This is a genomic window from Streptomyces sp. NPDC024555 (assembly GCF_055559335.1).
Genome location: NZ_JBVHKV010000023.1, coordinates 1 through 55,709, shown reverse-complemented (window position 1 = coordinate 55,709; position 55,709 = coordinate 1). Strand labels below are relative to the sequence as shown.

54 protein-coding genes (1 of these 54 running past the window's edge) are annotated in these 55,709 nt (G+C 72.0%); 25 read left to right on the top strand and 29 right to left on the bottom strand.

The window, feature by feature from the left end; genetic code table 11:
• Positions 1–678, bottom strand: partial view of a Gfo/Idh/MocA family protein gene (locus ACZ4FH_RS31215; protein ID WP_467309133.1) — the 5' portion only. It extends 339 nt beyond the left edge of the window; only the first 678 of its 1,017 coding nucleotides appear in the window; it begins with the start codon at positions 676–678; its stop codon lies off the left edge, out of view.
• A gap of 259 nt (positions 679–937) precedes the next feature.
• On the opposite strand from ACZ4FH_RS31215, the gene ACZ4FH_RS31210 reads away from it, so the two are divergent.
• A complete protein-coding gene (locus ACZ4FH_RS31210; protein WP_467309132.1) occupies positions 938–1,708 on the top strand; it encodes a 3-oxoacyl-ACP reductase family protein in 771 nt (256 codons plus the stop codon).
• 173 nt (positions 1,709–1,881) lie between these two features.
• On the opposite strand, the gene ACZ4FH_RS31205 is transcribed toward ACZ4FH_RS31210, so the two are convergent.
• The 13 genes from ACZ4FH_RS31205 to ACZ4FH_RS31145 form a co-directional block, all read right to left on the bottom strand.
• Positions 1,882–3,558 carry a phytoene desaturase family protein gene (locus tag ACZ4FH_RS31205; RefSeq protein ID WP_467309131.1) on the bottom strand — a complete coding sequence of 559 codons (1,677 nt, stop codon included), beginning with the start codon at positions 3,556–3,558 and terminating at the stop codon, positions 1,882–1,884.
• A gap of 84 nt (positions 3,559–3,642) precedes the next feature.
• A complete protein-coding gene (locus tag ACZ4FH_RS31200) occupies positions 3,643–4,758 on the bottom strand; it encodes a beta-ketoacyl synthase N-terminal-like domain-containing protein (protein ID WP_467309130.1) in 1,116 nt (371 codons plus the stop codon).
• Positions 4,755–5,978: a beta-ketoacyl-[acyl-carrier-protein] synthase family protein gene (locus tag ACZ4FH_RS31195; protein WP_467309129.1), complete on the bottom strand. Its 1,224-nt coding sequence runs from the start codon at positions 5,976–5,978 to the stop codon at positions 4,755–4,757. Before ACZ4FH_RS31195 ends, ACZ4FH_RS31200 begins: the two co-directional genes overlap by 4 nt.
• The gene (locus ACZ4FH_RS31190; protein WP_467309128.1) at positions 5,971–6,237 is read right to left on the bottom strand and encodes a phosphopantetheine-binding protein; all 267 of its coding nucleotides are present in this window, start codon (positions 6,235–6,237) and stop codon (positions 5,971–5,973) included. The genes ACZ4FH_RS31195 and ACZ4FH_RS31190 overlap by 8 nt, the downstream gene beginning before the upstream one ends.
• Before the next feature lie 85 nt (positions 6,238–6,322).
• Entirely contained in the window at positions 6,323–6,757 is a 435-nt protein-coding gene (locus ACZ4FH_RS31185) for an ester cyclase (RefSeq protein ID WP_467309127.1), read from the bottom strand.
• Positions 6,758–6,857: 100 nt separating this feature from the next.
• Positions 6,858–7,562 carry a 3-oxoacyl-ACP reductase FabG gene (gene fabG / locus ACZ4FH_RS31180; protein ID WP_467309126.1) on the bottom strand — a complete coding sequence of 235 codons (705 nt, stop codon included), beginning with the start codon at positions 7,560–7,562 and terminating at the stop codon, positions 6,858–6,860.
• Positions 7,563–7,653: 91 nt separating this feature from the next.
• Positions 7,654–8,313: an HAD-IA family hydrolase gene (locus tag ACZ4FH_RS31175; protein ID WP_467309125.1), complete on the bottom strand. Its 660-nt coding sequence runs from the start codon at positions 8,311–8,313 to the stop codon at positions 7,654–7,656.
• A gap of 9 nt (positions 8,314–8,322) precedes the next feature.
• Complete coding sequence (locus ACZ4FH_RS31170; RefSeq protein ID WP_467309124.1) at positions 8,323–9,369, bottom strand: AfsA-related hotdog domain-containing protein; 1,047 nt, start codon at positions 9,367–9,369, stop codon at positions 8,323–8,325.
• Between the two features lie 86 nt (positions 9,370–9,455).
• Complete coding sequence (locus ACZ4FH_RS31165; RefSeq protein ID WP_467309123.1) at positions 9,456–10,898, bottom strand: MFS transporter; 1,443 nt, start codon at positions 10,896–10,898, stop codon at positions 9,456–9,458.
• Positions 10,895–12,001 (bottom strand): SMP-30/gluconolactonase/LRE family protein, encoded by a 1,107-nt coding sequence (locus ACZ4FH_RS31160; protein ID WP_467309122.1) that lies wholly within the window; start codon positions 11,999–12,001, stop codon positions 10,895–10,897. Before ACZ4FH_RS31160 ends, ACZ4FH_RS31165 begins: the two co-directional genes overlap by 4 nt.
• Before the next feature lie 396 nt (positions 12,002–12,397).
• The gene (locus ACZ4FH_RS31155) at positions 12,398–13,921 is read right to left on the bottom strand and encodes a DUF2637 domain-containing protein (protein WP_467309190.1); all 1,524 of its coding nucleotides are present in this window, start codon (positions 13,919–13,921) and stop codon (positions 12,398–12,400) included.
• A 166-nt stretch (positions 13,922–14,087) separates the two neighbouring features.
• Entirely contained in the window at positions 14,088–14,855 is a 768-nt protein-coding gene (locus ACZ4FH_RS31150; protein ID WP_467309121.1) for a DUF3558 domain-containing protein, read from the bottom strand.
• A gap of 155 nt (positions 14,856–15,010) precedes the next feature.
• Positions 15,011–15,814 (bottom strand): DUF3558 domain-containing protein, encoded by an 804-nt coding sequence (locus ACZ4FH_RS31145; protein ID WP_467309120.1) that lies wholly within the window; start codon positions 15,812–15,814, stop codon positions 15,011–15,013.
• Positions 15,815–15,984: 170 nt separating this feature from the next.
• Between ACZ4FH_RS31145 and ACZ4FH_RS31140 the strand changes: the two genes are divergently transcribed.
• A complete protein-coding gene (locus ACZ4FH_RS31140; RefSeq protein ID WP_467309119.1) occupies positions 15,985–17,178 on the top strand; it encodes an RtcB family protein in 1,194 nt (397 codons plus the stop codon).
• A 54-nt stretch (positions 17,179–17,232) separates the two neighbouring features.
• Here ACZ4FH_RS31140 and ACZ4FH_RS31135 read toward each other — a convergent pair whose 3' ends face one another.
• The 3 genes from ACZ4FH_RS31135 to ACZ4FH_RS31125 all read right to left on the bottom strand — a co-directional run bounded on the left by ACZ4FH_RS31135 (position 17,233) and on the right by ACZ4FH_RS31125 (position 19,439).
• Positions 17,233–18,117 (bottom strand): hypothetical protein, encoded by an 885-nt coding sequence (locus ACZ4FH_RS31135; RefSeq protein ID WP_467309118.1) that lies wholly within the window; start codon positions 18,115–18,117, stop codon positions 17,233–17,235.
• A 173-nt stretch (positions 18,118–18,290) separates the two neighbouring features.
• A complete protein-coding gene (locus ACZ4FH_RS31130) occupies positions 18,291–19,049 on the bottom strand; it encodes an SDR family NAD(P)-dependent oxidoreductase (RefSeq protein ID WP_467309117.1) in 759 nt (252 codons plus the stop codon).
• A 54-nt stretch (positions 19,050–19,103) separates the two neighbouring features.
• Positions 19,104–19,439 (bottom strand): YnfA family protein, encoded by a 336-nt coding sequence (locus ACZ4FH_RS31125; protein WP_385114496.1) that lies wholly within the window; start codon positions 19,437–19,439, stop codon positions 19,104–19,106.
• A 75-nt stretch (positions 19,440–19,514) separates the two neighbouring features.
• Between ACZ4FH_RS31125 and ACZ4FH_RS31120 the strand changes: the two genes are divergently transcribed.
• Positions 19,515–20,006, top strand: coding sequence for a MarR family winged helix-turn-helix transcriptional regulator (locus tag ACZ4FH_RS31120; RefSeq protein ID WP_467309116.1), 492 nt, complete (start codon positions 19,515–19,517; stop codon positions 20,004–20,006).
• On the opposite strand, the gene ACZ4FH_RS31115 is transcribed toward ACZ4FH_RS31120, so the two are convergent.
• The 5 genes from ACZ4FH_RS31115 to ACZ4FH_RS31095 form a co-directional block, all read right to left on the bottom strand.
• Entirely contained in the window at positions 20,003–20,734 is a 732-nt protein-coding gene (locus tag ACZ4FH_RS31115; RefSeq protein WP_467309115.1) for a Mut7-C RNAse domain-containing protein, read from the bottom strand. The genes ACZ4FH_RS31120 and ACZ4FH_RS31115 overlap by 4 nt on opposite strands.
• Before the next feature lie 70 nt (positions 20,735–20,804).
• Complete coding sequence (locus tag ACZ4FH_RS31110; protein WP_467309114.1) at positions 20,805–21,644, bottom strand: NAD(P)H-binding protein; 840 nt, start codon at positions 21,642–21,644, stop codon at positions 20,805–20,807.
• A 167-nt stretch (positions 21,645–21,811) separates the two neighbouring features.
• Positions 21,812–22,633 (bottom strand): DUF6597 domain-containing transcriptional factor, encoded by an 822-nt coding sequence (locus ACZ4FH_RS31105; protein WP_467309113.1) that lies wholly within the window; start codon positions 22,631–22,633, stop codon positions 21,812–21,814.
• Positions 22,634–22,691: 58 nt separating this feature from the next.
• Complete coding sequence (locus ACZ4FH_RS31100) at positions 22,692–22,973, bottom strand: hypothetical protein (protein WP_467309112.1); 282 nt, start codon at positions 22,971–22,973, stop codon at positions 22,692–22,694.
• A gap of 244 nt (positions 22,974–23,217) precedes the next feature.
• Positions 23,218–23,805 (bottom strand): hypothetical protein, encoded by a 588-nt coding sequence (locus tag ACZ4FH_RS31095; protein WP_467309111.1) that lies wholly within the window; start codon positions 23,803–23,805, stop codon positions 23,218–23,220.
• A gap of 130 nt (positions 23,806–23,935) precedes the next feature.
• On the opposite strand from ACZ4FH_RS31095, the gene hemL reads away from it, so the two are divergent.
• The 7 genes from hemL (at position 23,936) to ccsB (ending at position 31,731) form a co-directional block, all read left to right on the top strand.
• Positions 23,936–25,252 carry a glutamate-1-semialdehyde 2,1-aminomutase gene (gene hemL / locus ACZ4FH_RS31090; RefSeq protein ID WP_467309110.1) on the top strand — a complete coding sequence of 439 codons (1,317 nt, stop codon included), beginning with the start codon at positions 23,936–23,938 and terminating at the stop codon, positions 25,250–25,252.
• Positions 25,249–25,938, top strand: coding sequence for a histidine phosphatase family protein (locus ACZ4FH_RS31085; RefSeq protein ID WP_383650575.1), 690 nt, complete (start codon positions 25,249–25,251; stop codon positions 25,936–25,938). Before hemL ends, ACZ4FH_RS31085 begins: the two co-directional genes overlap by 4 nt.
• A gap of 287 nt (positions 25,939–26,225) precedes the next feature.
• Positions 26,226–27,488 (top strand): polysaccharide deacetylase family protein, encoded by a 1,263-nt coding sequence (locus ACZ4FH_RS31080; protein WP_467309109.1) that lies wholly within the window; start codon positions 26,226–26,228, stop codon positions 27,486–27,488.
• A gap of 67 nt (positions 27,489–27,555) precedes the next feature.
• Complete coding sequence (locus ACZ4FH_RS31075) at positions 27,556–28,164, top strand: TlpA family protein disulfide reductase (protein ID WP_383650569.1); 609 nt, start codon at positions 27,556–27,558, stop codon at positions 28,162–28,164.
• A 4-nt stretch (positions 28,165–28,168) separates the two neighbouring features.
• Positions 28,169–28,930 (top strand): cytochrome c biogenesis CcdA family protein, encoded by a 762-nt coding sequence (locus tag ACZ4FH_RS31070; protein WP_467309108.1) that lies wholly within the window; start codon positions 28,169–28,171, stop codon positions 28,928–28,930.
• 6 nt (positions 28,931–28,936) lie between these two features.
• Positions 28,937–30,652, top strand: a complete 1,716-nt coding sequence (resB, locus tag ACZ4FH_RS31065) for a cytochrome c biogenesis protein ResB (protein ID WP_467309107.1) — start codon at positions 28,937–28,939, stop codon at positions 30,650–30,652.
• The gene (gene ccsB / locus ACZ4FH_RS31060) at positions 30,649–31,731 is read left to right on the top strand and encodes a c-type cytochrome biogenesis protein CcsB (protein WP_467309106.1); all 1,083 of its coding nucleotides are present in this window, start codon (positions 30,649–30,651) and stop codon (positions 31,729–31,731) included. Before resB ends, ccsB begins: the two co-directional genes overlap by 4 nt.
• Before the next feature lie 63 nt (positions 31,732–31,794).
• On the opposite strand, the gene ACZ4FH_RS31055 is transcribed toward ccsB, so the two are convergent.
• The 3 genes from ACZ4FH_RS31055 to ACZ4FH_RS31045 form a co-directional block, all read right to left on the bottom strand.
• On the bottom strand, positions 31,795–33,360 hold the full coding sequence (locus ACZ4FH_RS31055; protein WP_467309105.1) for an ABC transporter substrate-binding protein: 1,566 nt from the start codon (positions 33,358–33,360) through the stop codon (positions 31,795–31,797).
• Positions 33,353–35,443, bottom strand: coding sequence for a hypothetical protein (locus ACZ4FH_RS31050; RefSeq protein ID WP_467309104.1), 2,091 nt, complete (start codon positions 35,441–35,443; stop codon positions 33,353–33,355). The genes ACZ4FH_RS31055 and ACZ4FH_RS31050 overlap by 8 nt, the downstream gene beginning before the upstream one ends.
• 145 nt (positions 35,444–35,588) lie before the next feature.
• Positions 35,589–35,990, bottom strand: a complete 402-nt coding sequence (locus ACZ4FH_RS31045) for a PLD nuclease N-terminal domain-containing protein (RefSeq protein ID WP_383650550.1) — start codon at positions 35,988–35,990, stop codon at positions 35,589–35,591.
• A 262-nt stretch (positions 35,991–36,252) separates the two neighbouring features.
• Here ACZ4FH_RS31045 and ACZ4FH_RS31040 point away from each other — a divergent pair, with 262 nt between their 5' ends.
• The 10 genes from ACZ4FH_RS31040 to ACZ4FH_RS30995 all read left to right on the top strand — a co-directional run bounded on the left by ACZ4FH_RS31040 (position 36,253) and on the right by ACZ4FH_RS30995 (position 45,971).
• A complete protein-coding gene (locus ACZ4FH_RS31040) occupies positions 36,253–37,095 on the top strand; it encodes an MHYT domain-containing protein (protein ID WP_467309103.1) in 843 nt (280 codons plus the stop codon).
• Positions 37,096–37,392: 297 nt separating this feature from the next.
• The gene (locus tag ACZ4FH_RS31035; RefSeq protein WP_467309102.1) at positions 37,393–38,112 is read left to right on the top strand and encodes a lytic polysaccharide monooxygenase; all 720 of its coding nucleotides are present in this window, start codon (positions 37,393–37,395) and stop codon (positions 38,110–38,112) included.
• Between the two features lie 162 nt (positions 38,113–38,274).
• Entirely contained in the window at positions 38,275–39,732 is a 1,458-nt protein-coding gene (locus ACZ4FH_RS31030; protein WP_467309101.1) for a menaquinone biosynthesis decarboxylase, read from the top strand.
• Positions 39,729–40,646, top strand: a complete 918-nt coding sequence (gene mqnP, locus ACZ4FH_RS31025; protein ID WP_467309100.1) for a menaquinone biosynthesis prenyltransferase MqnP — start codon at positions 39,729–39,731, stop codon at positions 40,644–40,646. The genes ACZ4FH_RS31030 and mqnP overlap by 4 nt, the downstream gene beginning before the upstream one ends.
• 80 nt (positions 40,647–40,726) lie before the next feature.
• Positions 40,727–41,392, top strand: coding sequence for a UbiX family flavin prenyltransferase (locus ACZ4FH_RS31020; protein WP_467309189.1), 666 nt, complete (start codon positions 40,727–40,729; stop codon positions 41,390–41,392).
• 129 nt (positions 41,393–41,521) lie between these two features.
• Complete coding sequence (locus ACZ4FH_RS31015; RefSeq protein ID WP_383650798.1) at positions 41,522–41,977, top strand: Lrp/AsnC family transcriptional regulator; 456 nt, start codon at positions 41,522–41,524, stop codon at positions 41,975–41,977.
• A gap of 48 nt (positions 41,978–42,025) precedes the next feature.
• A complete protein-coding gene (gene mqnE / locus ACZ4FH_RS31010; RefSeq protein WP_383650530.1) occupies positions 42,026–43,189 on the top strand; it encodes an aminofutalosine synthase MqnE in 1,164 nt (387 codons plus the stop codon).
• A gap of 87 nt (positions 43,190–43,276) precedes the next feature.
• Positions 43,277–43,801 carry a GNAT family N-acetyltransferase gene (locus ACZ4FH_RS31005; RefSeq protein WP_467309099.1) on the top strand — a complete coding sequence of 175 codons (525 nt, stop codon included), beginning with the start codon at positions 43,277–43,279 and terminating at the stop codon, positions 43,799–43,801.
• 143 nt (positions 43,802–43,944) lie between these two features.
• Entirely contained in the window at positions 43,945–44,199 is a 255-nt protein-coding gene (locus ACZ4FH_RS31000; RefSeq protein WP_467309098.1) for a DUF4229 domain-containing protein, read from the top strand.
• A gap of 428 nt (positions 44,200–44,627) precedes the next feature.
• Complete coding sequence (locus tag ACZ4FH_RS30995) at positions 44,628–45,971, top strand: dicarboxylate/amino acid:cation symporter (RefSeq protein WP_383650522.1); 1,344 nt, start codon at positions 44,628–44,630, stop codon at positions 45,969–45,971.
• 15 nt (positions 45,972–45,986) lie between these two features.
• On the opposite strand, the gene ACZ4FH_RS30990 is transcribed toward ACZ4FH_RS30995, so the two are convergent.
• Complete coding sequence (locus ACZ4FH_RS30990; RefSeq protein WP_467309097.1) at positions 45,987–47,135, bottom strand: glycosyltransferase; 1,149 nt, start codon at positions 47,133–47,135, stop codon at positions 45,987–45,989.
• A 222-nt stretch (positions 47,136–47,357) separates the two neighbouring features.
• Between ACZ4FH_RS30990 and ACZ4FH_RS30985 the strand changes: the two genes are divergently transcribed.
• The gene (locus ACZ4FH_RS30985) at positions 47,358–47,984 is read left to right on the top strand and encodes a TetR/AcrR family transcriptional regulator (protein ID WP_467309188.1); all 627 of its coding nucleotides are present in this window, start codon (positions 47,358–47,360) and stop codon (positions 47,982–47,984) included.
• On the opposite strand, the gene ACZ4FH_RS30980 is transcribed toward ACZ4FH_RS30985, so the two are convergent.
• The gene (locus tag ACZ4FH_RS30980; protein WP_467309096.1) at positions 47,981–48,799 is read right to left on the bottom strand and encodes a MaoC/PaaZ C-terminal domain-containing protein; all 819 of its coding nucleotides are present in this window, start codon (positions 48,797–48,799) and stop codon (positions 47,981–47,983) included. The two genes, ACZ4FH_RS30985 and ACZ4FH_RS30980, sit on opposite strands and share 4 nt — an antisense overlap.
• A gap of 4 nt (positions 48,800–48,803) precedes the next feature.
• The gene (locus ACZ4FH_RS30975) at positions 48,804–50,123 is read right to left on the bottom strand and encodes a 3-oxoacyl-ACP reductase (protein ID WP_467309095.1); all 1,320 of its coding nucleotides are present in this window, start codon (positions 50,121–50,123) and stop codon (positions 48,804–48,806) included.
• Between the two features lie 85 nt (positions 50,124–50,208).
• Here ACZ4FH_RS30975 and ACZ4FH_RS30970 point away from each other — a divergent pair, with 85 nt between their 5' ends.
• Together ACZ4FH_RS30970 and ACZ4FH_RS30965 are read left to right on the top strand one after the other, a co-directional pair.
• Positions 50,209–51,477: an acetyl-CoA C-acetyltransferase gene (locus ACZ4FH_RS30970; protein ID WP_467309094.1), complete on the top strand. Its 1,269-nt coding sequence runs from the start codon at positions 50,209–50,211 to the stop codon at positions 51,475–51,477.
• Between the two features lie 235 nt (positions 51,478–51,712).
• A complete protein-coding gene (locus ACZ4FH_RS30965; RefSeq protein WP_467309093.1) occupies positions 51,713–53,617 on the top strand; it encodes an AMP-dependent synthetase/ligase in 1,905 nt (634 codons plus the stop codon).
• Positions 53,618–53,653: 36 nt separating this feature from the next.
• Here the strand turns inward: ACZ4FH_RS30965 and ACZ4FH_RS30960 are convergent, their stop codons facing one another.
• Positions 53,654–54,427, bottom strand: coding sequence for a helix-turn-helix domain-containing protein (locus tag ACZ4FH_RS30960; RefSeq protein WP_467309092.1), 774 nt, complete (start codon positions 54,425–54,427; stop codon positions 53,654–53,656).
• A 277-nt stretch (positions 54,428–54,704) separates the two neighbouring features.
• Between ACZ4FH_RS30960 and ACZ4FH_RS30955 the strand changes: the two genes are divergently transcribed.
• Both ACZ4FH_RS30955 and ACZ4FH_RS30950 read left to right on the top strand, forming a co-directional pair.
• Positions 54,705–55,379 carry a DUF4097 family beta strand repeat-containing protein gene (locus ACZ4FH_RS30955; protein WP_467309091.1) on the top strand — a complete coding sequence of 225 codons (675 nt, stop codon included), beginning with the start codon at positions 54,705–54,707 and terminating at the stop codon, positions 55,377–55,379.
• A gap of 41 nt (positions 55,380–55,420) precedes the next feature.
• Positions 55,421–55,709: ATP-binding cassette domain-containing protein (locus ACZ4FH_RS30950; protein ID WP_467309090.1), on the top strand; the 289-nt coding region annotated here is incomplete at its 3' end.

Below are 55,709 nucleotides of genomic sequence, written 5' to 3'. Positions count from 1 at the left end.
GGTGTGGCGCAGGACGACCTCGGCGCCGCCCAGCCGGGCGAGCCGCCCGGTGGGCAGCGGCAGGTCCCAGCCGCGCGAGTCGGTGACCTCGGCCACCGGGCCCGCCAGATGCAGCGCCAGCAGCAGCTGGTGCGGCAGCTCCACCTCGAAGGCGCTGCCGTGGCCCCGGGTCTCCAGCGAACGGCGGAAACGGGGCTTGCTCTGCTCCATGTGGTACGAGACCGGTGTGCCGATCGCCCCGGCCGCCACCAGCTCCTCGGCGGCCTCGGTGACCCGGCTGGCCGGCCAGACGCTCATCGGGAGCACCTGCGCCCCGGTGGCCTCCACCAGCTCCACCAGATGCGCGGCCTCCTGCACGGTGTGCGCGATCGGCTTCTCCAGGATGAAGCGCTGCGCACCCGCGCGCAGCAGCTCCTCCAGGCAGTCCCGGTGCGCGCCCGGGGGCACCGCCACATGGAAGACGGCGTCGGACACCCGGTGCCCGGCCGCCCACAGCGCCGCGACGGCGCCGCGCACGTCCGGCACCCAGGTGCCTCCCGCCACCTCGGCGGGGCGCGGGTCGACGGCGATCACCGCCGACCGGCCGCCGGTGAGGTCGCGCAGTGCCCGGTGGTGCAGATCGCGGCCCGCGTGCCCGTATCCGACGATGACGGAAGGTGAATTGCCTTTCTTCCTCATCTGTTTACCGCCCTTCGCTGTCGTGGTGAAAGGAGCTTCGCAGCGGCCCCGGAAGGGCGGCCAGGCCAATTCCCGTAACCGGCGGCGGACCACTTGAAAAAGCGTGCGGAGACATCGGAATACCCCGAAAGGAACACGGGCGAGGCCGAGGTGGTAGCGGTCGGGCCTCCCTTCCCGGCTTCCTTGCTGGATAGCCTGGCCGGGCGTATTCGGGAATTCCCGGACCCTGGAATTCCGTATCGGACAAGGAGTCGATTCGATGAGCCTCGAAGGCCGGGCCGCTCTGGTCACCGGTGGATCCCGCGGAATCGGGCGGGCCATCGCGCTCCGCCTCGCGGCCGACGGCGCCGCGGTCGCCGTGAACTACCGCTCCCGCAAGGACGAGGCCGAGCGCGTGGTGGAGGACATCACCGCGCTCGGCGGCCGGGCGATCGCCCTGCGCGCGGACGTCTCCGACCCGGACGAGGCGCAGCGGCTGGTGGACGAGGCGAAGGACGGCCTCGGCGGACTGCACATCCTGGTGAACAACGCGGGCGTGGCCCGCGACGGGCTGCTCTTCGACCAGGCCCCCGAGGACTGGTGGGAGGTGCTGAAGGTCAACGTCGGCGGTGTCTACCACTGCACCCGTGCGGCGGCCGGCCACTTCATGTCCCAGCGCGAGGGCAATATCGTCAACATCTCCTCGGTCATGGGCGAGGGCGGCTGGGTCGGCCAGTCCAACTACTCCGCGTCCAAGGGCGCGGTGAACGCCTTCACCCGGGCCGCCGCCATCGAGCTGTCCCGCTTCGAGGTCCGCGTCAACGCGGTCCTCGCCGGCTTCACCGCCACCGATCTGATCGGCGGGCTGCTGGAGAAGGACGGCGGCCGCTCCATCAAGCGCCAGCTCCCGATGCGGGAGTTCGCCACGCCCGAGCAGGTGGCCGGGGCGGTCTCCTTCCTGGCCGGCGAGGACTCCGGGTACATCACCGGTGAACTGCTGCGCGTGGACGGCGGCTGGGCCGCCCAGCTCGGCCTCGGCCGCGCCAAGTAGCACCGAGGGGCCCGTACTCCGGAGATTCCGGTACGGGCCCTTCCGCGTGCCCGCGTCCGAACGCCCCCGCGCGCCCGCCCCCGGACGGGAGCGGTACGCCCGGCGCGTGACGACAGCCGGGAAAGCCCCGGGGGGATCTCCCCCCGGGGCTTCTCCGTTCCGCCGCGTCCGGATCAACCGATCCGGGCCAGTCCGCGCGCGCCGCGCCGTCCCGCCCCGCGCGACACGGCCAGCGGATCCCAGCCCGCCGCCCGCTCGGGCAGCAGGTCCGGGTCGCCCAGCCGGGCGCCCCGGTGGACCTCGGCCATCAGCCCCCGGCCCAGCAACTGCCCCGCCAGCGCCATCCCGCCGACCGCGGAACCGGTGATCCCGGTCCCGTGCCGGGTGTTGGTGCCGACCATGTGCAGTCCCTCGATGGTGGTGCGGGTGTCGGGCCGGCTGCCCGTACCGCCCCATTCGGCCAGCCCGTAGGGCGTGCCGCCGGTCGCGAGCGTGTACCGCTCGTGGGTGATCGGCGTCGCCGTCTCCAGATGCACGATGTGGTCGCGGAACGGGCCCAGCGCCTCCTCGGCGGCGCTCAGCATCGACTCGGTCAGCTCGGCCTTGCGCTCCTGGTAGGCCCCGTTGCGCCGGTAGCGCTCGCCGGCGGCCGGACCCTGGTTCACCCCCCAGTAGTCGTAGCCGGGCGGACTCAGCGTCATCACCTGGAAGTTGCTGTGTCCGGGCGGGCAGACCGCCGGGGTGCCCGGGTCCTTCAGCGAGGCGAAGGAGGCGAACAGGAACGGCACCGGGCTGATGCTCTCCTTGGCCACCTGCTCGTAGTACTGCTCGATGTCGTCGTCCCGGTACCACCAGAGATTGGCGTTGGGCCGGGCCGGCAGCTCCCGGTCCAGGGCGATGTACAGCGTGGCCAGCGGCAGCGCCATCTTCGCCTGCCGGGTCCGCGACACCACCCGGCGGCCGAAGTGCTCCTCGCCCACCAGATCGAGCACGGTCCGGGTGTAGTCCGCGTTGGAGACGACCAGCGGGGCGGAGTGCACCGCGCCGTCCGTCATCCCGACGCCGGTGACCCGGCCGCCCTCGACGAGGATCCGCTCCACCCGGCTGCGGGTGCGCAGCTCCCCGCCGTGCGCCTCCAGCGACTCCACCAGAGCCGCCGCCAGCACCTGACCGCCGCCCTCGGGGTAGTACGCGCCCCGCAGATAGTGGTCGGTGACGGCCGCGTGGGTGGAGACCGCGGCCTGCCGGGGCCCCATCCCGTAGTTGGGCGACTGCGCGGCCAGCACCGTACGCGCCCGGGGCGTCAGCCCGCAGTGGTCGAACAGCTCGGACAGGGTGCGGCGGCCCCATTCGGCCGTGACCGGGGTCCGCGCCAGCAGATCGGCCAGCGACACCTCCCCGTCCGACAGCATCATCGAACGGGTCTCCGCCGCCACCGCCGAACAGATCCGGGTGAACCGCTCGATGCCCGCCCGCTGGGCCGGGAGCGCCTGCGTCAGCCGCCGGGTGTACGCGTCCCAGCCCACCGGCACGTCCATCGTGAGGCCCGGCAGCTCGATCCGGTCGAAGCCGTCCCGGTCCATCTCCCGGTACGTCACCCGCCCGTCGAGCCCCAGACCGGAGAAGATCGCCGGCAGCACGCCGCCGGGCCCGCAGTCGCCCAGGTAGTGGACGCCCACGTCGAACTCGTAGGCCCGGCGGCGGCGGAAGACATGGCTGTTGCCGCCCGCCACGTCGTGCTGCTCCAGCACGAGGACCCGGCGCCCGCTCGCGGCCAGGTACGCCGCACACACCAGGCCGCCCATGCCGCTCCCGACGACGATGGCGTCCCACTCATCCCGCTGCACCATGAAGCTTCAACCGTCCTGTTCTCGTAGGGCCTGTCTGGACAGGCCCTGGGCGGGGCCCCGGTCCCGTGGGTTCGTGAACGGGGGTCAGATCCGTTCGCGGACGAGGAGCGCCCCGGCGTTGCCGTCGTGGCCGACCGAGGTGATCAGCCCGAGCCGGGGGCTCCGGCCGCCCGGGACGCTCTGCCAGCGGGCGAGCAGGGCGGCGAGCTGGAGCGCCCCGCCCGCGCTGTAGGTCTCGCCCAGGACCTCGGTGACCCGCACCGGGTCCGGCAGCCGTCCCAGCACCCGGCGCACCGCGCGCTCCTCCAGCCGGTCCAGCCCGATGTGGTCGCCGGCGCCGAGGGAGACGTCGGTCACCTCCTCGGCGGTCACCCCGGAACGCTCCAGGGCCCGTTCGACCGCGAGGACCAGCCCGGCGGAGAGCCCCCGCCGCGGTCCGGGTCGCCCGCGCACCCCGGTCCAGCCGTGGAAACCGACCTCGCAGGCCAGCAGTTCGGCCAGCACGGGCTCGTCCGGCTGCTCCCGGTCCCGGACGACGAAGACGGCACTGCCCTCGCCGACCGGGGCGGACTCGCGCAGGGTGCCCGCGTGGTGCCAGGCCCAGGCGGCCGGGGCGCTCAGCTCCTCGGCGCCGCCGACGAGCAACTGCTCGGCCCGCCCCGCCGTCATGGCCAGCCGGGCGTGCCGGAAGGCGTAGAGACTGGCGCTGCGGCCCCCGGCCACGGTGGCGTTGAGCCCCTTCAGCCCGTGCCGGATGGCCATCTGCCCGGCGCTGCAGTTCATGACGCTCCCGGCGAACTTGCCCGGGTTGATCAGATAGGGCTTCTCCTGCGTCAGGGTGTCGTACAGCAGGTCCGAATAGCCCGCGATGGACCCGGTGTTGGTGGCGAGGACGACCCCGCTCCGGGCCGGGTCGGTCCCGGCGGCGGGTCCGGCCGCCTCCAGGGCCTGCTTGCAGGCGACCAGACCGAGACCGGCCAGCCGGTCCAGGATCTTGGTGCCCTTGCGCCCGAGGTGGTCGGCGGCCCGGAAGCCGTCGACCGGGCGGACCGGGCGCGGCGGGTAGTCCGTGTCCGGTCCGGCGGACCCGGGCGCCGGGACCCCGCCCGGCGCCGCCAGCGGCGCCAGTCCGTAGCCCGCGCTGGAGACCACCCCGGCGCCGACGACCGGCAGGGGCTGCACGGGGGCGGCCGTGGTCACAGGTACCTCCCGAGGATGGTGATGACGTTGTTGCCGCCGAAGGCGAAACCGTGGTTCTGGACGATCTCCACCCGGGCCGGACGGCCCTGCCCCGGCACGCAGTCCACGCCGGGCCCCAGCTCCGGGTCGGTCTCGACCAGGTTCGCGGTGGGCGGCAGGAAGTCCTCCGTCAGCGCGGTGCAGCAGGCGATGGCGCCGAAGCCGCTGGCCGCGCCCATGGTGTGGCCGAGCATCGACTTGATGGAGCTGATCGGCGGCGGACGCTCCCCGAAGACCTGGCGCACGGCCCGGACCTCGGTGGCGTCGTTGGTGGGGGTGCCGGTGCCGTGGGCGCAGATGTAGTCGATCTGCTCCGGGACGACGCCGGCGTTGCGGTGGGCGGTCCTGATGCACTCCGCGATGCTGGTGGCGTCGGGGTGCACCATGTGGGAGGCGTCGCAGTTGGCGGCGTAGCCCAGCACCTCGGCGTAGATGCGGGCGCCCCGGGCGAGCGCGTGGTCGAGGGGTTCCAGGAGCAGCGCCGCGCCGCCCTCGCCGGTGACGATCCCGGACCGGTTGGCGTCGAAGGGCCGCGGCAGGTCCTCGGCCATGGCGCCGAGCCGGTAGAACCCGGCGTGGGTCAGCCGGTTCACCGAGTCGGCGCCGCCGGCCAGCATGAAGTCGGCCTCGCCGAAGCGCACCATGTCGTAGGCGTAGCCCAGCGCGTAGTTGCTGGCCGAGCAGGCGGTGGGGATGGTCTGGGCGTCGCCGGTGAGGCCGAGTTCGGCGTTGACCGCCCCGGCGATCTGCCCGGCGGGCAGCTGGCCGACCAGACGGGGCTCCAGGCCCTTGAGGCCCTGGGTGACCCACTGGCCGCCCAGGCTCTGGGCGACCGCGGACTCGCCGCTGGTGGTGCCCATGATGGAGCCGGACCGGCCGGCGCTCAGCAGCTCGGGGTCGAGGGCGGAGTCCTCGACGGCCAGCCGGGAGGCGGCGGCGGCCAGCAGCGCGCTGCGGCCCCAGCGGTCCGGGTCGAGGTGGCGGAGGAGGGCGGAGGGGTCGAAGTCCTCGACCTCGGCGGCCTTGCGGCCGGGGAACGGGGTGGCGTCGAAGCTGCGGACCGGCCCGATGCCGACCCGGCCCGCCCGGAGGGAATCGGCGAAGTCCCGCACACCGATTCCCACCGGGCTGACCGCTCCGAGTCCCGTGATGACGACTCGGCGCAGGGTCGGCTCAGGCATTCCGCGCGCATCCCTCGACGGCGAGGAGCAGCGCCCGGAGCGTGGTCAGGGACTCCAGCTCCTCCTTGGGGAGGACGAAGCCCAGCTCCTTCTCTATGCGGGAGACGACGGTTATCAGCGTGAGCGAGTCGCTGTCGTAGTCCTCGATGAACAGACCGTCGTCGGTCAGCTCACCGTCCTCCAGCTCCAGCTCCTCGTTGACGATGTCGATGACGTGGGTGCGGAGTTCGGCGTCCAGTTCCACGGTCTGCACGGTCATGACGGGTCCCTTCGTAACGCGAAATAAGTGACGGACTGACGGACTTGACGGACTGACGGATCGAACGGACGGGCCGGCCGGACGATCAGACGGCGGCCGGGACCGGCGGCTTGAGGGAGACGGCACCGATCTGGCTCAGCAGGAGCAGGTCCTGGCGGAAGCCCCAGTGCTCGACGACCTTGCCGTCCTCGATCCGGTAGATGTGGGTCTGCTCGACGTCCACCTCGCGGCCCGACGCGGCGAAGCCCAGGAAGTCACCGGTGTGCTTCCCGGTGAAGCGCAGCCGCAGCACCGCGCGGTCGCCCTCGGAGAAGCTGTCCAGGTGCGACCAGGTCGCGCCCTCGAACGCGCTGTGCACCCAGCGGGCGGTGCCGAGGTAGCCGTACGGGCCGTTCGGCACGCCCGGCTGGGCCTCGTGGTCGACGAAGCCGTCGGCGACGTACGCGAGGGCCGCCTCCTCGCTCAGGTCGTTGAAGATCAGGCCCATGTTGATGGAGAGGTCGAGTGCTTCGGTGCTCATGGCGTACTCCTTCGGTGAGGGTGGGGGGATCGGAGGGTGGAGCTGTGGGGGACCGGGCCCGGGACGGGCCCGGCACATCTGTGGGGGCGGAGGTCCGGGCTCAGTGCCCGGCGCCCAGACCGCCCGTGACCGGGATGACCCCGGCGGTCACGTACGAGGCGTCCTCGCCGGCCAGGAAGCGCACGGCGGCGGCCACCTCCTCGGGGGTGCCGGTGCGGGCCAGCGCGGTCCTGGCCAGCGCGGCCTGGCGGCGCGCGTCGGTGACGTGCTCGACCATGTCGGTCTCGATCATTCCGGGCGCCACCACGTTGACCGTGACGTTCCGCCGGCCCAGCTCGATCGCCAGCGACCGGGCGAAACCGATCAGCGCCGCCTTCGCGGAGGCGTAGTTGGTCTGCCCCGGCGCACCGGACATGCTGTTGATCGACGACATGTAGATCAGCCGGCCCCAGCGGGCCTTGATCATCGCCGGGACCACCGCGCGGGTGATCGCGACGGCCGCCTCGAAGTTGGTCTCCATCACGGACCGGAAGTCGTCCTCCGGCATCCCGATCAGCAACTGGTCACGGGTGATGCCCGCGTTGGAGACCAGGATCTCGACCGGCCCCTGCTGGATCGCCACCTCCTCGACCGCCGCCCGGATCTGCTCGCCGTCGGTGACGTCGCACCGCACCGCGAAGAAACCGGGCGGCGGCTCGCCGTTGCGGTAGGTGATGGCGACCTTGTGGCCCTCGGCCGCCAGGGCCCGCGCGGTGGCGAGGCCGATGCCCCGGTTGCCACCGGTGACGAGTACGGAGCGACTCATGGGTGCTTCCTCCTCAGGGGACGCGCCGCGCCCCGGGGACAGGACCGGATCACGGTCACAGCGGTGGTCGTGGACAGGACCGGACGGCGCCTCACGCCAGGCCCTCCCACAGCGCGGCGAGCTGGGCGCCCGCGCTCTCGGCGTCCGTGAACAGGACCGCCTGCCAGCCGGCCGCCTCGGCGCCCGCGCAGTTCTCCGGCAGGTCGTCCACGAGCACACAGCGGTGCGCGGGAAGACCCGAACGCCGCTCCGCGAGCGCGAACATGCCGGGGGAGGGCTTGCGGTGGCCGACCTCGAAGGAGAGCAGCACGTCGTCCCAGAGCGCCTCGGGCTCGATCATCCGCCGCCAGTACGGGTCCCAGGCGGGCACCATGTTCGACAGCATCCCGACGAACGCGCCGCGGTCGCGCGCCTTGCGGAGCTGGGCCACCCAGGCGTGATTGGTCTCCCGCCCGTCGAACCAGGCGTCCGCCATCGTGGTCAGCCGCAGGGTCACCCCGTGCTCGGCCTCCAGCACGTCACCGATCTCCTGGAGCCACTCCTCCTCCGTCACCAGAGGCGTGTCGATCGGCAGCATGATGTCGCTGGTGCCGTACCGGGCGGTGACCGTGGCCAGCGCCCGGCCCAGGACCGCCTGGTCGAGCCCCATCGAGGCGCAGAACGTCTTCATCGTGTGGGCCAGCGGCGGGGTCAGCACCCCGCCGAAGTCCGACCAGACGGCCATGGGCGGTGCGGTGGTGTTCTCGGACATACCGGCTCCTCACGCTCCTTCGACGGACGGGACGCGGGCGGGGGCGGCGGGCACCCGGGTGACATCGGCGACCGTGACCGTCAGATCCGCGATCTCCTCCGCGCCCTGCCGGAAGCGGACCCGGATCGCGTACCGCCCCTCCCGCTCCGGCGCCCGCGCCGCGGTCGCCGTCAGGGGCACGTCCAGCTCCGCGAAGCGCTGGAAGCCGCCCTCGTACCCGACCGCGCACAGATCGGCCGACGTGGACGCCGCCCGCTCCGTCCCGGCCGTCAGCAGCGCCAGCTGCCGGGCCGCCTCCACCAGCGTCATCGCCGGGAGGTGGTCGTAGGCGTGGTCGAACAGCGCCGGATTGTCGAAGCGCGGCACGACCGGCGCCACGACCTCCTCCGCCGAGAACTCCGGGACGCCCAGCACCACGTTGAGCGGGTTGTCCCGCCCGACCAGCTCCGGCGCCACGCGCCGTACCGCCCGGGTGTCCTCGGTGAAGTCGGTGCTCAGCGGCGCCGGCGTGCCCCGCTGGGCATGGCGCAGGATCTCGTTCTCGTCCCCCTTGAGGAACAGCACGTCCATCGAGTGATCGGCGACGTGCACCTCCCCCAGGAAGATGCGCTGCTCCAGCCGGCCCTTGCGGTACCGGCCGCTGTGCCGCGCCGTTTTCCCGAAGAAGTCGGTGTCGACCCGGGGCGCGCCCGGCTCGGCGCCGATCCGCAGCGCCGCCAGGTCGCGCACCTCGAACCGGAAGCCGTGCACGATCGCGAGCGTCCCGGCCGGCACCCCCGCGTTCGTGTGCGAACCGGCGATCGCCGCCTGCCGCCCCGCCTCCAGCAGCAGCAGCGAATCGTGCGGCTTCGGCCGGGTGCGGTGGTCGCTGTAGTAGAGGTGGGTCAGCGGCAGATGGATCCCGGCGGTCACCGCCATCGGACGTACGGTCCTGACGTCCGTGACGAAGACCTCGGATATCGCGGACCGGTGCGCGAGCGAGCGCTCGATCGTGCGCCCGTACTCGACGGCGGGGACCGCGGTCGTCGCGGACTCCTCCAGCACCTGAGTGGTCATCGGAAACCTCCAAACCTGTTCTCGGGACGGGCAGTAGGGGCGGAACGGGGCGGTGCGAGGCGGTACGGAAGGGACGGCGCGGCGCGTCAGTGGGCCGCGACCGACACCTGCTCCCGGTTCTCGGCGTCCGCCAGATCACCGGCCCGCTCCGCACTGCGCCGGATGAACAGCCCGCTCAGCGCGCCGAGCATCACCACGGCCACCCCGATCCACAGCGCGGCCTCCAGACCGTCCGTGAACGCCGAGGCCGGGTCGCCCGAGGTGTTCGAGGCCACCTGACGGCTGAACACCGTGGTCAGCGCCGCCACCCCGAGCGCACCGCCGAACTCGCGGCTGGTGTTGTTGGCGCCCGACGCCTTGTTCTGCTCGTTCTCCGGCACCGCCGAGATCACCGTGGCCGGGTTGCCGGCGAAGACCAGCCCCATGCCGATCCCGGCCAGCGCCAGCGCCGGCACCATCGCGCCGTACCCCACGTCCGGAGTGACGACCAGGGCGATCCAGCCCAGCCCGATCCCCTGGAGCGCACAGCCCGCGGCCTGCAGCACCCCGCCGCCGATCCGGTCCACGAACTGGCTCGCCACCGGCACCACGAACATCGGCGCCAGCGTCCACGGAATGGTCCGCAGCCCCGCCTCGAACGGCGAGTAGCCCATCGGGCCCTGAAGGAACTGGGTGAGGAAGAAGATCGAGCCGAAGACCCCGAAGTACATCGTGATCGACACGACGTTGCTCAGCACGAACGCCCGCGCCCGGTACATGTGCGTCGGAATCAGCGGAGTGCTGCTGGACCGCTCGGAGACGATGAACGCCACCGCCAGGACCACCGTCAGCGACAGCCCGATCAGCGTGTTCGGACGGCCCCAGCCGTGGTCCGCCGCCGAGACGATGCCCCAGACCGCCGAGACCACCGAACCGGTCACCAGCACCATGCTCGGAATGTTCAGACTGCGCTCACGGCCCCGGCTCTCCGCCACCGCCCAGAGCGCCAGCGGCAGCGCGATCACACCGACCGGCACATTGATCCAGAAGATCCAGCTCCAGTCGATCTTCTCCGTCACCAGACCACCGGCCAGCGGACCCGCCGCGATACCGAGGCCGTTGACGCCGCCCCACACACCGACCGCGAGATTGCGCTGCGCCCGCGAGACCGCGCCCACCGCCAGGGTGAGCGACACCGGAAGGATCGCCGCCGCACCCGCGCCCTGGGCCACCCGGGCGATCACCAGCGTCACGACCGAACCGGCCATGGCACAGGCCACCGACGAGGCCGTGAACAGCGCCACACCGCCGAGGAACACCCGACGCCGGCCGAACCGGTCACCGAGCGCCGCACCGGCCAGCAACAGCCCGGCGAACGCCAGCACATAACCGTTCATCACCCACTGGAGCTCGGACTGCCGGACCTCGAAGTCCTTGCCGATCTCGGCGAGCGCGTTGGTGACGACGAGATTGTCGAGCGACACCATGAACATGGGCAGAGAGGTGGCCACCAGACCCCAGAGCGGGCCGCGACCTCGGGTTTCCGTCATCGGATCGTCCCCTTGCTGATGGAGGAGCTGCTGCTCGTGGAGGGATGGCGCGTGGGGGCGCAGGGCAGGCGACGCAGGACGATCCGGTCGGAGACCTGCCCGACCAGGACCGTGCCCACCTCACCGCTGAGCACGTAGTCGCCGTACGGGGTCACGGCCACCGTCGTCGGACCGGCGGCGGGCCAGTCGTCCACCCGCGAACGGACCCGGGCGCTGCGCCAGCCGTCCTTCGAGTCCACGACCGTGACGGCGTCGACACCGCCCGGCGCACCGACGTTGGAGCCGATGTCGTTGGTCACGACGACCAGCGAACCGTCCGGACGCAGGGCCAGCCCGTCCGTGCCCACCAGGGGCTCCGGCAGCCGGACCTCGGCCACCCGGTGGCCCGGCCGGGCGTTCGGCGAGATCTTGTACATCGCGCCGTTGTCGTAGCGCAGCGCCAGCAGATAGCCGTCCGGGTGCCAGGTGATCCCGTTCAGCCCGACGATGTCCGCGGCGAACCGCGGGTCGGAGACGACCGGGGTGACCCGGCCCCGCAGATCGATCCGGTTGAGCGTCTGCGACACGGAGTCCGTGACGTAGATGTTCCCCTTCGGATCGAAGGTCAGGTCGTTGGCGAAGGTACGGGACAGCCCGCGCGCCACGTCGATGCGGCGCTGGAGCTTCCCGGTGTCCAGGGCGTAGACCGCCACGCCCGAGGTCGGCGGCTGGTCCCCGACCTCCAGACGCTGACGGATCCAGAAGTCGCTGTACGCGACCAGGATGCGGTTGCGGGCGACGTCCACCCGGACACCGAGCGTCGAGACCATGCCGATGCTCGGCGCCAGCTCGGTCACGGTGCCGTCCAGCCGGATCACCGAGAGGGTGCCCTTGAGGGCGGAGCCGACCAGGAAGGCACGGCGCGTGGGGTCCCAGGCGACGCCCTCCGGATAGACATCGGTCGCCCGGGTGTCGATCACGGCAGGACCGGCGTGACGGCCGGCGACCGCGGCCGCCGTGGAGGGGGCGGCGGCCAGCGCGGGAGCCGGCAGGGCTATCGGCGCGATCGCCGTGAGAACGGCCGCGGAGGCGAGCACGGCTCGTAGCGGAAGGGCGCGGGACACGGTGTTCCTCTCATTGACGGGGCCGGCGGAATTCACCGCGCGAAGTGGACGGGGGGAAATGCGCGCACGGATCGTTCGGAAGCCGACGACGGAAGGACGGCGAAAAGCACAACGGACCGGAAGAAGAAAGGGTGACGCGAATGTGCGGCAGCAGAGAATGCCTGTTCGGGGGGGGGCGGTTCCTGGGTAGGGGAACCGGCCTTCGCGCTGTCGTGCCGTGCCGTGGTTCGTATTCATTTGCGGTACGTCAACGAATCTAGGCGGGCCGCGCGACGATATGTAGAGGACCTAGGACGTATCGGCCGTGCCCCTTAAGAGACATCGCCCCGGACAGCACGGAGGGCCGCCACCCGGTCACGGGTGACGGCCCTCGTCGGAAGCACGCGGTTCAGCGGATCACGCGATGTGCTCCGCCTCCTGCTCCTTGTGGTAGCGGTTCTTGAACCCCTGGATCAGCTGCCGCAGCAGCGCCACACTCCGCGGGTGACGCACATTGTGGGCGTCCGACAGATGTATGTCGAGCACCTCGATGCTCGGATACGTGTTGTTCTCGGTCACGAACTTCGCGAACACCTCGTACGCCAGCTCACCGAACTCGGCGTCCTCCTGCGCCCACTTCTCGGCCCACTCCTCGGCCGCCTCTGCCACCGGCTGCTCCTGGACCGGCACCGCGCCACCCTGCTCCTGCGTGGAGACGGGCACCTGGGCCGCCAGCGGCTCCTGCACCGCGATGTGCTCCCGAGCGACGACCGGCCCCGGCACTTGCTCCTGGACCGGCACCTGTGCCTGCGCCTGCACGGGCCCCTGCATCTGCCCCTGCACCGGCCCCTGCTGGACGGGCACCTGCTGGACAGGCCCCTGCTGGACGGGCATCTGCCCCTGGACCGCGCCGATCGTGCCGACGTCCCCCAGCGGACGCATCCGCCCGCCCGGACCCGTGGGAACCATCACCGGGGAGGGTTCGAGCCCCTCGATGTACGTCGGGTCGTACGCGCCCGCGTACGCGTCCATCTGCGCCTGCGTCGCGAACCACGGGTTCTGGGCGGAATCGGCGTCGGGGCCGGCGGGCTGCTGCACGGGCCCCTGCTGGAGCTCCTGCCCCGCGTACTGCTGCCGGAGCTCCGGCCCGGCGTCCTGGTCCTGCCGCGGCGCGGCGGCGAGTTCGGGCTGCGCGGCGGCCGGGGCGGGGGTCTCCACGGCGGCCGGGACCGGCGACGGGGGCAGGAGCACCGGCTCCACCCCGGCGGCCGCCAGTCCGGCCGGACCCGTGTCGGCCAGCGGCACACCGTACTTGGCCAGCCGCAGCGGCATCAGGGACTCCACCGGCGCCCTGCGGCGCCAGTTGCGCCCGAACCGGGCCTGCAACCGGGCCTGGTAGATCAGCCGGTCCTGTTCGAGCTTGATGACCTGCTCGTAACTGCGCAGCTCCCACAGCTTCATGCGCCGCCACAGCCGGAACGTGGGCACCGGCGACAGCAGCCAGCGGGTCAGCCGCACGCCCTCCATGTGCTTGTCGGCCGTGATGTCCGCGATCCGGCCGACCGCGTGCCGGGCCGCCTCGACGGCCACGACGAACAGCACCGGGATCACCGCGTGCATGCCGACGCCCAGCGGATCGGGCCAGGCCGCCGCGCCGTTGAACGCGATGGTCGCCGCCGTCAGCAGCCAGGCCGTCTGCCGCAGCAGCGGGAACGGGATGCGCAGCCAGGTCAGCAGCAGGTCCAGCGCGAGCAGCACACAGATGCCGGCGTCGATGCCGATCGGGAAGAAGTACGAGAAGGTGCCGAAGCCCTTGTCGATGGCGAGTTCGCGCACGGCCGCGTACGACCCCGCGAAGCCGATCCCCGCGATGAGCACCGCACCGGCGATGACGAGCCCGATGAGTATCCGGTGCGTGCGTGTCAACTGCATCGCGGCCACCCGCGATCCCCTCCCCATATACGTTTCCGGCGGGCACAGCCTGGCACATGCCGGGCCGGGCCGTCGCGCGGGGAGGGGCGAAGCCCGGCCCCCGCGAGGGAACCGGGCTTCGCACGTCCGGGCACGGACCCGGCCGCCGGCGGCCGGGCGGGCGCGTACCGGGAGGTCAGCCGGTCTTCGCGGAGGCGGAGGCCTTCGGCGAACCGCTCGGCTCGGTCTTCGCGCCCTCGTTGGCGTCGGCGACCGAGGCGACGGCCTCCTTCGCCGCCTTCTCGGCGCCCTTCAGGATGTCGGCGCCCGACGGCGTCTTCGCGCCGGCGTACCCCGCCCCGTTGTAGTTGACGGTGACGACGACGTTCCCCGTACGGGCGATGACCGTCGCGTACTTGAAGTCCTCACCCGTCTTGCTGAGGTCGTACGTGATCGCGGTCGCCTGCTCGCCGAGCCCGGCCACGGGGACGGTGGCGAGCTTCTTGGCGCCCTCGGCCGCCTGGGCCTTGGCGACCTGCTTCTTGTAGTCCTCGGCGGCCCGGTCGGCGCCGCTGCCCAGCGCCTGGTCGGAGGCGGAGCGGGTGAAGCCGACGTCGAGCCAGCGGTACTGGGAGCCCTTGACGCCGTTGTCGTCCAGACCGTTCCAGGAGCAGCCGCCGCGGGCGGCGGCGTCGGAGGACTTGCTCCGGGTGCCGCTCTTGGTCTTCACGGACGGCACGAGGGAGGTGACCGTCTTCGCGGAGACGGAGTCGCACGGCTCGGGCAGCTCGGCGAACTTGGCCGGCGCGACGGCCGGCTCCGTCTTCGACGGCTGCGGCGCGGCGGACGAGGCGTCGTCCTTCTTCCCGCCGTCGGAGTCCGACGAACAGCCGGCGACGACGAGCATCACCGGAACGGCGGCGCAGGCGAGTATGCGGGCGAGTCGCGGAGCTGATCGGTGCATGGTTCCTTCACTCGGGTGGCGCGGCGGTCGGGCTGCCAGACGATCGGGGACGGTGTTCCGGAGGGCCACGGTACGACGGACGGGCGCCGGACGCCGCCTCGGCGCCGGGCCGCGCGGACCGGGCCCGGGGCCGCCGGAGCGGCCCGGGAACGGCGTCATTCGCTGAAGCGGTCGACCAGTTTCTGGCCCAGTGCCTGGGCCTTGTCCTGGAGTTCCTTGCTGTCCGGGACCTCCGTGGGGAGGGCGGGCTGCACGGTGTACGCGATGGTGACGATGACGTTCGATGTGCGGAACACCACGCTGACCGTGCGGTGCTGCGCGGTGGAGCCGGCCCGGGTGAGCGCGTCGTCGAGGAACGCGCTGTCCCCGAGCGAGTCGAGCACCCGGGGCCGCAGGTCCTCGGCCGGGGCCCCGGCGCCCCCGTCCGCACCGGCGCTCGGGGTGACCCCCGGACCGGGCGACGCCGCGCCGTCCTTGGCCCCGTCCTTCGCGTCCCCGCCGCCGTCCCCGCTGTCGGCGGTGAGCCCGGACGCGGGCAGATCGGCGGCGGACTCCTTCTTCGCGTACACCTCGCGGGCCCGGTCGTCGTCGCTGACGGCCGGGTCGTACGAGACGACGCGCTCGAAGTCCACGGAGAGGCTGCGGGAGCCCTCCGGGGCGTCCGACTTCCACGCGCAGCCCACCCGCCGGTCGGTGTCGAAGGTCCCGGCGGGCGTCCCCTCGTACACCTTCTCCTGCTGGGCCTCGGGCAGCTGGGCGGCGCCCGGCAGGAGGTCCTTCAGGGTGCTGGGCGAGAGGGCCCGGCAGGGCTCGGGGAGCGTGCGGTACTTGCCCGGCGGGGCGGCGGAGGCGGCCAGGGTCCCGGGCTTGCTGTCGGTGGTGGACGCGTCGCCCTCACCGCCGGCACTGCAGCCGGCGACGAGCGCGGCGATCAGCACGGCGCCGGGTACGTACGCCATTCGTCGCACGGTCCTGGGCTCCCTTCGCGCGAAAAACGGTTGCCGCCCGATGGCGGCCGGTGGAGACAATGTGTATCGCACGCGCTGCCGTGGACGCCGGTCGACCGACTCTTTTGCCGACCTTGGTGCCGGTTTTGCGCTTTCAGGCTTTTCGGGGGAATCGAGGGATTATGTCGTATGTAGAGGTACCGGGTGCGAAGGTTCCCATCCGGATGTGGACCGATCCGGCGTCCGTCGAGGACGTCGCGATGGCGCAGCTGCGCAACGTCGCCACCCTGCCGTGGATCAAGGGCCTGGCCGTCATGCCCGACGTCCACTTCGGCAAGGGCGCCACCGTCGGCTCCGTCATCGCGATGCACGGCGCGGTCTGCCCGGCCGCCGTCGGCGTCGACATCGGCTGCGGCATGTCCGCCGTCAAGACCTCCCTCACCGCCAACGACCTCCCCGGCGACCTCTCCGGCCTCCGCTCCCGCATCGAGCGCGCCATCCCCGTCGGCCGCGGCATGCACGAGGACCCGGTCGACCCGTCCCGCCTCCCCGACCTCGCGGCGGTCCGCTGGGACGACTTCTGGGCGCGGTTCGACGGAGTCGCCGAAGCGGTCAAATTCCGTCAGGAACGGGCCACGAAGCAGATGGGAACGCTCGGCGGGGGAAATCACCACATCGAGGTATCCCTCGACGAGGACGGTGCCGTCTGGCTGACGCTGCACTCCGGTTCGCGGGCCATCGGCAAGGAACTGGCGGACTTCCACATCGGGCAGGCGCAGAAGCTGGCGCACAACCAGGGACTGGTCGACCGCGATCTGGCCGTCTTCCTCGCGGACACCCCGGAGATGGCGGCCTACCGCAACGACCTGTACTGGGCGCAGGAGTACGCCAAGTACAACCGCGCCGCGATGATGGCGCTCATGAAGCATGTGGTCCGCAAGGAGTTCAAGAAGGCCAGGGTCTCCTTCGGGCAGGAAGTCAGCTGCCACCACAACTACGTGGCGGAGGAGCGGTACGAGGGCATGGACCTGCTGGTCACCCGCAAGGGCGCGATCCGGGCGGGCGGCGGCGAACTGGGCATCATCCCCGGCTCCATGGGCACGGCCACGTACATCGTGAAGGGCCTCGGCAACGAGAAGGCCTTCAACTCCGCCTCGCACGGCGCCGGCCGCCGGATGAGCCGGAACGCCGCCAGGAAGCGCTTCTCGGCCAAGGACCTGGAGGAGCAGACACGGGGCGTGGAGTGCCGCAAGGACTCCGGCGTCGTGGACGAGATCCCGGGCGCCTACAAGCCGATCGAGCAGGTCATGGACCAGCAGCGCGACCTGGTCGAGGTCGTCGCCAAGCTGAAGCAGGTCATCTGTGTGAAGGGCTGAGGCGTGGGCGGAAGCCGCCCGGAGGCATCCGGGGGCCACCCGCCCACGCATCGGTCAGCAGCCGGCCGACCTGTCGGCGGAAGCTGTGGCCCGGCCCGATTTCAGCCGCCACAGCCGGACGGAGCAACTGGCCACGCTCCGGTCGAGTTCGGGTGCCGCGAGGTCGGCGCTGTCGAGCCGTAGGAGCACTTCGTCCTCCCACGGTTTCCAGCGACGGTTCGTGCCGCGTGGCTTCGTTCCCGGAGGACGCTGCCAGGCACGGACGGCCGACGCGGCCTCCTGCTTGCGGCTCAGCGCGAGGGAGCCGGGGTAGTAGAGGTGCTCGACGAGGCCGACCGCCGCTTCCATGGTGTACATGACGTTGTAGACGCCGTCGCGCGCGTTGCGCGAGATGATGCGCCGGGCCCCGGTGACCTTTTTCGCGTAGAAGCAGAGGTAGGCCCCCACGGCTGTGCTGGCCGTGGTCAGGGAGACGAACGGGAAGCCCTGGCCGGTGAGGCCGACCGAGCCGTCGGCGTCGATGACGCCGCGAAGGTAGTCACGGGCCGAGAAGTCGACGCGGGGCGGCGTGATGCGCCGCGACTTGCGCCCGTAGGGAACGCCCAGTTCGTTGATCAGGGAGCGGGCTTCGAGCGCCCAGACCGTCCAGATCGCGGAGTGGTGCCGCTCGGAGAAGTTGGTGGAGCGGATCCGCTCGGTGATACGGCTGTTGTACGGGGTCAGCTCCTGGAACTGCTGGAGTATCGCGATGTCCCGCACGTTGATCTCGACGCTCAGACGGCCCTTCCGCCCCGTACCGGCATGGAGATGGCCGTCGGCCTGGATGAAGCCGAACATGTAGGCGTACCGGCCGTCGGTGAGGTCCATGAAGCCGGTCGTGCGGGGCGGAAGATCGCCGAGGTCGAAGAGTGCGGGGGCGCTAGGGTCGTGCTCAGCCACGGGAAGCCCACTTCCTTGGTGGTGAGGCTCTCGGCCTGGACTGGATATCCGGCCGGGAGCCGATCTGCGTGAAGGTACGTCGACCGTAGGCAGAGAGCACGCCGGGATTGCGGGGGATCGATCCGGTTCCCTCGAACGGGTGGCCAGGGTGTTCGAGCCCCGGCCCCGCCGTCCTACGCCGTCCGGTGCACCTTCGCGTTGGAGGCCTGGGCGCGGGGGCGGACGACCAGGAGGTCGATGTTGACGTGGCTGGGGCGGGTGACCGCCCAGGTGATGGTGTCGGCGACGTCGTCGGCGGTGAGGGGGGCGTCGACGCCGGCGTAGACCTTGGCGGCCTTCTCGGTGTCGCCGCGGAAGCGGGTGGTGGCGAACTCCTCGGTCCGGACCATGCCGGGGGCGATCTCGATGACGCGGACCGGGGTGCCGACGATCTCCAGGCGCAGGGTCTCGGCGAGGACGTGCTCGCCGTGCTTGGCGGCCACGTAGCCGCCGCCGCCCTCGTAGGTGCCGTGGCCGGCGGTCGAGGAGAGGATGACCACCGTGCCGTCGCCGCTCGCCGTGAGGGCGGGCAGGAGGGCCTGGGTGACGTTGAGGGTGCCGATCACGTTGGTCTCGTACATCCGGCGCCAGTCGTCCGGGTCGCCGGTGGCGACCGGGTCCGCGCCGAGCGCTCCGCCCGCGTTGTTGACGAGGACGGCGAGGGAGCGGAACGCGGTGGCGAACTCGTCGACGGCGGCGCGGTCGGTGACGTCCAGCTGGTACGCGGTCGCCTGGTGGCCGGCCGCGGTGATCTCGGCGGCCAGCGCCTCGATGCGGTCCTTGCGGCGGGCGGTCAGCACGACACGGTGGCCGGCGGCCGCGAGCTGCCGGGCGGTCGCGGCACCGATGCCGCTGCTCGCACCGGTGACGACGGCGATGGGGGTTGCGGCCATGGCGGGCTCCTCGGACAGCGGATCGGTACGGGGCCCAGGATAGGCAGCGGCGGTTCAGCGGTGGCGCGGGGCGTACATGATCACGGCCATCCCGGCCAGGCAGACCAGCGCCCCGGTCACGTCCCAGCGGTCGGGCCGGTAGCCGTCGGCGACCATGCCCCAGGCGATCGAACCGGCGACGAAGACCCCGCCGTACGCCGCCAGCACCCGCCCGAACTCGCCGTCCGGCTGGAGCGTGGCGACGAAGCCGTAGGCGGCCAGGGCGAGGACGCCCCCGCCGATCCAGGCCCAGCCCCGGTGGTCCCGGACGCCCTGCCAGACCAGCCAGGCACCCCCGATCTCGAAGAGGGCGGCGAGGACGAAGAGCGCGAGGGAACGGGCCACGGACATGGCAGCAGGGTGTCATGCGGGGCGCCGCGCCCGCGTACCGCCCGGGGAGAATTCCCTGCGCCGTACACTCTCTGCATGCCGCAGAAGTCATCGTCCCGCCGCAGCGCCCTGCTGGCCGAGCTGGCCGTCACCTCGCGCCGCTACATGGCGTCGTACGCCCTGTTCAACCAGGCGGTGGCCGACCGTCTGGGGCTCCACCCCACCGATCTCCAGTGCCTCAACCTGCTCGGTCTGGAGGAGGAGCCGGTCACCACGGGCCGCGTCGCGGAGCTGACCGGGCTCACCACCGGATCGGCCACCCGGCTGGTCGACCGGCTGGAGAGGGCCGGATTCGTGACCCGCGCCCGGGACACGGCGGACCGGCGGCGGGTGCTGGTGGCCACCGTGCCCGAGCGGATGGCGGAGGTCGGCGCCGTTTGGCAGCGGCTCTCGGGCCGCTGGGACACCCTCTTCGAGCCGTACGACGACGACGAGATCGCGCTGCTCATCGGCCATATGCGCCGGACCGTGGAGCTGAGCGCCGCCCAGATCGCCCTGTTGCGGGAGGGGACCGAGGGGGCCGGCTAGGCCGCGTCGCCGAAGTCCCGTACCGCCTCCGCGACGATCGCCTCCAGCCGGGCGTGGTGGGCGCCGCGCCAGTAGACCCGGCCGCAGTCGGCGCACTGGGCGAAGACGTCGTACGAGCGCTGCGTGCCGGCCTCCAGGCGGTCCCCGACGGAGTCCTTGTCGGCGGCCGTGAGCGCGCCGTTGCACGCGGTGCAGCGGGTCCAGGGGGCGAGCGGCGGGGCGAACCGGCCGAGGACGTCGCGCAGTTGCTCCTCGGGCCGGTCGCTGTAGACGTACGCGCCGGCCCAGATCTCCCGCCGGTGCAGCAGTCCCCGGTCGCGGGAGAGCAGCACCCGCCGCTCCCGTGCGGAGCGTGCGGCGAGGGCCGGGTCGCCGATGTCCTCGCTCTCGTACGCGGTGTCGACGCCGAGCAGCCGCAGCCGCCGGGCGAGGGTGCCGAGGTGGACGTCGAGCAGGAAGCGCAGGGGTGCGCCGGGGACCTGCTGGGGGCGTGGGACGGCCCGCACCTCGATGTGTTCGCCGGCCGCCGGGACGTGGGAGGCGGGGACGGGGCGTCCGTCGGCGAGGAGTTCGCCGGCCTCGGTGAGCGGGACGCCGAGGGACTCCACGACGTGGCCGAGGGTGGACACGCCGTCGGTGGTGACGGCGGTGCGTCCGCCACGCCGCCCGTGCGCGACGAAGAGCCGCAGTCCGGGGGCGACGTCGAAGGTGATCTCGGGTCCGTTCACGCGGTCAGGATGCCATCGGGGCGCGGGGGCGGGCCACGGGTTTCGGGCGGGGCCGGGTGGTCCGCGCGGTTCAGGGGCGGAACGCGTCGGCGTGGTCGGCGGCCCAGTCGGCGAACGTGCGGGCGGGGCGGCCGGTCAGCTCCTGGACGGTGCCGGTGACGTCGTCGGGCAGTCCGTCGGTGGTGGCGAGGTGGTCGAGCAGGGCCACGGCGATGTCCGCGGGGATGAAGGAGGCCACGGAGTCCAGCCAGGCCTCGCGGGTGACGGGGCGTGAGCCGACCGGGTTGCCGCAGGCGCGGCCGATGATCTCGACCTGTTCGGCGACGGTCATGGAGGCGGGTCCGGTGAGGTGGTGGGCGCCGCCGCGCAGCCGGGGGTCGGTGAGGACGGCGAGGGCGGAGGCGGCGACGTCGGCCTCGTCAATGGGGCTGATGCCGCTGTCGGGGTAGGGCAGTTCGACGGGGCGGCCGGCGCGGAAGGCGGCGGACCACTGGCGGGCGTTGCCCGCGAACGCGCCGGGGCGCAGCAGGGTCGTGGTGAGGGAGGAGCGGGTCAGGGCCTGTTCCACGGTGTGGTGGAGGGCGGCGACGGGGTTCGCGGTGGGGTCGGGGGCGAGGACGGAGCTGGAGGAGAGCAGGACGACGTGCTGCACTCCGGCCCGTTCGGCGGCGGTCACGAACTCGGTGATGCGGGAGGGCTCGGCGTAGAGGAAGACGGAGTCGGCGCCGTCCAGCGCGGGGGCGAAGGTGGCCGGATCGCCGAGGTCGCAGGCGACGGCGGGCACGCCGTCCGGGGGCGCGAGCTCCTGGGGGCGGCGGGAGGCGGCGCGCACGGGGCGGCCCTCGTGGTGCAGGAGCGTGACGAGGGCGGAGCCGATGCGGCCCCGGGAGCCGGTGACGAGCGTGGTCATGGGGGAGGGGTCTCCTCGGATGCGGATGCGGATGCGGATGCGGATGCGGGCGGTGGGGCGGTGGAGCGGTGGGGCCGGGCCTCGTGGCGGTCCGGCGGGTTTCACTGTGTCACACATAAGCTGCGTCGCGCAGATAATTGTTCGCGGGCTCCCGCGTCCGGTCCCGCTCAGTGGTCCGCGAGTGCGGTCGGCGGTACCCCGAGCGTGGCGGTGAAGTCCCGCACCAGATGGGCCTGGTCGCTGTAGCCGAGGTCGGCGGCGAGCGCCGCCCAGTCCACCCCGGGCCCGGAACCGGCCCGCTCCAGCGCCTCGTGGATGCGGTAGCGGAGGATGACCCACTTGGGGCCGACGCCCACGTACGCGGCGAACAGCCGTTGCAGGGAGCGCACCGAGACGCCCTCCGCGCGGGCCAGCCCGTCGACGCGGCGCACCGTGCGGTCGGTGCGCACCAGGTCGGCCAGGGCCATCGCCCGGTGGGCCCGTGGGTCGGGTGCGGGGCGGAGCGCCCGCAGGTACGCGTCCAGCGCGGCCACCCGGGCGTTCTCGTCACCGGCGTCCAGCACCGCCGACGGCGGTGCGGGCGGGGTGAGGACCCGGGGCGCGGGGAGCCGGCGCCCGGTCCACCGGGACACCGGCGCTCCCGGTGCGAAGGGCCGGAAGCCGCCGGGCCGGAACTGCACCCCGCAGACCCGCCCGGTCCCCTCCAGCCGCTGGGTGAAGAGGCCGAGCCCGATCCCCGAGACCTCGGCGGATCCGGCCGCCTCGTCCCCGCAGCCGGCGTACCGGCCGAAGACCAGGTTCACGCTCGGGTGCGGGACGAGCCGGGAGACGTACGGCTCGGGCAGGTCCCAGTCGATCAGCCAGTAGTGCTCCAGGTACGGCCGCAGCTCGGGGGCCGGTGTCCGGCGGCGGAAGCGCACCCGCGCGAACAGTCCGGGGGCGTCGACGATGCCCCGGGTGTCGCGCCGGGGGCCGTGGGGATCGGACATGGCGGCAGAGCCTAGGGGCCGCCACTGACAATGCCCCGGCATCCGGCCCGGTACGGCGCTACGGGCGCGCCTTGGCCCGGATCCGGCCGGGTGCGGGGGCGCCACCGTCGCGGGTCCTCGCCCCGGGTCCGTCGTACAGCTCCTCGAAGGTGCCGTAGGCGTCGTCCACGATCCGTTCGGCGTCCCGGAGCATGGCCTGCTCGGCCAGCCGGGCCGCCTGGTGGGTGTACGGCGACGGGGGTGCCGGGTGGCGCCGCCGCCACCAGGTCTCGGCCAGTGCGTAGAGGCCGCTGGCGAAGACCAGCACGGGAATGGACAGAGCCAGCAGAATGTCGCCCACGGCAGACCTCCCTCGATGTCGGTGCCCCGTGCATCGGCAGGTTCGGCAGGTCAGCTGAAGATCATTCTTCGGCCAATGAATGGCCGGATAGTGGTGGCCAGGAAGCGCTCTTCGTGCAGGTCGGAGCCGGTGGCGCGGGGGCTGGACCGTGTGTTCGGCGAGGGGCTCCGGGGCGGGCCGTGCGTTCGGCGGGAGTGTGTTCGGCCCGGCGCCCGCGGACGGCCCGGACCGCGGGGTCCGGTGCCTACGGCCACACCAGGCAGTACGCCTGGTGGCCCGCGTCGTGCAGCCGGTGGCTGAAGTCCTGCCACTCGTGGAGGAGCTGGTACACGTTGAAGGCGTCGCGCGGGCCGCCCCGGTCCGGGACCGTGGACCAGATGAAGGCCGCCGCGCCGACGGACTCCTCGCCCACGCCGCGCAGCGGGTCGACCACGGTCATGGGGAGCTTGACCACCGCGTAGTCGGGGTGGAGGACGACCAGCTCCAGCGGCGGGACCTTGTGCAGAGGTATGCCCTGTATGCCGGTGAGGACCATCGCGGCCACCGTCTCCGGCTTGATCTTGGTGAACATGCCGCCCATGCCCAGCTCGTCGCCGCCCAGCTCCTCCGGGCGCATGGAGATGGGCACCCGGGCGGCCGTGGCGCCGTCGGGCGCGCCGAAGTACTTGTAGGTCACCCCCACCCGGCCGCTCCTGCCTCCGGCGCCCACGAGCGGCGCGTCACCGGACGGCACGTCCTGTTCGCGCTCGGCCTCGCGCCGGTGCCTGCCCCGCCGGGCAGGCTCGGGTCCCAGGCCGTCGGTCCCTTCGCCCACTCCGCCACCGCGATGCATATCTCATCCACCCGACTACTTAACTAGGAGACACAGCCCCCGCCGCGCAACCCGATCATCGTGTCAGTGACCTCCCCCGCGGGCGTGCGGTGAAACACCTGTCCGCAACTCCGTCCGCGGCTCTGACACCATGGCATGTGTGAGCTTTCCCTATGACGCCCCAGTTTCGCAGACGCTTTTCGACCGCGCGTCCCTCGTGACGCCCGGCGGCGTGAACTCTCCCGTCCGTGCTTTCCGCGCCGTGGGCGGTACGCCCCGGTTCATGGTGTCCGGTACCGGTCCGTATCTCACGGACGCGGACGGTCGTGAGTACGTCGACCTCGTGTGCTCGTGGGGGCCGATGATTCTCGGCCATTCCCACCCCGAGGTCATCGCCGCAGTCCAGGAGGCCGTCGCCCGCGGCACCTCGTTCGGTACGCCCGGCGAGGGCGAGGTCGCGCTGGCCGAGGAGATCGTGGCCCGGGTCGAGCCCGTGGAGCAGGTGCGGCTGGTCTCGTCCGGCACCGAGGCGACCATGTCCGCGATCCGCCTGGCCCGCGGTTTCACCGGCCGGGCGAAGGTCGTGAAGTTCGCCGGCTGCTACCACGGCCACGTGGACGCGCTGCTGGCCTCCGCCGGGTCCGGGGTGGCCACCTTCGGGCTGCCCGACACGCCCGGGGTCACCGGCGCGCAGGCGGGCGACACCATTGTGCTGCCGTACAACGACCTGGAGGCCGTCCGGGCCGCCTTCGCCGCGCAGCCCGGCGAGATCGCCTGTGTGATCACCGAGGCGTCCCCGGGCAACATGGGCGTCGTCCCGCCGCTGGACGGGTTCAACGCGGGGCTCAAGGAGATCTGCGCCGCCAACGGCGCGCTGTACATCTCCGACGAGGTCATGACCGGTTTCCGTACCTCGAAGGCCGGCTGGTTCGGCGTCGACGGGGTGCGGCCGGACCTGATGACCTTCGGCAAGGTCATGGGCGGCGGCTTCCCGGCCGCGGCCTTCGGCGGGCGCGCCGACGTGATGGCGCACCTGGCCCCGGCCGGCCCGGTCTACCAGGCGGGCACGCTGTCGGGGAACCCGGTCGCCACCGCCGCCGGGCTGGCCCAGCTGCGGCTGCTGGACGACGCCGCGTACGCCACGGTCGACGCGGTCTCCGCGGAGATCCGGGGGCTGGTGAGCGAGGCCCTGGCCAAGGAGGGCGTCGCGCACACCGTGCAGGCGGCGAGCAACATGTTCTCCGTCTTCTTCACGGAGGGCCCCGTGAAGAACTACGAGGACGCCAAGCGGCAGGAAGCCTTCCGCTTCACCCCGTTCTTCCACTCGATGCTGGCGCAGGGGGTCTACCTCCCGCCGTCCGCGTTCGAGTCGTGGTTCGTCTCCACCGCCCACGACACCCGGGCCGTCGAGCGGATCGCCGCCGCGCTGCCCGCCGCCGCCCGCGCCGCATCGGAGGCCACCGCATGAGTGAGAAGAGCCGCGCCGACCTCACCGTCGTCCATCTGATGCGCCACGGGGAGGTGCACAACCCGGAAGGCGTGCTCTACGGGCGCCGCCCCGGCTACCACCTCTCGGAGCTGGGCCGGAAGATGGCCGACCGGGTCGCCGAGCACCTGGAGAAGCGCGACATCACCCATGTCGTCGCCTCCCCGCTGGAGCGGGCCCAGGAGACGGCGACGCCGATCGCCACGACGCACGGGCTCGACCTCGCCACCGACGAACGGCTGATCGAGGCGGCCAACGTCTTCGAGGGCAAGACCTTCGGGGTCGGGGACGGCGCGCTGCGCAAGCCGGACAACTGGAAGCACCTCACCAACCCGTTCCGCCCGTCCTGGGGCGAGCCGTACATCGAGCAGGTCGTCCGGATGATGGGCGCCCTGGACGCGGCCCGCGACGCGGCGCGCGGCCACGAGGCGGTCTGCGTCAGCCACCAGCTGCCGATCTGGATCGTCCGCAGCTTCGTGGAGCGCCGCCGGCTCTGGCACGACCCGCGCAAGCGCCAGTGCACGCTGGCCTCGCTGACCAGCTTCACGTACCAGGGCGACAAGATCGTCTCGGTCGGCTACACCGAGCCGGCCCGGGATCTGGTGCCCGCGCATCTGCTGGCCGGGGCCAAGCCGGTCAAGGGCGCGTCGAAGGGGTTCGGCGCCTGATCCTTGTGCGCGGCGGAAGCCGGAGGCGGATGGCCGGGAGCGGATGTGATCGCTCCCGGCCCGCTTTTTGACCAGTCGTGATCCAACTGGGCGGAATCTGGTCGTCCGGTGTTTCCGTACGCGAGGTTCGGGGCGGTTTCGGCGTAGGTCTTGTGTTCGGTCATCGCCAGGCCCTGGTTCCGTAAAGAATTGTGTGTTAATTCGAGGAACCTCCGTGTTGCTTCGCCCATCTAAGCCATTGCCAGTTTGTATGGACTTGAGGCAATACGACCGGAGATGGGAACCGCATGCGCGACATCAGCCGAAGGGGTTTGCTCGGAGCCGGACTCGGGGCGGCCGCCGCCGTCGGGGTGGCGGGATGCGGTTCCTCCGGTTCGCCGGAGACGGACCGGACCGCACCGGACAAGGGGACGAGGGGGGAGAAGGGCGCCGACGGCGCGGTCAAGGGCGGGAAGCCCGCGAAGAAGGACGTCCGCGCGATCGGGGACGGTTCCACCGCCGACACCGGCAGGCAGCCGCGCCAGCCGGCCGCCCCGCTCCCGCTGGAACCCGGCCAGACGCCCCCGCAGTTCGTGATCCTCTCCTGGGACGGGGCCGGCGAGGTCGGCAACGGGCTCTTCCCGCGATTCCTCGAACTCGCCGAACAGCACAACGCGTCGATGACCTTCTTCCTCTCCGGGCTCTATCTGCTGCCCGAATCGAAGAAAACCCTCTACCGGCCGCCCAACAACCGCGTCGGCGCCTCGGACATCGGCTATCTCACCGACGGCCACATCAAGGAGACGCTGAAGAACGTCAGCCGGGCCTGGCTCGACGGCCACGAGATCGGCACGCACTTCAACGGCCATTTCTGCGCCGGTTCCGGATCGGTGGCCGGCTGGACCGCGGACCAGTGGCAGAGCGAAATCGACCAGGCGGTCTCCTTCGTCACCGAATGGCGCACGAACACCGGCTGGACCGATCTCGATCCGCTGCCCTTCGATTACCGCAAGGAACTCGTCGGCGGGCGCACCCCCTGTCTGCTCGGACAGGACAATCTGCTCCCCACCGCGAAGAAGCTCGGCTGGCGCTACGACGCCAGTTCGCCCGGCGGCACCCAGGTCTGGCCCAGCAAGCGCATGGGCGTCTGGGACCTGCCCCTCCAGGGCATCCCCTTCCCCGGGCACACCTTCGAGGTCCTCTCCATGGACTACAACATCCTGGCCAACCAGTCGCAGAATTCGACCCGGGGAATGCCCTCCCGCTATCCCGGCTGGCGCGACCAGGCCACCCAGTCGTACATCAAGGGATTCCAGCGCGCCTACGAGACGAACCGCGCCCCCTTCTACATCGGAAATCACTTCGAGGAGTGGAACGGCGGTATCTACATGGATGCCGTCGAAGAGGTGCTCAAGCACATCGCGGGGAAGCCGGATGTGCGCCTCGTCTCCTTCCGGCAGTTCGTCGACTGGCTCGACGTACAGGATCCGGCGGTGCTCGCCAAGCTGCGTACGCTCCAGGTCGGCGAGGCGCCCGCGGGCGGCTGGAACGCCTTCTTTAAACAGGCCTGACAACGGGCTTTACGGGCACCGAGGGGGGTGCCCAAGATCCCCGAAACGGTCATGCGAAACTTTTCACATGAGCCATGGCCGCGTACCCCGACGCCGCTTCACCCTGCTCGCCGCCCCCGCGGCGGCCGTCGCGCTCGCCCTCACCCTGAGCGCGTGCGGATCCGGCAACACGACGAGTGGCGGCGGCGACACCAACTTCGTCACCGGCACCACCGGCATCTCCACCGCGGCCCGGGGCGAGCGGGCCGACGCCCCGAAGCTCGACGGCGAGACCCTCGACGGCAAGCAGCTCGACCTCTCCGCCTACAAGGGCAAGGTCGTCGTCCTCAACGCCTGGGGCTCGTGGTGCGCGCCGTGCCGGCTGGAGGCCAAGTACTTCACCAAGGTGGCGAAGGCGACCGCCGGCCAGGGCGTCCAGTTCGTCGGGGTCAACACCCGCGACCCGGAGCGGGCCCAGGCCATCAGCTTCGAGGAGAACTTCGGCGTCACCTACCCGAGCTTCTACGACCCCACCGGAAAGCTCCTCCTGCGCTTCCCCAAGGGCACGTTCAAGCTCCAGTCCATCCCCTCGACCGTCGTCATCGACCGCGAGGGCAAGCTGGCCGCCCGCTATGTCGGCCCGCTCGACGACACCCGGCTGCGCGAGATGATCGACCCGCTGATCGCGGAGAAGTGATCAGGTGACCGCCCTCGCCGTTGTCACCCAGAACGAGACGGTTCTGAGCGGAGCGCTGCTGGCCGCCCTGCCGCTGGCCCTGCTCGGCGGACTCGTCTCCTTCTTCTCGCCGTGCGTCCTGCCGCTCGTGCCCGGCTACCTCAGCTACGTCACCGGGGTCAGCGGCGCCGATCTGGCCGAGGCCCGGCGCGGCCGCATGGTCGCCGGAGCCTCGCTCTTCGTGGCCGGCTTCACCGCCGTCTTCGTCTCCGGCGGCGCGCTCTTCGGCTACTTCGGCGACACGCTCCAGGCCAACAGCGGCCCGCTCACCAAGGTGCTCGGCGTCCTGATGGTCCTCATGGGGCTCTTCTTCATGGGCCTGATGCCGTGGATGACGCAGCGCGAGTTCCGCATCCACCGCAAGCCGGTGACCGGCCTGGTCGGGGCGCCGCTGCTCGGCGCGCTCTTCGGGATCGGCTGGACCCCGTGCCTCGGCCCGACGCTCAGCTCCGTCTCCATCCTGGCGATGGACCAGGGCACCGCCGGGCGCGGGGCGATACTGACCGTCGCGTACTGCGTCGGCCTCGGCCTGCCCTTCGTGCTCGCCGCCGTCGCCTTCCGCAAGGCGCTCGGCGCGTTCGGCTGGGTCAAGCGCCACTACGCCTGGGTCATGCGCATCGGCGGCGGCATGATGATCGTGACCGGGCTGCTCCTGCTGACCGGCGCATGGAGCAGCATGATGCAGGAACTGCAGGGCTGGTCGTCCGGCTTCCAGGTGGGGATCTGAGTACCGATGAGCAAGACCACGTCGAACGCCACTGAGGAGCGGGACGGCACGTCCGAGCTGGACGCCGCCGGATCCCAGCTCTCCACGGCCCCGCGCGAGGAGCCCCTGGCGAACCTCCCCGCCATGGGCGTGATCGGCTGGATCCGCTGGTTCTGGCGCCAGCTCACCTCCATGCGGGTCGCCCTGATCCTGCTCTTCCTGCTCTCGCTGGGCGCGATCCCCGGTTCGCTGATCCCGCAGAACAGCGTGGACCAGCTCAAGGTGGAGACGTTCAAGAACGCGCACACCACCGTCACGCCCCTCTACGAGAAGCTCCAGCTCTTCGACGTCTACAGCTCGGTGTGGTTCTCCGCGATCTACATCCTGCTGTTCGTCTCGCTCATCGGCTGCATCGTGCCGCGCACCGGCACCTTCGTCGGCCAGCTCCGCAGCCGCCCGCCGGGCGCCCCCAAGCGCCTCACCCGGCTGCCCGCGTACACCACCTGGCGCACCGCGACCGAGCCCGAGCAGGTCCACGAGGCCGCGGTCGCGATGCTCCGCAGGCGCCGCTACCGGGTCCACACCACCGGGGACTCCGTCGCCGCCGAGAAGGGCTACCTCCGCGAGGCCGGCAACCTGGTCTTCCACATCGCGCTGATCGTGATGCTGGTGGCCTTCGCCGTGGGGCAGCTCTTCAAGTCCGAGGGCGCCAAGCTGATCGTCGAGGGCGACGGCTTCTCCAACACGATCACCCAGTACGACGACTTCAAGTCCGGTTCGCTCTTCGACAACGACGGGCTGACCCCGTTCAGCTTCACCCTGGACGACTTCAAGGGCACCTACGAGCGCAGCGGCCCGCAGATCGGCACGCCGAGGACGTACGAGGCCCACATCACGTACTCCGAGGGCGCGTACGGCAAACCGAGGAAGACCGTCGTCAAGGTCAACGAACCCCTCGTCGTCGACGGCACCAAGGTCTACCTCAACGCCCACGGCTACGCCCCCGTGGTCTCCGTCAAGGACGGCCGGGGCAAGGAGGTCTACAAGGCCGCCGTGCCGCTGCTGCCCCTCGACAACAACGTCACGTCGAGCGGCGCGGTCAAGGTGCTGGACGGCTACCGCGACAAGAGCGGCAAGAAGGAGCAGCTGGGCTTCCAGGCCTTCTTCGTGCCGACCTTCGCGGGCAAGGGCAAGGGCACGATGTGGTCGCAGTTCCCGGCCGCCGACTTCCCCGTCCTCGCGCTCAACGGCTTCCACGGCTCGCTCGGTGTCGACTCCGGCATCGCGCAGAACGTGTACCAGCTGGACACGACGAAGATGAAGCCGTTCGAGGACGCCCAGGGCAACCAGCTCAAGCAGCGCCTCCTCGTCGGCGAGACGATGAAGCTGCCGAACGGGGCCGGCTCCATCACCTTCGAGGGGCTCCAGGAGTGGGCCAGCTTCCAGATCTCCGAGCAGCCGGCCAGTGGCTGGGCGCTCGGCGGGGCGGTCGCCGCGATCGCCGGACTCGCCGGTTCGCTGTTCATCCAGCGGCGCCGGGTCTGGGTCCGGGCCGTGCGCGGAGCGGACGGGGTGACCGTCGTCGAGATGGCCGGGCTCGGCCGCAGCGAGTCCGCGAAACTTCCCGAGGAGCTGGCCGGTCTCGCGGTCACGCTCAACGCCGAGGCGCCCACCGCGCCCGACACCGAAACGGACGCCGACGAGGCGTCCACCGCAGAGCCTGCCGAAGGGGCTGAGAAGTGAATCTCGCCGCCGCGACCAATGAGAACCTGGCGCACACCAGCAATGTGCTGATCTATTCGTCGATGGCCGTCTACACCCTGGCCTTCTTCGCGCACATCGCGGAATGGGTGTTCGGCAGCCGCAGCAAGGTCGGCCGCACCGCCGCCGCCCTGACCCCCGAGCAGGCCGCGGCCGGCACGGTGAAGGTCCGGGTGGCGCAGAAGGGCGGCGGCACCGCCGTCCTGGAACGGCCGACGATCGTCACCCGGTCCGCGCCGGGCTCCCGCGACGTCCCGGACGGTCCCGGCGCCGCCGGCGGCACCTTCCAGGGCGACCTCTACGGGCGGATCGCGGTCTCCATGACCGTGCTCGCCTTCCTGATCCAGGCGGGCGGCGTCGTCACCCGCGCGATGTCGGTGCAGCGGGCCCCCTGGGGCAACATGTACGAGTTCTCCATCACCTTCTCCACGGTGGCGGTCGGCACGTACCTGGCCCTGCTCGCCCTGCGCAAGAACGTCCGCTGGATGGGCCTGATCCTGGTCACCGCCGTGCTGCTGGACCTCGGTCTGGCGACCACGGTCCTCTACACCTCCAGCGACCAGCTGGTGCCCGCGCTCCACTCGTACTGGCTGTGGATCCACGTCTCCACCGCGATCATCTGCGGCGCGGTCTTCTTCATCGGCGGCATCGGCACGCTGATCTACCTGTTCCGCGACAGCTACGAGAACAAGATCGCGAACGGCGGCGAGCCGGGCACCTTCGCCCACTCGGTGCTCTCCCGGATGCCGTCCGCCTCGACCCTCGACAAGTTCTCGTACCGGATCAACGCGGCCGTCTTCCCGCTGTGGACGTTCACGATCATCGCGGGCGCGATCTGGGCGGGCGACGCCTGGGGCCGCTACTGGGGCTGGGACCCCAAGGAGGTCTGGTCCTTCATCACCTGGGTCGCGTACGCCTGCTATCTGCACGCCCGCGCCACCGCCGGCTGGAAGGGCCGCAAGGCCGCCTATCTGGCGCTGATCGCCTTCGGCTGCTGGATCTTCAACTACTACGGCGTCAACATCTTCGTCACCGGCAAGCACTCCTACGCCGGGGTCTGAGCCCCGACGCACGGAGACGGCCCGGCCCCGCGACTTGCGGGGCCGGGCCGTCTCCGTGCGCGGTCAGCGGGCGGACGCCGGGGGCAGGCACTGCTCGGCGGGCGGCTTCCCCTCCGGCCAGGCCAGGGCCGCGAACCGCTGGTGGGGCGGGTCCGGGGCCAGCTCCACGACGGGCACCGCCTTGTTGTACGGGTTGCCGTGGTTGTCCAGGCAGATCCAGCCGCTCGCCCCGCGCACCCGCAGCGAGCCCTTCACCCGCGGCCACTGGCCGCCCACGTCCGCCAGGTCCGGCAGCCGCTTGCCGTCCGTGGTGGCGCGCCGGACCGCCGTCACCGCGAGGGTCATCGCGTCGTGCGCGATGATCACCTGCCCGTCGGTCAGATCGTCGTGCGCGGTCGGCCCGATGGGTCCGGCGGGGGCCTTGCCGACCTCGGCGAGCAGGGTGGTGAACGCCCGGTAGTCCTCCGCCGAGCCACCGGTCGGCTTCTTTTTCCCGGCGGCCACCGGGGGCCAGGCGTCCGGATGGGCCAGCGAGGCGTATCGCACGGTGACCTTCCGGCGCAGCGCGTCCCGGTCGAGCTTCCTGTCGTCGCCCAGGTACGAACCCTCGTCGCCGGTGAGCACGGTGAAGCCGCGGCTCTGGCAGCCGCGCGCGCCCAGCGCGTTGACGAACTGCCGCAGCTGGACGTGGCGGCCGGCGAAGAACACGGTGTCGGCGTCGGTGTCGCAGATCAGATGCGTGATCTGCTCGAAGGTGTTGGCCGTGGTGCCCTCGTCGTACGGGTCCTTGCGCGAGGTGAACAGCTCCGGTTCGTAGCGCGAGCCCTTCAGCAGGGTGCTGAACGCCGACTTCAGGGTGTCGGTGTAGTGGTCGCCGCTCCGGGTGTCCTGGACGAGGAGCGCCTTGTCGGCCTTCACCTCGCCGAACGAGGCGAGCGCGCGGGCCTCGTCGCTGTTGGTGGGCGAGACCCGGGCCAGTCCGGGGTACGGGTCGCCGGCCGGGCCGTTGGCGATGTCGTCGGCGGTGATGGTGGAGCCGACGACCGGGATCCCGGCCCCGGTCAGCTCCCCGACCGCTTCCTTGGCCTGGGTGCTGCTGATCGCGACGCCGGAGACCGCGCGCAGCCGGTCCGGGGCGCCCGTCATCGCGCGCAGCCGCTCCACCACGGGACGCCAGAGGAGGCTGTTGCTGCCGGTGTTGGCGAGCACCACCCGGATCTGCGGCACCTGGCCGTTGGCGTGGTGGTTGGCCCGGTACTGGGCGGCGAACGCGCCCTGGAGCTCGTGCAGCACCTTGGTCTTCATGGAGGCGTCGGTGGAGGTCAGCGGGAGCAGCAGGGCGACCGTCGCGTACTGGCCGGCCTTCAGCGTGGCGTTCTCCCGGCCGATGGCCGCGGCGACGTCGGTGAGCTGGGACTGCCCGAAGTCGTATCCGTCGCCGGAGACGCCCACGCACTCCTCGCTGCCCTGCGGGCGGGCGACGCCCGGGGCGCAGGAGCGGTCCTCGGGGGCGGTGAGGCGGCCGATCCCGTACCAGCCGGTGCCGACGAGCAGCGCGCCCACCACCACGGAGGTGACGATCTTCTGCCGGGTCGTCCACCACAGCCGGTAGCGCAGCGGGTTACGCATGCGGACCGCCTCCGTCCGGTGCGGCGCCCGGGGGCATGGAGGGGGCCCGCCACTCCCGCAGATCGCGGGGCCAGTGCGTCGCCGCGTCCCAGAGCACCGCGTGCCCGGTCGGATGGCGGCCGGACAGCTGCCGCAGCTCGTGCGCCATTTTGTCGATCACCTCGTCGTCGGGCAGGGCCAGCGGATCGGACAGCAGCCACACGGCGTGCAGGAGCCGGCGCAGCTGGAGCTGGAGTTCGGCGGCGCGTTCGTCGAGTCCGGCGAGCGCGGCCCGTTCGTCGTCGGAGGAGGGCTCCCGGCCCAGGGCGATGTCCCGCCGCGGGTCGGGTCCGGTGCGGCCGGGCGGTCGGGGGTACGGGGCGGAGGCGATGAACCGCAGCGAGCCGAGCCAGCTCAGCACGTCGGGCCGGGCGAACTGCACCCGCAGATGGGTCACGCAGTCCTCGGCGGCGCCCAGCACCAGTTCCTGATGGAGCCGGTGGGGTTCGCTGGGGCAGGCGCCGCCCGCCGCGTAGGCGGAGCGCAGGGTCTCGTGGACGGCCCGCCAGACGGCGTGGTCCGGCGGGCCGCCGTCCTGGAAGCGCAGCCGGTGGAGCAGCAGGGCGCGCAGCAGCGGGTCGCCGACGAAGTGGTCCGGGTCGGCGGGCCAGCCCTCGGAGCGCAGGGCGTCGCGCACCCGCAGTGCCACGTCGCCGTCGAGCCGGCCGCGCAGCCGGGCCGTGGCCAGCAGCCGGGCCGAGTCCTCGCCGTGCGCGGCGGCCAGCACGCTGAGCACATCGGCGCGCTGGTCCGGCAGCAGCCGTGACAGCAGTTCCCCGGCCACGCGCAGGGGCGGCCGGTCCTCGCGCAGTTCCACGGTGCTGTCCAGCAGCGCGCCGGGGACCAGCGTGCCCGGCTCCGGTGCCTCGCCCGCCGCCTGGGCCAGCAGGGCCACCCCGAGCGGCCGGCCGCCGGTCAGCCGGTGCACTCCGCGGGCCAGTCCGGCGGGGGTGCGTCCGCGCGGGTCGTGGCGGTCCAGCGCGGTGCGGACGTGCTCGGGGTCCAGCGGGGTGAGGGCGACGGCGAGGATGCCGGAGGTGACCTCGGTGGACCGGGTCCAGTGCGAGGCGTGGGCGACCTCGGGCAGCCGGTGGCGCACCGCGTGGCTCAGTCCGGCGTGGTCCTGGACGCGGGAGGAGGCGATCACCGCGATCCGGTCGCGGACCCCGGCGGCCCGCCGCCGCAGCAGCGGTTCGACGAGCCGGCGGCCGAGCGGGGTGTGGGCGTTGTCGAGCAGCAGGAGGGGCCGGCCGCGCCGGGCGCCGCGCGCCAGTCCGCCGTAGGCCTGCACCAGGTCCTCGACCAGGGCGAGGACGAGGTGGTCCTCGGCGCGGCGGCGCAGATCGCCGCCGCGTTCGAAGTCGACGGCGAGCTGCCGCAGTCCGATCCGGCCGTTGCCGCCGGCGTGCGGATAGCTTCCGTACCACTGGGCGGTGCGCCGCTGGAAGCGGTTGAAGGACTCCTCCAGGACGGTCTCGACGGTCGCCTCGGCGATCATCCCGGCCATCGGGGCGACCGCGTCGAAGGCCCCGGCGGCGAGTTTGGTCAGCACCTTGGTGACCCAGCCGGTGGCGGCGTCGCCCCGGCTGTCGACGGTGGCCAGGACCGGGCCGAGGGACTGGAGGTCGCGCTGGGCCCGGGATTCGTCCTCGCGCCGCCAGGAGACCGAGGCGACCGCGACCAGGCCGAGGCCGAGCCGGGGGAAGGGCACCGGGCGGGCGCCGTGCACCCGGGCGGTGAGCTGGGTGGCCAGTTCCGGCAGGACGGCGGTGACCGGGGTCCAGGCGGGGCCGGGGTCCAGGGGCGGGCGGACGTCCTCGCAGTCGGCCAGGGCGAGCGGGGTGATCTCCCGGTACAGGGTGCGCAGCTGCTTGAGCGCGGCGGTCTTGCCCATGCCCCGGCCGCCGGTCAGCACCACGACGGGCGGGTCGTCGCCGTGTTCGGGGGTGACCCGGCGGGCGCCGTGCGGGGTGAGGCCGGTGAGACGTGCCGCGAGCCCGTCGTCGTCGAACAGGGCCTCGCGCCCGTACAGCTCTCGCTCCACAGCACCCCCAGCACCGCTCGGCACGACGATCTGTCACACCGTCAACACCAGGATATCGGGCGGGTGTTGGAGGAGGGTCAAGATTTTCGAACGATCGGCCCCGGGGCGCGGCGGCGGGGCCGGGACGACGGGGCGGCCGGTGGGCTCAGGTGCCGGGGGCGGGCTCGCCGGGGCCGGTGCCGCCCTCGCGCCGGCGCAGCTCGTCCTCGCGGCGGCGCAGATCGGCCTCCCAGTCCTTGAGGACCGCCTCGTCCTTGGCGTTCTCGTCCTTGAGGGACTTCAGGAAGTCGGGGTTGTCGTCCGGCGCCACCCACCGCTGACGGTGGTTGCGGTGCCATTCGGACGGGGTGCGGCCGCCGGCCGGCACCTCGCGCATCTTGCCCGCGGCCAGCCACACGATCGGGCCGACGATCCAGAACAGCAGGATGATGAAGACCCAGGCGATCTTCGGCAGGTGCTTGGCCTCGTCCTCGGGGGTGTTCAGGCAGTCGATGAACGCGTAGATCGTCAGGGCGAGCGGCAGGAGATACATCAGAGCCCGGAGCATGGTGGAAAGGTCCCCCCGCGGAGAGTCGGCGGGGCGTCTCCCCGACCCGGTGACGCGCCCAGAGTAGCGGGTGACGCGGCCGGACCTTTCTTTGTGAAAAGCCGCATAGCCGTCGCCGCCGTGATAATCACCATAAGATCCGAAGTTCAGGATATCGAGCCCCATGTGATTGATTGGGCGGCGCGGTCCGCCGTCTGCGACCGCTCCGACCAGCCGTTCCCGGTCTTTCTGCCCGACGGAACCACGAGAAGGGGATCGCGTCGTGGCTGCCACGGTGACCGAGTTCCACTACGGCGCGGTGACGCCCGTCGCCGCCTATCTGATGGCCTGCCTGGGCTCCGCGCTCGGGCTGCGCTGCACCGTGCGCTCGCTGCGCCGGGGCGACCGGGGCCGGAAGAACGGCTGGCTGTCGCTGGCCGCCGTCTCGCTGGGCTGCGGCATCTGGACGATGCACTTCATCGCGATGATGGGGTTCCGCGCCGAGGGCTCGGACATCGCGTACGACACCCGGCTGACCGTGCTGAGCCTCCTCGTCGCCATCGCCGTCACCGCCGTGGGCGTCTTCCTCGTCGGCCATCTGGGCTCGCGGCCGAAGGTGCTGACCGCGGCCGGGGTGTTCACCGGCCTCGGGGTCGCGGCCATGCACTACATCGGGATGGCCGCGATGACGGTGCACGGCAGCATCGACTACGCGGCGCCGACCGTGGCGCTGTCCGTGCTGATCGCCGTGGTCGCCGCGACCGCGGCGCTGTGGGCGGCGGTCACCGTCCGCGGTCTGTGGGCCAGCCTCGGGGCCAGCCTCGTCATGGGCGTCGCCGTCACCGGCATGCACTACACCGGCATGGCCGCCGTGAGCGTCCACGTCGACCCCTCGGGCGGCACCCATGTGCAGTCCTCGGTCGACCAGATCGCCTTCCTGCTGACCATGGTCGCCGGGCCCGTCGTCATGCTCGTCGTCGCGGCGACCGTCGTGATGTTCGACCCCGATCTGGTGCTCGGCGACGACCGGGTCCCCGCCCTCGGCGCGGACGCGGTGCCCGCCGCGCGCGGTGGGTACGGGGAGCGGACGTCCACCGGCAACGGCGGTACGCACCGCTCCAGGTGACGGCGGGTCAGCCATTTCGGCCGAACAGGCTTGCGAGCTGCGCACACTCTTGACGAGTCCCTGACCATAAGCCATGGTCTAGACCTGGGACCCAGTGGGTCCCGAGGTGAGTCACGGCTGTCCTCACGCATCCGTGGCGCGCGAAGGGATCAGCGGGGCGGCGCCCCCCTCGCCACCGGCCGTACCCGTGTGCGCGTCGTGCCCGGTTCCCAGCCGGTCGCGTCGAAGCCGCAGGTGCGGGCGCTCCTGATGCTGCCGTCTCCCCGCGGCAGCCCCTTCAGCGAAGAAGGAAGTGGCATGAACAGCAAGCGCAAAATGGCCATGGCGATCGGCGTGGGCATCGCTCCCCTCCTCGCGGTGGCGCTTCCGACGGCCAACGCCAGTGCTCATGGCTACATCTCCTCACCCCCGAGCCGCCAGGCGCAGTGTGCCGCGGGCACCGTCTCCTGCGGTCAGATCAAGTACGAGCCGCAGAGCGTCGAGGGCCCCAAGGGCCTGCGGAGCTGCAGCGGCGGCAACTCCCAGTTCGCCGACCTCGACGACGACAGCAAGGGCTGGAAGGTCACCCCGGTCGGCAGCTCGACCAACTTCTCCTGGACCCTGACCGCCCGGCACGCCACCAGCACCTGGCAGTACTACGTCGGCGGCACCAAGGTCGCGGAGTTCAACGACGGCGGCCGCCAGCCCGGCGCCACGGTGACCCACAACGTGAACTTCGGGTCCATCACGGGCAAGCAGAAGGTCCTCGCCGTGTGGAACGTCGCCGACACGGCGAACGCCTTCTACGCCTGTATCGACGTGAACATCGGCGGTGGCGGCGGCAACCCCGACCCCGACCCCGACCCGGGCACCCCGGGCGACTGCACCGGCGCCGCCTGGCAGGCCGGCTCGGTCTACAACGGGGGCGACACCGTCTCCCTGAACGGCCACAACTACCGCGCCAAGTGGTGGACGCAGGGCGACGAGCCGGGCACCGGCGGAGACTGGGGCGTCTGGACCGACCTCGGCGCCTGCTGACGTCCGCGTCCCGATCCCGGCAGCACCACGCCCCGGACCGGAATCCTCCGGTCCGGGGCACGTCCCCCGGGCACGGGAGAGCCGCCCGTGCCCGGCGGACCGCCCGGCGGGGCGGGGGGAGCCCCGGAGGCCCGCGGCCGGGGGGATGACAGACTGGTCGGCATGGCTTACGACGATCTTCGATCCCTCCTCCGGGCTCTGGAGCGCGAGGGCGAGCTCAAGCGCATCAAGGCCGAGGTCGACCCGTACCTGGAGGTCGGCGAGATCGTCGACCGGGTGAACAAGGCCGGCGGGCCCGCGCTGCTCTTCGAGAACGTCAAGGGCTCCTCGATGCCCCTGGCCATGAACGTCTTCGGTACCGACAAACGCCTGCTCAAGGCGCTCGGGCTGACGTCCTACGCCGAGATCGGCGAGAAGATCGGCGGGCTGCTCAAGCCCGAGCTGCCGCACGGCTTCATCGGGGTCCGGGAGGCCTTCGGCAAGCTCGGCACGATGGTGCACGTACCGCCGAAGAAGGTGAAGTCCGAGAACGCCCCCGTCCAGGAGGTCGTGCTCACCGGCGACGACGTGGACCTGGACCGGCTGCCGGCGCTCTTCACCTGGCCCAAGGACGGCGGCTCCTTCTTCAACCTGGGGCTCACCCACACCAAGCACCCCGAGACCGGCGTGCGCAATCTGGGCCTCTACCGGCTCCAGCGCCACGACCGCCGCACCATCGGGATGCACTGGCAGATCCACAAGGACAGCCGCAACCACTACCAGGTCGCCGCCCGGCGCGGTGAGCGGCTGCCCGTCGCCATCGCCTTCGGCGCCCCGCCCGCCGTCACGTACGCCTCCACCGCCCCGCTGCCCGGGGACATCGACGAGTACCTGTTCGCCGGGTTCATCCAGGGCAAGCGGATCGAGATGGTCGACTGCAAGACCGTGCCGCTCCAGGTCCCGGCCCAGGCCGAGGTCGTCATCGAGGGCTGGCTGGAGCCCGGGAAGACGCTCCCCGAGGGCCCGTTCGGCGACCACACCGGCTTCTACACCCCGCAGGAACCGTTCCCCGCACTGACCATCGACTGCGTGACCATGCGGAAGCGGCCGCTGCTCCAGTCCATCGTGGTCGGCCGGCCCCCCACCGAGGACGGACCGCTGGGCCGGGCCACCGAGCGGTTCTTCCTGCCGCTCCTCAAGATCATCGTCCCGGACATCGTGGACTACCACCTGCCCGAGTCCGGCGGCTTCCACAACTGCGCGATCGTCTCGATCGACAAGAAGTACCCCAAGCACGCCCAGAAGGTGATGAGCGCCATCTGGGGCGCGCACATGATGTCGCTGACCAAGCTGATCGTCGTCGTGGACGCCGACTGCGACGTCCACGATCTGCACGAGGTCTCCTGGCGGGCGCTCGGCAACACCGACTACGCCCGCGACCTCACCGTCTCCGAGGGGCCGGTGGACCATCTCGACCACGCCTCCTACCAGCAGTTCTGGGGCGGCAAGGCGGGCATCGACGCGACGAGGAAGTGGCCCGAGGAGGGCTACACCCGGGACGGGGGCTGGCCGGACATGGTCGAGTCCGACCCGGACACGGCGGCGATGGTCGACCGCCGCTGGAAGGAATACGGACTGTGAGCGCCGCCGAAGCGACCCTGGGCTCCGGGCCCGCCCGACCGAACAGCAAGGTCAGGGCCTTCCTGCGGCTCGTGATGATCGAGCACTCCGTCTTCGCGCTGCCCTTCGCCTACATCGCCGCCCTGACCGCGATGTTCCTGGACGACGAGTCGATCCACTGGGGCACGCTGCTGCTCGTCACCGTCGCGATGGTCGGGCTGCGCACCTTCGCGATGGCCGCGAACCGGATCATCGACCGGGAGATCGACGCCCGCAATCCGCGGACGGCCGGGCGCGAACTGGTCACCGGCGCGGTCTCGGTGCGTTCGGCGTGGACCGGGGCGCTCGTCGCCGTCGTCGTCTTCCTCGGCGCCGCCGCCCTGCTCAACCCGCTCTGTCTGGCCCTGGCCCCGGTCGCCGTCGTGCCGATGGTGGTCTACCCGTACGGCAAGCGGTTCACGAACTACCCGCACGCGATCCTGGGCCTGGCCCAGGCCATGGGGCCGATCGGCGCCTGGCTGGCCGTCACGGGCAGCTGGTCGTGGGACGCGGTGATCCTGGGCCTGGCCGTCGGGGTGTGGATCGGCGGCTTCGACCTGATCTTCGCCTGCCAGGACGTGCAGGCCGACCGGGCGCACGGGGTCCTCTCGGTCCCGGCCCGCTTCGGGGTGCCGGCGGCGCTGTGGGGCGCGCGGGTCAGCCATGCCGTGACGACCGGCCTGCTGGTCTGGTTCGGCCTGGCCACGCACGCCGGTCTCTTCTACTGGATCGGCATGGCGATCGTCTCGGTGGCCTTCGTCTACGAGCACCGGGTGGTCCGCCCGCACGACCTGTCCCGGCTCAACCGGGCGTTCTTCCAGGTCAACGGCTTCATCGGGATCGCGCTGTTCGCCTGTGCGCTGCTCGATCTGCTGGTGCGCGGACTGGGCGTCTGAGGGCGGGGCCGCCCCGGACTCCTGGCGCGCCGCCCGTCCGGGGCGCCGGATAGGCTCGGGGCGTGGATTCCGGGAGTTCGGTGAGTGAGCGGCGGCGCGCGCCTTGGATCGTCGGGGTGTCGGGCGCTTCGGGCACCCCCTTCGCCGCGGCGGTGCTGCGCGGTCTGCTGGCCGCGGGGGAGAGCGTCGACCTGGTGGTCAGCCGGGCCTCGCGGCTGACGCTGCTGGACGAGACCGGGATCGCCTTCCGCGACGCGCACTGGCAGGACGATCTCGCCGCCTGGCTGGCGCGGGGGGCGGACGGAAAGCCGCACACCTTCGACGTGGACGTCTCCGGCGTACGCCACTGGCCGGCCGGTGACCTGGCCGCGGGCCCGTCCTCCGGCTCGTACCCGGCCAAGGGCATGCTGATCGTCCCGGCGTCCACGGCCTGTGTGGCCGGGGTGGCGCTGGGGCTCTCCAAGGACCTGTTGCAGCGCGCCGCGAGCGTGACGCTCAAGGAGCGCAGGCCGCTGGTGGTCGCGGTGCGCGAGACGCCGCTGAGCGGGGCGACGCTGAAGCAGCTGGTGGCCCTCGACGAGGCGGGCGCCGTGGTGCTCCCCGCCTCCCCGGCGTTCTACGCGGGCGCGACGCACATCCAGGACCTGGTGGACTTCGTCGCGGGGCGGGTGCTGGACGCGGCCGGTGTCGGGCACGGCCTGTACCGCCGCTGGGACGGGGAGCTCGGCGGCGCACAGCGCGACTGACCCCGGCCCCCCGGACCGACGCCCTCAACCCCCACCAAGGGCTTCTGAATTACAGGCCACAAAGCCTGCGCGCCTTAGATTCAAAATGTAGACTCGCGATACTGCTGAACAATGGAAGGCTTCAGTCATATGGACGCGGTGGACAGGCAGCTCATCCAGGCCCTCAGGGAGAACGGCAGGGCCTCGTACGCCGAGCTGGGGCGGCTCGTGGGGCTCTCCGGACCCAGCGTCACCGACCGCATCAACCGGCTGGAGTCCGCCGGTGTCATCACCGGCTACCGCGCGACCGTCGACGCGGCCTCGCTGGGCCTCGGGGTCACGGCCCTGATCGGCATCTCCCTCTCGGACGCGGCCGACCACGAGGACGTGGCGCGGCGGCTGAAGGACCTCGCGGAGATCGAGGACGCCTGGTTCATCGCGGGCGACGACTCGTACATGCTCAAGGTCCGGGTCGGTGACGTGGACGGGCTGGAGCGCACCATCCGCCGGCTCAGCGGCACCAAGGGCGTCTCGCGGACGCGTACCACGATCGTGCTCTCCACCAAGTGGGAGAACCGGGTCGGGGACCTTCCCGAAGAGGCGTAGGCGTACGGTGAGCTGAGTCCGTACCGAGAGAACGATGGAGGTGCCCTGGTGGACGCGGGACTCAAGCGCGAACTGGAGCAGAAGGTCCGAGGCGGAGAGCGGTTGTCCCGCGAGGACGGGATCGCGCTGTACGAGTCCGACGATCTGGCCTGGCTCGGCGGACTGGCGCACGAGGTGCGCACGCGCAAGAACGGTGACGTGGTCCACTTCAACGTCAACCGGCACCTCAACATGACCAATGTGTGCACGGCCTCGTGCGCGTACTGCTCCTTCCAGCGCAAGCCGGGGGAGAAGGACGCGTACACGATGCGCATCGAGGAGGCGGTGAAGCTCGCCAAGGCGATGGAGGGCGAGAACCTCACCGAGCTGCACATCGTCAACGGACTGCACCCCTCCCTGCCGTGGCGCTACTACCCGCGCTCGCTGAGCGCGCTCAAGGAGGCGCTGCCGCAGGTCTCCCTGAAGGCGTTCACGGCCACCGAGATCCACCACTTCGAGACGATCTCCGGCATGTCCGCGTCGGACATCCTGGACGAGCTGATCGAGGCGGGTCTGGAGTCGCTGACCGGCGGCGGCGCGGAGATCTTCGACTGGGAGGTCCGCCAGCACATCGTCGACCACCGCACCCACTGGGAGGACTGGTCGCGGATCCACCGGCTCGCCCACGAGAAGGGGCTCAAGACCCCGGCGACGATGCTGTACGGGCACATCGAGGAGCCCCGGCACCGCGTCGACCACGTGCTGCGGCTGCGCGAGCTCCAGGACGAGACCGGCGGTTTCCAGGTCTTCATCCCGCTGCGCTACCAGCACGACTTCGTGGACATGAAGGACGGCAAGATCCGCAACAAGCTCCAGGCGCGCACCACGATGGCGACCGGGGCCGAGGCGCTGAAGACCTTCGCGGTCTCCCGGCTGCTGTTCGACAACGTCCCGCACGTCAAGGTCTTCTGGGTGATGCACGGCGTGCAGACCGCCCAGCTGGCGCTCCAGCACGGCGCGGACGACATGGACGGTTCGGTCGTCGAGTACAAGATCACGCACGACGCGGACAACTACGGCACGCCGAACAAGCTGGGCCGCGAGGACCTGCTGGACCTGATCCGGGACGCGGGCTTCCGGCCCGTGGAGCGCAACACCCGGTACGAGATCATCCGCGAGTACCCCGGCCCGGACGCGGAGCGGCGCGAGTCGCCGCAGCCGATGCGGGTCTGAACCGGCGCGGTGTCGTGCACGAGCTCCGGCCGCCGTCGCGGCCGGAGCTTTTTCACACCCAGGGCATGTAAGGGTTAATCTTCCCCCATGGCGCTTACTTTTGAACTGGATCCCGCCTTCGACCGCCCGGTGCGGGACGGCATAGCCGCGCTCTGGGCCGATGTCACCAACGCGGGCGGCGCGGTGGGCTTCGTCCCTCCCGTGTCGGTCGAGGACGTCCGGCCCGAGCTGGTCCGGCACCTGGTCGCCATGGCCGAGGGGCGCACCCGGCTGCTGGTCGGCCGCGACGAGAGCGGCGAGATCGCCGCCACCGCCTTCCTCGCACTGAACGGCCACCGGCTGATGCGCCACTGGCTCTGGCTCTACACGGTGATGGTCCACCCCCGCCACCAGGGCCGCGGCTACGGACGCGCGCTGATGGCCGCCGCGGCGGACGCCGCGCGCACCATCGACGGCATCGAGGCGATCAGGCTCACCTGCCGCGGCGGCACCGGCACCGACCGCTTCTACGCGTCCTGCGGATACAAGGAGGTCGGCCGGGTGCCGGCCGCGATCCGGGTGGCCGAGGGCGACGACCGCGACGACGTCATCATGCTGCTCCCGCTCGGCTGACCACGTCCGGAAGGCCCTTGACGCGGCCCTCCGAACCGTTCGATTGCGGGGCATGCTTCACTGGTCGGGCAGGACTGTCGTACGTAGAGAGAGGGCCAGCCGTGTCCGCTGCCAAGCCGAGCGCAACGATCCGGTACACCGCGATGCGTCTCAGCATCTTCGTCGGCTGCTTCGTCGTCGCCGCCATCGCCGTCAACTTCGGGGTGATCCCGTCGGGTGCCGGAGGATCCAACCTCGTCTGGGTCGTCCTCCTCGCCCTGGTGCTCTCCGCGCCGCTCAGCTACGTGCTCCTGCGCAAGCAGCGCGACGAGATGTCCGAGCAGATCGTGTCCTCGGTGGACCGCGCCAAGGCCCGCCTGGAGGCCAACCGGACGCGCGAGGACAGCGTGACCCAGTAGAGCCGCGGTGAGGGCGGCGTAAGGACTTTGTAAGCTTCCTCACAGCCGCACCCTTTCTTTCCGAAACCCCAGCACCGGAGCGACCGCTCCTGTACTGGGGTTTTCGCGTATCCGGGGCCGGAACGGCGCCCTCCGTACGCAGAGAGCGCTTCCCGGGGCCAAAGAAGAGCTTTGAGGTTCTCAAAGTTCAAGTGTTAACGTGTTCGCCATGAAGACAGCTGTGCGCCTCCGATCTGCCACGGGCATCCCGCTCGTGGAGCGCCTGCATGTCGATCTCTGCCGCTGTATGTCCGCGGTCTGTTGCCGCAACGTCTGAACCGGCACCATGCAGCGGCGCCGCCCCGGCCGTCCCGGGGCGCGGGCGCCGCACCCCGTCCCCCTCCGCACCGTCCCCGTGCGTCCCGATGCGTCACATCTGGAGTGTGTCCGTGTCCGCGAACTCCGCGTCCGCCCCCGCCGGTGAGTCCACCGGCTCCGGCTTCCGTATACCCAAGGTCCCGTTCTGGGCCCAGATCGTCGCCGGTCTCGTCCTCGGCGTCCTGCTCGGCTGGCTCGCCCGCAGCCAGGACATCGACTGGCTCTACACCACGCTCGACAAGGTCGGCCACATCTTCGTCCAGCTGCTGAAGCTGGCCGTCGCGCCCCTCGTCTTCTTCGCGATCCTGGTGTCGATCACCAACCTGCGCAAGGTCAACAACGCCGCCCGGCTGGCCACCCGCACCCTGCTCTGGTTCATGATCACCTCGCTGATCGCGGTCGCCATCGGCCTCGCGATCGGCCTGATCACCAACCCGGGCTCCGGCACCGGCCTCACCCCCAAGGACGGCAAGCTCCCCGAGCACGCCGGCTCCTGGCTCGACTTCCTGACCGGCATCATCCCGGACAACGTCATCACGCCGTTCGCCGAGCTGAACGTCCTGCAGATCGTCTTCATGGCCGCCGTCGCCGGCATCGCCGCCCTGCAGCTCGGTGAGAAGGCCCAGCCGATCCTCACCCTCAGCGAGTCCGTCCTGGAGCTGCTCCAGAAGGCCCTGTGGTGGGTCATCCGCCTCGCCCCGATCGGCACCATCGGCCTCATCGGCTACGCCATCGCCGACTACGGCTGGGACCTGATCGGCAAGTACGCCACCTTCACCGCCGACGTCTACATCGGCTGCGCCCTGGTGCTGTTCGGCGTCTACCCGCTGCTGCTCGCCACCGTCGCCAAGGTCAGCCCGCTCCAGTTCTTCAAGGGCGCCTGGCCCGCCATCCAGCTGGCCTTCGTCTCCCGCTCCTCGGTCGGCACCATGCCGGTCACCCAGAAGGTCACCGAGCGCCTCGGCGTCCCGAAGGAGTACGCCTCCTTCTCCGTCCCGTTCGGCGCCACCACCAAGATGGACGGCTGCGCCGCGATCTACCCCGCGCTCGCCGCGATCTTCATCGCGCAGATCTTCGACGTGCAGCTGGGCGTCGGCGACTACATCCTGATCGCGTTCGTCTCGGTGATCGGCTCGGCCGCCACCGCCGGTCTCACCGGTGCGACGGTCATGCTGACCCTCACCCTGTCGACGCTGGGCCTCCCGCTGGAGGGCGTCGGCCTGCTGATGGCCATCGACCCCATCCTCGACATGATGCGGACCGCCACCAACGTGGCCGGCCAGGCCCTGGTCCCGGTCATCGTCTCGGCCCGCGAGAAGATCCTCGACCTGGACGCCTACAACTCGGCGTCGGCCTCCCCGGTCGACGACGAGGCGCCCGTCGAGGACGCGGCCCGGGTGCCGGTCGCCGCCTGACCCCGTCCGTACGCGTCAGGCCCCGCAGCCCGCGCAGGCCTCGCCCGTGACATGTGGGCCTCTCCTCCAGTCCGGAGGGGAGGCCCACGACGCGTTCGGGGCCGGCCTGCGGCGGCCGGCCCACTCGCGGTTGGCGAGCGTCCGGTCCCGGTAGGCGCGCGGCAGATCGGGCAGGGCCAGCAGCCGGTCGCAGGCCCGCAGCGCCTCCTCGACCTCGCCCACCCGGTAGGCCGTCACCGAGTACTCGAAGAGCAGCCCCCACCGGTACACCCACGGCTGCACGGCCAGCAGGTCCTCGGGCGGCTCCCGGTCCAGGCCCGCCCGGACGAAGGCGTGCGCCGCGTGGTGCCGGCCGAGCCCGCGCAGCCGGGAGACCAGCTCGTAGCAGGCCTCCAGCCGCTGCGGCCGGGTCTCCCAGGCCCGGGACAGCGCGTCCATCGCGGCCGGCCAGTCGTCGGCCTCGGCCCGCAGGACCCCGGCCTGCAGCAGCGAGCAGTAGACCTCCTCGGCCCAGCCGCCCATCCGCGCCCGGCGTTCGTACAGCGCCACCGCCCGCTCCCGCTCGCCGAGGTCGCGCAGCGCCTGGGCGAGGTGGAAGACGGTGCGGGTGTTGGCCGGATCGCGCTCCAGCTCGGAGCCGAGCAGCCGGGCGTCGCGTTCGGCACGGCCGTGGCGCGAGCCGCCGTCGGCGTGGTCGTGGACGACGAGCGCGTCCAGCAGCTGCTGGTCCTCGGGTTCCCCCGCGGTCAGGTGCTCCCGGGTGACGCCCTCGTACCGCCAGGCCATGTCCCCGCGCACCAGCCGTTTGATCCGGTGCTCGACGGGGCCCTCGTGGCGCAGCAGATAGGCGTCGGCGGTCAGCTCGGGCAGCGGGCCCCGGCGGTGGACCACATGGTCGGCGTCGACCAGCAGCAGATAGTCGGCGCGGGCGTGCGCCCGGCGGATGTTCAGCGTGCGGTTGTGCCCGAAGTCGGTCCAGGGGTCCTGGTGGAGTTCGCCGGGAATGCCGTCCAGCGCCCTGCGCACCAGGGCCTGGGTGCCGTCGGTCGAGCCCGTGTCCGAGATCACCCAGGTGTCCACGAGGTCCCGTACGGAGGAGAGGCAGCGTTCGACGACCCGCGCCTCGTTCCTGACGATCATGCACAGGCAGACGGTCGGTTTCACGGCGGGCACCTCTCCCCGGCGGACAACTGCTGACAACTGCGGGCACCTCGCGGGCACCGTGCGGGCGACGACCCTACGCACGGGGTACGGGGGCGCGGCGGCGGCACGCCGCGGCGGGCGGCCGCGAACAGGTCTTCGGGGAGCGGCCCCCGTAGGCTTACCGGGGAGTAGTGCGGCGGGGGCGGGAAGGAAGTCGACGTGGGTGCTGTGAGGAACAAGCGGATGCCGCGCGCCGTGCGCGAGCGGCAGATGATGGACGCCGCGGTGCAGACGTTCGGGCAGCGGGGCTACCGGGCGGCGTCGATGGACGAGATCGCGGAGCTGGCCGGGGTGTCCAAACCCCTGGTGTACCTGTACCTCCACTCCAAGGACGAGCTGTTCACCGCCTGTATCCGGCGGGAGGCCGCGGCGCTGCTCGCGGCGATCCGGGCGGGCGCCGAGCCCGGACTGTCGGCCGACCGCCAACTCTGGTCGGGGCTGCGGGCGTTCTTCACGCACACCGCGGAGAACCCGGACGGCTGGGCGGTCCTCTACCGGCAGGCGCGCACCCACGGGGAGCCGTTCGCCACCGAGGTGCACGTGATGCGCGAGGAGATCGTCGCCTTCGTGACGGGGCTGATCGGCGCCGCGGCGCGCGAGGCGCACCACGACGCCGAGCTCGCCGACCGCGATGTGGCGGGCCTGGCCCAGGCGCTGGTGGGGGCGGCCGAGGCGCTGGCCGGCTGGGCCAACGAGACCCCGGACGTCTCCGCGAAGGAGGCCGCGGCCACCCTCATGAACTTCTCCTGGGCCGGCCTGGAGAACCTGATGCACGGCCGGACGTGGCAGGTGCCGGCCGAGGAGGGCTAACCGGTCGTCGCGGTTCCCGTGAGGTGCAGCCGCTCCCCGTCCCGGCCGCCGCGCAGCTGGAAGGCGGTGCCCTCGCGGGCGTAGGTGACGGTGCCGGGCAGCAGGACGGGGGCCCGGAAGTCGGCCCGTACGGTGCGGACCGGGCCGGGGATCTCTGCCAGGCAGCGGGCCACGGTCCACATGCCGTGGGCGATGGCGCGGGGGAAGCCGAAGAGCCGGGCGGTCAGCGGGTGGAGGTGGATGGGGTTGCGGTCGCCGGAGGCGGCCCCGTAGCGCCGTCCGAGGTCGGCGGGCAGCCGCCATTCGGCGGTGGCGGGGAGCACGGGGCCGGGGGTCCGGGGCTCCTGCGGGGTGGCGTCGCGGGTCGCGTGCCGGGAGAGGTAGCCGCTGCGGGACTCCCACACCAGCTCGCCGGAGAGCCGCGCCTCGGTCACCATCGTCACCTCGGTGCCCCGCCGGTGCGGGCTCAGCTCCCGGGCGTACACGGTGAGTTCGAGCGGGTCCTCCGGCCGGAGGGGGCGGTGGGCGGTGATCTCGATCCAGGTGTGGACGAGGCCCGTGACCGGCAGCGGGAAGGCGCGGCGGGTCATCAGGCCCATGGCGAGCGGGAAGGCCAGGACGTGCGGGTACGTCACCGGCAGCGCGCCCGTCCCCGGGAAGCCGCAGAGCGCGCGGTAGGCGGCCAGCGGTCCGGGGTCGGGGGGTGCGGCGGGCAGGCGGAGGCGGTCGGCGGGGAGGGTGGCGCCGGGGCGTCCGGCCCGTTTGAAGGGGGAGGTGACGGCGCCCCGGGCGAGGGAGAGGGTCAGGCCGGGCACGGGCTCACGCTCCCAGCAGGCTCTGGCCGCAGACGCGGACGATCTGGCCGTTGACGGCGGTCGAGGCGGGCTGGGCGAACCAGGCGGTGGTCTCGGCGACGTCGACCGGGAGGCCGCCCTGGGAGAGGGAGTTCATCCGGCGGCCCGCCTCGCGGATGAAGAGCGGGACGGCCGCGGTCATCTTCGTCTCGATGAAGCCCGGGGCCACCGCGTTGACGGTGACGCCGTGCTCGGCGGCGGCGCGCGGGGCCAGGGAGCGGACCAGGCCGATGATCCCGGCCTTGCTGGCCGCGTAGTTGGTCTGGCCGTTGTTCCCGGCGATGCCCGCGATGGAGGCGGTGGCGACGATCCGGCCGCCCCGGCCGAGCGTGCCGGACTTCAGCAGGGCGTCGGTGGTGCGCAGGACGCTGTCCAGGTTGACGTCGATGACCGAGGCCCAGCGTTCGGCGGGCATGTTGGCGAGCCGCCGGTCGCGGGTGATGCCGGCGTTGTGGACGAGGATGCCGAGCCCGTCCGGGGCGGCGGCCGCGATGCGGTCGGCGGCGTCGTCGGCGGTGATGTCGAGGGGCAGCGCGGTGGCGCCGAGCCGGTCGGCGGTGCGGACCAGGTCCTCCTGGGCCTGCGGGACGTCCAGGCAGATGACCCGGGCCCCGTCGCGGGCCAGGACCGAGGCGACGGAGGCCCCGATGCCCCGGGCGGCGCCGGTGACCAGGGCGGTGCGGCCGGCGAGCGGGGCGGCCCAGTCGGCGACCTCGTCGGGGGCGGCGCCGGTGACCTCGACGACCTGGCCGCTGACGTACGCGGAGCGGGGCGAGAGCAGGAAGCGCAGGGTGGACGCGGCGGAGCCGACGGCCGCGGGGTCGACGCGCACCAGCTGGACGGTGGCGCCCCTGCCGATCTCCTTGCCCAGGGAGCGCACGAAGCCCTCCAGGGCCTGCTGGGCGGCGGCCTGGTGGTGGTCCTCCGGCGAGGGCCGCACGCCGAGGACGACGATCCGGCCGCCGGGGGCGAGCGAGCGGACGACCGGGTGGAGGGCGGCGTGCACCGCGCCGAGCCCGGCGGCGGTGTCGACGGCGGTCGCGTCGAGCACCAGCGCGGCGGGCCGTTCCGCGCGGGCGTCGACGTCCAGGCCGGTGGCGGCGAGGATCGCGGCCAGCTCCTCCGTGACGGCGGAGTCCCCGGCGGTGAGGTGGCGGACCGGGCCGGTCAGCGTCGGCGTCTCCAGGGTCCAGCGCCGCAGCCGGGCGGGCTGCGGGAGACCGAGCTTCCGGGTGAGGAACCCGCCGGGTGCCGTGCCGGTCAGGTGCAGATAGCGGTCGGCCATTGTCCAGACTCCCTGCTCGGTCGTAGATTTACTCCGGAGTAAGGTTACTCAAGAGTCAGGAGCTGGTCGAGATGAGTTGGTCGAGATGATTCCCCTCGCACTCCCGCGGCCCCGCCGGGTCGCGGTCATCGGGGGCAGCCGCATTCCCTTCGCCCGCTCCGACGGGCCCTACGCGCAGGCCTCCAACCAGCAGATGCTGACCGCCGCGCTCGACGGTCTGGTGGAGCGGTTCGGTCTCCAGGGGGAACGCCTCGGCGAGTTCGCGGCGGGCGCGGTCCTCAAGCACAGCCGGGACTTCAACCTGGCCCGGGAGACGGTGCTCGGCTCGCGCCTCGACCCGCGCACCCCCGCCTACGACGTCCAGCAGGCCTGCGGCACCGGCCTCCAGGCGGTGATCGCCGCCGCGAACAAGATCATGCTCGGGGCGATCGACTCCGCGATCGCCGGCGGCACGGACACCACGAGCGACGCCCCGCTCGGCGTCAACGACGATCTGCGCCGGCTGCTGCTGTCCGCCCGGCGCGCGAAGTCGGCGGGTGCCCGCGCCAAGGCCCTCACGGGCGTACGGCCCCGCCACCTCGTCCCGGACATCCCGCGCAACGCCGAACCCCGCACCGGTCTCTCGATGGGCGAGCACGCCGCCGTCACCGCCCGGCAGTGGGACATCGGCCGCGCCGAGCAGGACCTCCTCGCCGCCACCAGCCACCAGCGGCTCGCCGCCGCCTACGACCGGGGCTTCCTGGACGACCTCGTCGTCCCGTACCTGGGCCTGGAGCGCGACCAGAACCTGCGCCCCGGCTCCACCGTGGAGAAACTCGCCACCCTGAAGCCGGTGTTCGGTGCGGACCACCCGGACGCGACGATGACCGCGGGCAATTCGACGCCCCTCACGGACGGTGCCGCGACCGTCCTCCTGGCGAGCGAGGAGTGGGCCGAGGCGCACGGTCTGGAACCGCAGGCCTATCTCTCGCTGTACGAGACGGCGGCCGTCGACTACGTGAACGGCGAGGACGGACTGCTGATGGCGCCCGCGTACGCCGTGCCCCGGCTGCTGGAGCGGGCCGGGCTCTCCCTCGACGACTTCGACCTCGTCGAGGTGCACGAGGCGTTCGCCTCCCAGGTGCTCGCCACCCTCGCGGCCTGGGAGAAGCAGGGGCTCGGCCCCGTCGACCGGGACCGGCTCAACGTGGCGGGGTCCTCCCTGGCCACCGGTCACCCCTTCGCCGCGACGGGCGCCCGGATCGTCGCCACCCTGGCCAAGCTGCTCGCCGAGCGGGACGCTCCGGGCCGGGGGCTGATCTCCGTCTGCGCCGCGGGCGGCCAGGGGGTCACGGCCGTCCTCGAACGCGTCTGATCCGTACGACCGTACGACCGCTGTCCGTGGTCCGGCGGGGCAGGCCCGCTTCGCCGGACGGTCCGGTCCGGGGGCCTTCCGCTCCCCGGCCGGACGGTTCGGTCCGGCCGGGGGCCTGCCTCCCGCGCCGGACGGCTCGGCCGTGTCCATGAGCCCCGCCCGGCCTCCGGGCATCCGCCCGGGGCTCCCGGACACGCCCAGGTGCACTGCCCGATCCCATCCCGAGGAGCCGCACGTGTCCACGCCACCCGCACCACCCACCACGCCCGCCCTGGTCGAACCGGAGAGGACCAGGGACGCCGACGGCACCGTCCGGCAGGTCTCCGTACCGGCGCTGGCGCCGCCCGTCCTGCGTGGATCGCTCGCCGAGATCCCCTTCGACAACGCCCGTGAGGCTCCCCAGGAGGCCGTCCTCAGCCGCAAGGGGGCGGACGGGCAGTGGCGGGACGTGACGGCCGCCGCGTTCGCCGCGGAGGTGCGGGCGGTGGCCAAGGGGCTGATCGCGGAGGGGCTGCGCGGCGGCGACCGGATCGCCATCATGGCCCGCACCACCTACGAGTGGACTTTGCTGGACTTCGCGTCCTGGGCCGCCGGACTGGTCACCGTGCCCGTCTACCCGACCTCCTCCGCCTTCCAGGCCCGCTGGATCCTCCAGGACTCCGGGGCCGTCGCCTGCGCGGTCGAGACCGCCGAACAGGGCCGTCTCATCAGCCAGGAGCGCAAGCAGCTCGCGGGCCTGGCCCACCTCTGGCAGTTCGACACCGGGGTGCTGGACCGGCTGAAGAAGGCCGGCGAGAACGTCCCGGACGACGCCGTGGACGCCCGTCGCGCCACCCTGGAACCGGACACCCCGGCCACGCTCATCTACACCTCCGGCACCACCGGCCGCCCCAAGGGCTGCGTCCTGACCCACGGCAACTTCTACGCCGAGGTCGACAACGCCATCGAACTGCTCCACCCGGTCTTCAAGTCCGTCAGCAAGTACCCCGCGTCCACCCTGCTGTTCCTGCCGCTGTCGCACGTCTTCGGCCGGATGGTCGCCATCGGCTGTCTGCGCGCCCGGGTCCGGCTCGGCCACGCGCCCTCCATCAAGACGGAGGACCTGCTCGACGACCTCGCGGGCTTCCGCCCGTCGTTCCTGCTGGCGATCCCGTACGTCCTGGAGAAGGTCTACAACACTGGCCGGGCCACCGCCGAGAAGATGGGCCGCGCCTCCTCCTTCGACCGGGCGGCCCGCATCGCCCAGCGGTACGGCGAGGCCGTCGAGGCCGCCCAGCACGGCACGGGCCCCGGCCCCGGCCTCGGACTCCGGGCCGCCCGCGCGCTCTACGACCCGCTGGTCTACCGCCGGATCCGGGCCGCGCTCGGCGGCCATCTGCGCTACGCGATCTGCGGCGGCTCCCCACTGGGCCGCCGGCTCGCCTCCTTCTACGCGGGCGCCGGCGTCGAGATCTTCGAGGGCTACGGCCTCACCGAGACCACCGCCGCCGCCACCGTCACCCCGCCGCTCCGCCCCCGCCTGGGCACCGTCGGCTGGCCGCTGCCCGGCACCGCCGTACGCATCGCCCCGGACGGCGAGGTCCTGCTCAGTGGCGGCCAGGTGTTCAGCGGCTACTGGGACGCGGAGCGCGGCGAGGCCGTGTCCGTCCTCAACGACGGCTGGTTCGCCACCGGCGACATCGGGCAGCTCGACGAGGACGGCTACCTCACGATCACCGGCCGCAAGAAGGACATCATCATCACCTCGGGCGGCAAGAACGTCACCCCCGCCCCCCTGGAGGACTGGCTGCGCGCCCACCCCCTGGTCAGCCAGTGCATGGTCGTCGGCGACAACCGCTCGTTCATCACCGCCCTGATCACCCTGGAGCCCGACGGCCTCGCCCACTGGCGGCAGATGACGAAGAAACAACACGTCCCGGTACGCGAACTCGTCCACGACGACGACCTGCGCACCGCCCTCCAGCGCGCCGTGGACGAGGCCAACCGCCTCGTCTCCCGCGCCGAGTCCATCCGCAAGTTCGCCGTCCTCCCGGTCGACTTCACGGAGGAGAACGGCCATCTGACCCCGTCCCTCAAGCTGAAACGGGACGCCGTCGCACGGGACTTCGCGGAGGAGATCGAGGAGCTGTACCGGAAGTAGGCGGGGCAGGGCGGGGAGGGAAGGGGCGGGGAGGGCTCAGGCGCGGGACGGGGCGTCCGGGTCCTCCGCCTCCGGGTCCTCCGGTTCCGGGCCGTCCGGGGCGGGGCCGCTGTGGAGGACGGCTCGGGCCTGTTCGGCGGCGCGGGCTATGGCCTCGGAGACGTAGTCGAGGAAGCGGGCCATGCTTTCGAGGCGGACGCCGGCCGGGGTGTCCGCGCCGAGGACGGGGACGCCCTGGCGGGCGGTGTCGACGAGCTGGGCGGTGGAGCGGGCGCTGGCCATCATCGACTGGTACATGATGTCGTCGTCGACGGTGTACCGCTCGCGGCGGCGCTCGTCGCGTTGACGGCCGATCATGTCCTGGCTCTCCAGGTACGAGATGGCCTTGGAGACGGACGCCGGGCTGACCTGGAGCCGCTGGGCGAGTTCGGCGGCGGTGAGGCTGCCGGTGTCGGTGACGTAGAGGCAGGCCAGCACCCGGGACGTCATCAGCGGTGCGCCCGAGGCCAGCAGGACGGTGGTCAGGACCTCCTCGAAGGCGCGGACCGCCTCGGCGTCGCGCCCGTAGGGCTGCGGAGGGGTGTGCGCGGCGCGCGGCTCGGGCTTCTTCCGGCGGTGGGCGCGGTGTTCGGTGGCGCGGTGGGCCACTTCGGCGCGGTAGGCGGTGGGGCCGCCGTTGCGCATGACCTCGCGGGTGACCGTCGAGGTGGGGCGGTCCAGACGCCGGGCGATCTCGGCGTAGGCGAGGCCGTCGGCCAGCCCCAGGGCGATCTGCCGGCGTTCCTGCTGGGTGAGTCTGCCTCCCGGCATCGCGGCCTCCTCGGTGCTCCGGGCGCGCGACCCGGTGGCCGCGACGGGCCGACTATAGCGTTCGGTCTCAACTCATTGCAACGAATGCCGATATGAGGCGTTGCGTTATGCGCGAGGTCATTGCATCAAATTCCCTGTCTCTACGTGCAGTTACTGTCTTCTGGTGCAACAAAGTCGTTGCCGGATCAGTGAACGCAACGTAGCTTTTCCTCTGTCGGAAAGCGCGGGCCATCGGGGCCCGGAGCACCGGCAGGTTCCACAGGAGAAGGAGAAAGCCATGCAGAAGTTCGACACCCCCGCCGCCGTCCGCACCGTTCTCGACATCCCCGCCGGACGCATCAGCCTCATCGCCGCCGACCGCGCGGACACCACGGTCGAGGTCCGCCCGGCCGACGCCTCCAGGAAGCGCGACGTCCGCACCGCCGAGCGGGCCGAGGTCCGTTACGCCGACGGCGTCCTGCACGTCCGGATCGCCGCGGAGACCGGGAACCGCCTGATCGGCGACGGCAGCGGTTCGGTCGAGGTCACCGTCCAGCTCCCCTCCGGTTCGCACGTCGAGGCCACCGCGGCCGCCGCCGAGTTCCGGGGCGTGGGCCGGCTCGGGGACGTCGCCTTCGACGGCGGACTCGGCAGCGTCAAGCTGGACGAGGCGGCGAGCGCCCGCCTCTCGGCCCACGACGCGACCGTCACCGTCGGCCGCCTCACCGGGGACGCCGACATCCGCACCCAGCGCGGCGCCATCACCGTCACCGAGGCCACCCGGGGCGCGCTCGACCTGAGCACCCAGCTCGGCGACATCACCGTCCAGGCGGCCCGGGGCGTCTCCGCCTCGCTGGACGCCGGCACCGGACACGGCCGGATCGACAACGCCCTGCGCAACGCCGACGCCACCCCCGCCCTGACCGTCCGGGCGACCACCTCCCAGGGCGACATCACCGCCCGCAGCCTCTGAGCCCGGACCACACCTCCATGAACGCGAAGGAGCATCCGCCCATGACGAACACCGCCATCGCCGCGCACGACCTGCGCAAGTCCTACGGCGACAAGACCGTCCTCGACGGCATCGACCTGACGGTCCCCGAAGGCACGGTCTTCGCGTTGCTGGGTCCGAACGGTGCGGGCAAGACGACCGCCGTGAAGATCCTCTCGACCCTGGTGAGGCCGGACCCCGGATCCGGACCCGTCCGCGTCGGCGGGCACGACCTGGCCACCGACCCCCAGGCCGCCCGCGCCACCATCGGCGTCACCGGACAGTTCTCCGCCGTCGACGGACTGATCACCG

What these genes read in the sequence shown, in the direction of transcription:
- ACZ4FH_RS31210 (WP_467309132.1), top strand. Translation starts at nt 938, where the DNA reads ATGAGCCTCGAAGGCCGGGCCGCTCTGGTCACCGGTGGATCCCGCGGA.
- ACZ4FH_RS31205 (WP_467309131.1), bottom strand. Translation starts at nt 3,558, where the DNA reads ATGGTGCAGCGGGATGAGTGGGACGCCATCGTCGTCGGGAGCGGCATG.
- ACZ4FH_RS31195 (WP_467309129.1), bottom strand. Translation starts at nt 5,978, where the DNA reads ATGCCTGAGCCGACCCTGCGCCGAGTCGTCATCACGGGACTCGGAGCG.
- ACZ4FH_RS31190 (WP_467309128.1), bottom strand. Translation starts at nt 6,237, where the DNA reads ATGACCGTGCAGACCGTGGAACTGGACGCCGAACTCCGCACCCACGTC.
- ACZ4FH_RS31185 (WP_467309127.1), bottom strand. Translation starts at nt 6,757, where the DNA reads ATGAGCACCGAAGCACTCGACCTCTCCATCAACATGGGCCTGATCTTC.
- fabG (WP_467309126.1), bottom strand. Translation starts at nt 7,562, where the DNA reads ATGAGTCGCTCCGTACTCGTCACCGGTGGCAACCGGGGCATCGGCCTC.
- ACZ4FH_RS31175 (WP_467309125.1), bottom strand. Translation starts at nt 8,313, where the DNA reads ATGTCCGAGAACACCACCGCACCGCCCATGGCCGTCTGGTCGGACTTC.
- ACZ4FH_RS31170 (WP_467309124.1), bottom strand. Translation starts at nt 9,369, where the DNA reads ATGACCACTCAGGTGCTGGAGGAGTCCGCGACGACCGCGGTCCCCGCC.
- ACZ4FH_RS31165 (WP_467309123.1), bottom strand. Translation starts at nt 10,898, where the DNA reads ATGACGGAAACCCGAGGTCGCGGCCCGCTCTGGGGTCTGGTGGCCACC.
- ACZ4FH_RS31150 (WP_467309121.1), bottom strand. Translation starts at nt 14,855, where the DNA reads ATGCACCGATCAGCTCCGCGACTCGCCCGCATACTCGCCTGCGCCGCC.
- ACZ4FH_RS31145 (WP_467309120.1), bottom strand. Translation starts at nt 15,814, where the DNA reads ATGGCGTACGTACCCGGCGCCGTGCTGATCGCCGCGCTCGTCGCCGGC.
- ACZ4FH_RS31140 (WP_467309119.1), top strand. Translation starts at nt 15,985, where the DNA reads ATGTCGTATGTAGAGGTACCGGGTGCGAAGGTTCCCATCCGGATGTGG.
- ACZ4FH_RS31130 (WP_467309117.1), bottom strand. Translation starts at nt 19,049, where the DNA reads ATGGCCGCAACCCCCATCGCCGTCGTCACCGGTGCGAGCAGCGGCATC.
- ACZ4FH_RS31125 (WP_385114496.1), bottom strand. Translation starts at nt 19,439, where the DNA reads ATGTCCGTGGCCCGTTCCCTCGCGCTCTTCGTCCTCGCCGCCCTCTTC.
- ACZ4FH_RS31120 (WP_467309116.1), top strand. Translation starts at nt 19,515, where the DNA reads ATGCCGCAGAAGTCATCGTCCCGCCGCAGCGCCCTGCTGGCCGAGCTG.
- ACZ4FH_RS31110 (WP_467309114.1), bottom strand. Translation starts at nt 21,644, where the DNA reads ATGACCACGCTCGTCACCGGCTCCCGGGGCCGCATCGGCTCCGCCCTC.
- ACZ4FH_RS31105 (WP_467309113.1), bottom strand. Translation starts at nt 22,633, where the DNA reads ATGTCCGATCCCCACGGCCCCCGGCGCGACACCCGGGGCATCGTCGAC.
- ACZ4FH_RS31095 (WP_467309111.1), bottom strand. Translation starts at nt 23,805, where the DNA reads ATGCATCGCGGTGGCGGAGTGGGCGAAGGGACCGACGGCCTGGGACCC.
- hemL (WP_467309110.1), top strand. Translation starts at nt 23,936, where the DNA reads ATGGCATGTGTGAGCTTTCCCTATGACGCCCCAGTTTCGCAGACGCTT.
- ACZ4FH_RS31085 (WP_383650575.1), top strand. Translation starts at nt 25,249, where the DNA reads ATGAGTGAGAAGAGCCGCGCCGACCTCACCGTCGTCCATCTGATGCGC.
- ACZ4FH_RS31080 (WP_467309109.1), top strand. Translation starts at nt 26,226, where the DNA reads ATGCGCGACATCAGCCGAAGGGGTTTGCTCGGAGCCGGACTCGGGGCG.
- ACZ4FH_RS31075 (WP_383650569.1), top strand. Translation starts at nt 27,556, where the DNA reads ATGAGCCATGGCCGCGTACCCCGACGCCGCTTCACCCTGCTCGCCGCC.
- resB (WP_467309107.1), top strand. Translation starts at nt 28,937, where the DNA reads ATGAGCAAGACCACGTCGAACGCCACTGAGGAGCGGGACGGCACGTCC.
- ACZ4FH_RS31055 (WP_467309105.1), bottom strand. Translation starts at nt 33,360, where the DNA reads ATGCGTAACCCGCTGCGCTACCGGCTGTGGTGGACGACCCGGCAGAAG.
- ACZ4FH_RS31045 (WP_383650550.1), bottom strand. Translation starts at nt 35,990, where the DNA reads ATGCTCCGGGCTCTGATGTATCTCCTGCCGCTCGCCCTGACGATCTAC.
- ACZ4FH_RS31035 (WP_467309102.1), top strand. Translation starts at nt 37,393, where the DNA reads ATGAACAGCAAGCGCAAAATGGCCATGGCGATCGGCGTGGGCATCGCT.
- ACZ4FH_RS31030 (WP_467309101.1), top strand. Translation starts at nt 38,275, where the DNA reads ATGGCTTACGACGATCTTCGATCCCTCCTCCGGGCTCTGGAGCGCGAG.
- ACZ4FH_RS31015 (WP_383650798.1), top strand. Translation starts at nt 41,522, where the DNA reads ATGGACGCGGTGGACAGGCAGCTCATCCAGGCCCTCAGGGAGAACGGC.
- ACZ4FH_RS31005 (WP_467309099.1), top strand. Translation starts at nt 43,277, where the DNA reads ATGGCGCTTACTTTTGAACTGGATCCCGCCTTCGACCGCCCGGTGCGG.
- ACZ4FH_RS31000 (WP_467309098.1), top strand. Translation starts at nt 43,945, where the DNA reads ATGCGTCTCAGCATCTTCGTCGGCTGCTTCGTCGTCGCCGCCATCGCC.
- ACZ4FH_RS30985 (WP_467309188.1), top strand. Translation starts at nt 47,358, where the DNA reads ATGCCGCGCGCCGTGCGCGAGCGGCAGATGATGGACGCCGCGGTGCAG.
- ACZ4FH_RS30975 (WP_467309095.1), bottom strand. Translation starts at nt 50,123, where the DNA reads ATGGCCGACCGCTATCTGCACCTGACCGGCACGGCACCCGGCGGGTTC.
- ACZ4FH_RS30970 (WP_467309094.1), top strand. Translation starts at nt 50,209, where the DNA reads ATGATTCCCCTCGCACTCCCGCGGCCCCGCCGGGTCGCGGTCATCGGG.
- ACZ4FH_RS30960 (WP_467309092.1), bottom strand. Translation starts at nt 54,427, where the DNA reads ATGCCGGGAGGCAGACTCACCCAGCAGGAACGCCGGCAGATCGCCCTG.
- ACZ4FH_RS30955 (WP_467309091.1), top strand. Translation starts at nt 54,705, where the DNA reads ATGCAGAAGTTCGACACCCCCGCCGCCGTCCGCACCGTTCTCGACATC.